Annotated in this window: 44 protein-coding genes and 1 pseudogene (1 of these 45 running past the window's edge); 35 read left to right on the top strand and 10 right to left on the bottom strand. The window is 69.4% G+C overall.

Features of this window, described 5'->3' with window-relative positions; genetic code table 11:
- From ASC56_RS34075 to ASC56_RS33965, 22 genes are all read left to right on the top strand, one after another.
- Nucleotides 1-47, top strand: the 3' portion of a protein-coding gene (locus tag ASC56_RS34075; protein WP_055495473.1) for a hypothetical protein. It extends 379 nt beyond the left edge of the window; the window shows 47 of its 426 coding nt (coding positions 380-426); the start codon falls outside the window, past its left edge; it ends in the stop codon at nucleotides 45-47.
- Nucleotides 44-832 carry a hypothetical protein gene (locus ASC56_RS34070; RefSeq protein ID WP_055495472.1) on the top strand — a complete coding sequence of 263 codons (789 nt, stop codon included), beginning with the start codon at nucleotides 44-46 and terminating at the stop codon, nucleotides 830-832. The genes ASC56_RS34075 and ASC56_RS34070 overlap by 4 nt, the downstream gene beginning before the upstream one ends.
- A gap of 805 nt (nucleotides 833-1,637) precedes the next feature.
- The gene (locus tag ASC56_RS34060) at nucleotides 1,638-2,339 is read left to right on the top strand and encodes a hypothetical protein (protein WP_055495470.1); all 702 of its coding nucleotides are present in this window, start codon (nucleotides 1,638-1,640) and stop codon (nucleotides 2,337-2,339) included.
- 25 nt (nucleotides 2,340-2,364) lie between these two features.
- Nucleotides 2,365-3,123, top strand: coding sequence for a hypothetical protein (locus ASC56_RS34055; protein ID WP_055495510.1), 759 nt, complete (start codon nucleotides 2,365-2,367; stop codon nucleotides 3,121-3,123).
- 379 nt (nucleotides 3,124-3,502) lie between these two features.
- Nucleotides 3,503-3,886: a hypothetical protein gene (locus ASC56_RS34050; protein WP_055495469.1), complete on the top strand. Its 384-nt coding sequence runs from the start codon at nucleotides 3,503-3,505 to the stop codon at nucleotides 3,884-3,886.
- Nucleotides 3,883-4,686 carry a DUF317 domain-containing protein gene (locus ASC56_RS34045; protein WP_055495468.1) on the top strand — a complete coding sequence of 268 codons (804 nt, stop codon included), beginning with the start codon at nucleotides 3,883-3,885 and terminating at the stop codon, nucleotides 4,684-4,686. The genes ASC56_RS34050 and ASC56_RS34045 overlap by 4 nt, the downstream gene beginning before the upstream one ends.
- Before the next feature lie 29 nt (nucleotides 4,687-4,715).
- Complete coding sequence (locus ASC56_RS34040) at nucleotides 4,716-5,072, top strand: hypothetical protein (RefSeq protein ID WP_055495467.1); 357 nt, start codon at nucleotides 4,716-4,718, stop codon at nucleotides 5,070-5,072.
- A complete protein-coding gene (locus tag ASC56_RS34035; RefSeq protein WP_055495509.1) occupies nucleotides 5,063-5,884 on the top strand; it encodes a DUF317 domain-containing protein in 822 nt (273 codons plus the stop codon). The genes ASC56_RS34040 and ASC56_RS34035 overlap by 10 nt, the downstream gene beginning before the upstream one ends.
- 74 nt (nucleotides 5,885-5,958) lie before the next feature.
- Nucleotides 5,959-6,477, top strand: a complete 519-nt coding sequence (locus ASC56_RS34030) for a hypothetical protein (protein WP_199836146.1) — start codon at nucleotides 5,959-5,961, stop codon at nucleotides 6,475-6,477.
- Between the two features lie 2 nt (nucleotides 6,478-6,479).
- Complete coding sequence (locus ASC56_RS34025; RefSeq protein ID WP_055495465.1) at nucleotides 6,480-7,265, top strand: DUF317 domain-containing protein; 786 nt, start codon at nucleotides 6,480-6,482, stop codon at nucleotides 7,263-7,265.
- Between the two features lie 33 nt (nucleotides 7,266-7,298).
- Nucleotides 7,299-9,092: a type IV secretory system conjugative DNA transfer family protein gene (locus tag ASC56_RS34020; protein WP_055495464.1), complete on the top strand. Its 1,794-nt coding sequence runs from the start codon at nucleotides 7,299-7,301 to the stop codon at nucleotides 9,090-9,092.
- Nucleotides 9,089-9,547 (top strand): XF1762 family protein, encoded by a 459-nt coding sequence (locus ASC56_RS34015; protein WP_079102896.1) that lies wholly within the window; start codon nucleotides 9,089-9,091, stop codon nucleotides 9,545-9,547. The genes ASC56_RS34020 and ASC56_RS34015 overlap by 4 nt, the downstream gene beginning before the upstream one ends.
- A 46-nt stretch (nucleotides 9,548-9,593) precedes the next feature.
- On the top strand, nucleotides 9,594-10,052 hold the full coding sequence (locus tag ASC56_RS34010; protein WP_055495463.1) for a hypothetical protein: 459 nt from the start codon (nucleotides 9,594-9,596) through the stop codon (nucleotides 10,050-10,052).
- The gene (locus ASC56_RS34005; RefSeq protein ID WP_055495462.1) at nucleotides 10,049-10,819 is read left to right on the top strand and encodes a hypothetical protein; all 771 of its coding nucleotides are present in this window, start codon (nucleotides 10,049-10,051) and stop codon (nucleotides 10,817-10,819) included. Before ASC56_RS34010 ends, ASC56_RS34005 begins: the two co-directional genes overlap by 4 nt.
- The gene (locus ASC56_RS34000; RefSeq protein ID WP_234377189.1) at nucleotides 10,816-11,490 is read left to right on the top strand and encodes a hypothetical protein; all 675 of its coding nucleotides are present in this window, start codon (nucleotides 10,816-10,818) and stop codon (nucleotides 11,488-11,490) included. Before ASC56_RS34005 ends, ASC56_RS34000 begins: the two co-directional genes overlap by 4 nt.
- Before the next feature lie 124 nt (nucleotides 11,491-11,614).
- A complete protein-coding gene (locus ASC56_RS33995) occupies nucleotides 11,615-12,094 on the top strand; it encodes a hypothetical protein (protein ID WP_055495461.1) in 480 nt (159 codons plus the stop codon).
- Between the two features lie 38 nt (nucleotides 12,095-12,132).
- Entirely contained in the window at nucleotides 12,133-12,930 is a 798-nt protein-coding gene (trpA, locus tag ASC56_RS33990; protein ID WP_371330407.1) for a tryptophan synthase subunit alpha, read from the top strand.
- The gene (locus ASC56_RS33985; RefSeq protein WP_055495459.1) at nucleotides 12,923-13,372 is read left to right on the top strand and encodes a hypothetical protein; all 450 of its coding nucleotides are present in this window, start codon (nucleotides 12,923-12,925) and stop codon (nucleotides 13,370-13,372) included. Before trpA ends, ASC56_RS33985 begins: the two co-directional genes overlap by 8 nt.
- 112 nt (nucleotides 13,373-13,484) lie before the next feature.
- A complete protein-coding gene (locus ASC56_RS33980; RefSeq protein ID WP_199836149.1) occupies nucleotides 13,485-14,348 on the top strand; it encodes a hypothetical protein in 864 nt (287 codons plus the stop codon).
- Complete coding sequence (locus ASC56_RS33975) at nucleotides 14,345-15,616, top strand: DNA cytosine methyltransferase (RefSeq protein ID WP_055495458.1); 1,272 nt, start codon at nucleotides 14,345-14,347, stop codon at nucleotides 15,614-15,616. Before ASC56_RS33980 ends, ASC56_RS33975 begins: the two co-directional genes overlap by 4 nt.
- On the top strand, nucleotides 15,616-16,731 hold the full coding sequence (locus ASC56_RS33970) for a DnaB-like helicase N-terminal domain-containing protein (protein ID WP_079102894.1): 1,116 nt from the start codon (nucleotides 15,616-15,618) through the stop codon (nucleotides 16,729-16,731). Before ASC56_RS33975 ends, ASC56_RS33970 begins: the two co-directional genes overlap by 1 nt.
- Nucleotides 16,732-16,794: 63 nt before the next feature.
- Nucleotides 16,795-18,153, top strand: coding sequence for a DUF317 domain-containing protein (locus ASC56_RS33965; RefSeq protein ID WP_055495457.1), 1,359 nt, complete (start codon nucleotides 16,795-16,797; stop codon nucleotides 18,151-18,153).
- Nucleotides 18,154-18,330: 177 nt separating this feature from the next.
- Here ASC56_RS33965 and ASC56_RS33960 read toward each other — a convergent pair whose 3' ends face one another.
- A complete protein-coding gene (locus ASC56_RS33960) occupies nucleotides 18,331-19,227 on the bottom strand; it encodes a DUF5655 domain-containing protein (protein WP_055495456.1) in 897 nt (298 codons plus the stop codon).
- Between the two features lie 666 nt (nucleotides 19,228-19,893).
- Here ASC56_RS33960 and ASC56_RS33955 point away from each other — a divergent pair.
- Nucleotides 19,894-20,928 carry a restriction endonuclease gene (locus ASC56_RS33955; protein WP_234377188.1) on the top strand — a complete coding sequence of 345 codons (1,035 nt, stop codon included), beginning with the start codon at nucleotides 19,894-19,896 and terminating at the stop codon, nucleotides 20,926-20,928.
- 60 nt (nucleotides 20,929-20,988) lie between these two features.
- Here ASC56_RS33955 and ASC56_RS33950 read toward each other — a convergent pair whose 3' ends face one another.
- From ASC56_RS33950 to ASC56_RS33930, 6 genes are all read right to left on the bottom strand, one after another.
- Nucleotides 20,989-23,307, bottom strand: coding sequence for a UvrD-helicase domain-containing protein (locus ASC56_RS33950; protein WP_055495454.1), 2,319 nt, complete (start codon nucleotides 23,305-23,307; stop codon nucleotides 20,989-20,991).
- Nucleotides 23,304-30,074, bottom strand: a complete 6,771-nt coding sequence (locus ASC56_RS33945) for a DEAD/DEAH box helicase (RefSeq protein ID WP_055495453.1) — start codon at nucleotides 30,072-30,074, stop codon at nucleotides 23,304-23,306. Before ASC56_RS33945 ends, ASC56_RS33950 begins: the two co-directional genes overlap by 4 nt.
- The gene (locus tag ASC56_RS42455; RefSeq protein ID WP_234377187.1) at nucleotides 30,071-33,451 is read right to left on the bottom strand and encodes a hypothetical protein; all 3,381 of its coding nucleotides are present in this window, start codon (nucleotides 33,449-33,451) and stop codon (nucleotides 30,071-30,073) included. The genes ASC56_RS33945 and ASC56_RS42455 overlap by 4 nt, the downstream gene beginning before the upstream one ends.
- A 251-nt stretch (nucleotides 33,452-33,702) precedes the next feature.
- Complete coding sequence (locus tag ASC56_RS42450; RefSeq protein ID WP_234377186.1) at nucleotides 33,703-35,595, bottom strand: hypothetical protein; 1,893 nt, start codon at nucleotides 35,593-35,595, stop codon at nucleotides 33,703-33,705.
- The gene (locus ASC56_RS33935) at nucleotides 35,592-38,603 is read right to left on the bottom strand and encodes an SNF2-related protein (RefSeq protein ID WP_234377185.1); all 3,012 of its coding nucleotides are present in this window, start codon (nucleotides 38,601-38,603) and stop codon (nucleotides 35,592-35,594) included. The genes ASC56_RS42450 and ASC56_RS33935 overlap by 4 nt, the downstream gene beginning before the upstream one ends.
- Before the next feature lie 206 nt (nucleotides 38,604-38,809).
- Nucleotides 38,810-40,000, bottom strand: a complete 1,191-nt coding sequence (locus ASC56_RS33930) for a serine/threonine-protein kinase (protein ID WP_055495452.1) — start codon at nucleotides 39,998-40,000, stop codon at nucleotides 38,810-38,812.
- Nucleotides 40,001-41,189: 1,189 nt separating this feature from the next.
- On the opposite strand from ASC56_RS33930, the gene ASC56_RS33920 reads away from it, so the two are divergent.
- Genes ASC56_RS33920 through ASC56_RS33905 form a run of 4 tightly spaced genes read left to right on the top strand, consistent with a single transcriptional unit; the run spans nucleotide 41,190 to nucleotide 48,786 of the window.
- Complete coding sequence (locus ASC56_RS33920; RefSeq protein WP_055495451.1) at nucleotides 41,190-41,531, top strand: hypothetical protein; 342 nt, start codon at nucleotides 41,190-41,192, stop codon at nucleotides 41,529-41,531.
- 10 nt (nucleotides 41,532-41,541) lie between these two features.
- Nucleotides 41,542-42,768 (top strand): hypothetical protein, encoded by a 1,227-nt coding sequence (locus ASC56_RS33915; RefSeq protein WP_159039775.1) that lies wholly within the window; start codon nucleotides 41,542-41,544, stop codon nucleotides 42,766-42,768.
- Nucleotides 42,765-46,142: a hypothetical protein gene (locus tag ASC56_RS33910; RefSeq protein ID WP_159039774.1), complete on the top strand. Its 3,378-nt coding sequence runs from the start codon at nucleotides 42,765-42,767 to the stop codon at nucleotides 46,140-46,142. Before ASC56_RS33915 ends, ASC56_RS33910 begins: the two co-directional genes overlap by 4 nt.
- A 1-nt stretch (nucleotide 46,143) precedes the next feature.
- Nucleotides 46,144-48,786, top strand: a complete 2,643-nt coding sequence (locus ASC56_RS33905; protein WP_055495448.1) for an RNaseH domain-containing protein — start codon at nucleotides 46,144-46,146, stop codon at nucleotides 48,784-48,786.
- Between the two features lie 87 nt (nucleotides 48,787-48,873).
- Here ASC56_RS33905 and ASC56_RS33900 read toward each other — a convergent pair whose 3' ends face one another.
- Nucleotides 48,874-49,425 carry a MarR family transcriptional regulator gene (locus ASC56_RS33900; protein ID WP_199836145.1) on the bottom strand — a complete coding sequence of 184 codons (552 nt, stop codon included), beginning with the start codon at nucleotides 49,423-49,425 and terminating at the stop codon, nucleotides 48,874-48,876.
- A 24-nt stretch (nucleotides 49,426-49,449) separates the two neighbouring features.
- Nucleotides 49,450-50,301 carry a hypothetical protein gene (locus ASC56_RS33895; protein ID WP_055495446.1) on the bottom strand — a complete coding sequence of 284 codons (852 nt, stop codon included), beginning with the start codon at nucleotides 50,299-50,301 and terminating at the stop codon, nucleotides 49,450-49,452.
- A 126-nt stretch (nucleotides 50,302-50,427) separates the two neighbouring features.
- On the opposite strand from ASC56_RS33895, the gene ASC56_RS33890 reads away from it, so the two are divergent.
- From ASC56_RS33890 to ASC56_RS40885, 8 genes and pseudogenes are all read left to right on the top strand, one after another.
- Entirely contained in the window at nucleotides 50,428-50,703 is a 276-nt protein-coding gene (locus tag ASC56_RS33890) for a multiubiquitin domain-containing protein (RefSeq protein ID WP_055495445.1), read from the top strand.
- Nucleotides 50,681-51,865: a ThiF family adenylyltransferase gene (locus ASC56_RS33885; RefSeq protein ID WP_055495444.1), complete on the top strand. Its 1,185-nt coding sequence runs from the start codon at nucleotides 50,681-50,683 to the stop codon at nucleotides 51,863-51,865. Before ASC56_RS33890 ends, ASC56_RS33885 begins: the two co-directional genes overlap by 23 nt.
- On the top strand, nucleotides 51,862-52,290 hold the full coding sequence (locus ASC56_RS33880; RefSeq protein ID WP_055495443.1) for a DUF6527 family protein: 429 nt from the start codon (nucleotides 51,862-51,864) through the stop codon (nucleotides 52,288-52,290). Before ASC56_RS33885 ends, ASC56_RS33880 begins: the two co-directional genes overlap by 4 nt.
- A gap of 253 nt (nucleotides 52,291-52,543) precedes the next feature.
- Nucleotides 52,544-53,416, top strand: a complete 873-nt coding sequence (locus ASC56_RS33875) for a hypothetical protein (RefSeq protein ID WP_159039773.1) — start codon at nucleotides 52,544-52,546, stop codon at nucleotides 53,414-53,416.
- A 122-nt stretch (nucleotides 53,417-53,538) separates the two neighbouring features.
- Nucleotides 53,539-54,037, top strand: a pseudogene (locus ASC56_RS33870) (transposase); the annotation flags it as partial.
- A 147-nt stretch (nucleotides 54,038-54,184) separates the two neighbouring features.
- Nucleotides 54,185-54,805: an arsenate reductase ArsC gene (locus tag ASC56_RS42445; protein WP_371330384.1), complete on the top strand. Its 621-nt coding sequence runs from the start codon at nucleotides 54,185-54,187 to the stop codon at nucleotides 54,803-54,805.
- An 81-nt stretch (nucleotides 54,806-54,886) separates the two neighbouring features.
- The gene (locus ASC56_RS33860; RefSeq protein ID WP_055495441.1) at nucleotides 54,887-55,699 is read left to right on the top strand and encodes a hypothetical protein; all 813 of its coding nucleotides are present in this window, start codon (nucleotides 54,887-54,889) and stop codon (nucleotides 55,697-55,699) included.
- A gap of 65 nt (nucleotides 55,700-55,764) precedes the next feature.
- Entirely contained in the window at nucleotides 55,765-55,935 is a 171-nt protein-coding gene (locus ASC56_RS40885) for a hypothetical protein (RefSeq protein ID WP_159039772.1), read from the top strand.
- 557 nt (nucleotides 55,936-56,492) lie between these two features.
- Here ASC56_RS40885 and ASC56_RS33855 read toward each other — a convergent pair.
- Nucleotides 56,493-57,590, bottom strand: a complete 1,098-nt coding sequence (locus ASC56_RS33855; protein ID WP_055495440.1) for an IS110 family transposase — start codon at nucleotides 57,588-57,590, stop codon at nucleotides 56,493-56,495.
- Between the last annotated feature and the right edge of the window lie 81 nt (nucleotides 57,591-57,671).

Raw genomic sequence — 57,671 nt, 5'->3', positions numbered from 1 at the left:
CCCTGGGCCAGCTCGTGCACATCGCGGACATCCGGAGTGGCCGATGACTTCCCCCACGCACCGTCCCGGCCGTTCCGCCGCGCTCGACAGAGCCAGGGCCCGAGCCACCGCATCTCCGGTCGATTCTTCCTGGCCGCTTCACCTGGCCGAAGACCTCCGCGACATCGAGGCCGACTGGAGAACTTCGGCCGAGGTGTGCGCGGATGCTGCCTGGGCGGCACGGTCGGCCGGCCACAGCGTCCTGGCCCTGCTGTCCCCGCAGGACGTCACCGCAATGGGCCTTGACCCGATCACCGCCCGCACCTTGGCTCATCTGTACCTGAGCGCCCTGCGGTTCGACTTCCGCTGCCCCACCCTCCAACGCCTCGTCGAACAACTCGCGGAAACCGCGCGTCAGCCGCTGGACTGCTACACCCGGGCCTTGTACGCCTTCGCGCTGCTGGGCCAGTCCCGCCCGGAGGGCCTGGCGGTCATGGACGAGGTCCTCGCGGAGGCCGGGCAGCACACCAAGACCCTGCACGTCCTGCTGCACGGGCTGTGGCTCGGCCAGGACCTGGACCACGGCGCGGAGCGTCTCCTGGCCCTCAGCTCCCGTCCGGCCCTCGCCACCGGCAGCGACCCGATCGTCCTCTTCCGCGTGGCGGGTGCCCTGCGCCGGCTGGGCCGGTACGACGAAGGGCTGGGCGCCATCGACAGGGCGATCGACTGTCTCCCGCCGGGGGACACCTCGGTGCACGCCGACCTGGTCCGCGAGCGCTCCCTGCTCTGCATAGCCCGCGACCTTCATCAGCATCGGCCGCCCACCCGCACGTCGAGCGGGGTGCCGTCATGATCCCCCGCCTGCACGCGCGGACCCACTCGCCGCGCGACCCGCTCGCCGAGGCACTCGGGCGGCCCCTTTCCCCGAACGAGGGTCTGACGGAGTACACCATCGTCGCCCACTGGCCGGACCTGGACCACTACACCGCCAACGACGAGCAGAGAACCTGGACATCCGTTCAGTGGGCCGAGCACCTCGAAGATCCCTACCTGGAGCATCCGTTCACTGCTAGTGCGGACGACGACCGACGGGCGATCCTCCATCTCGACATCCGCCTCCACCCGGACGACCGGGAGCTGACCGGTCCCGAGTGGGCCGAAACCGCTCACCGGTTCGCGCGAGCCGCCGGTATCGAGATACCCGGCGCCGCGGAGCACGGCTGGCGGTGGATCGCCGTCCAGGCACAGCCCGGGCGCCTGGACCTGATCGCCAACCTGATCCACCTCGACGGCACCTGGCGCACCCCGCCCTCAGACATACTGCGGCGCCGGACCCGCGACACGCCCCGCTGTCCGTACGGCGCCCACCGCATCCGCGCAGTTCGCGAGCGTCCTTACGCAGCTCGCCGACGAGCAGGCCGGCCCGCTGGCCACGGTCCGCGGACTGATCGAGCACACCGCTCACCGCATCGCCCGCCAGCCCGGAGCCGCCAGCACCGAAGCGGCACACGGTCTGGAGCTGATCGCCCGCCGGCTCCACGCGATCCAGCAGGACCTGGACACCACCGCGGACCACCTGGTCCGCCGGTCCCGGATCGCCGCCGCACCGCCCGTAGCCCGGCACACCGCCCACAGATCTCCGTAGGAGCAACGCCTTCTTGCCCCATACCGACCGCTTCCTGGACATCCGCCGCGACTCGCACTCCAGCGAACTCCTCGCACGCGGCGGCGACTTGGAGGCACACAGCATTCTCCAGCGCGCGGGATTCATCGCGGTCGTCCGCCTCCACGAGACCTACCACCGCGCCCCCGCCGGCCTCACCGAGGACGACGAGTCCCGTCTCGCCACCGATGCCGTAGCGCGCCTGCGGGCTGCCGGATACCACGTCGACTGCGACGAACCGTTCGACACCGACGCCCGCCCCGCCCGCTATCCCACGCTCGGTACCTCGGTCTCCCACCTCGCCGAACGCCTGCGCGAAGCCACCGACACCGCCGAGGCAGCCGACATCCTCACCGAACTCACCGCGCCCCACGACGGCATCCTCGCCGGGCTGGAGGAAACCCTCGGCGCCCTGGCGGAGTTCTTCGACGGACTCGGCAACGCGACCGATCCGCACACCGCCCGGCGCCTGCGCTACCTCGCCGACGAATACGTCCACGTCATCCACTCCGACCTCGCGTACACCCGCGAACGGCTGGCCGACCGGCACGCCCCTCACCCCGGCCGCCGCCCCTGCGCCGAGCAGGTTCCCGACCACGAGCCCGAACGCTCCGCCGTGTGCACCTGCCCACCCCCGCCGCGTGCACTGCCGGCCCCGGCACCGCCGCCCGTCGGTGCCACCCGCCTGCGCCGCTGAGCCCCTGCAACTGCCCAAGGACACCATGCACGACCACGACACCTCCGAGCGCCTCGCCTCCTACGCCGACGTCCTCGCCGGTGAACTCCCCGACACCTGGACCAGCACGCACCTGACGGCCGACGCCAAAGACGACCTCGCCGAACTCTCCGACCGGATCTGGGACCTGGACCTGGCCGCCGCCTCCCTCGCCGAGCACCCGCTGACGCAGGCAGCCGTCCTCAGCCGCCCCGACGGCGCACAGCTCGCCCTCCTGGACCGGCACGACGGACGCGACGGCTTCCTCATCGCCGCCGTCGCCCCGCGCGCCCTGCCCGACGAGGCGTACCGGGCCGTCCCCGAGCCCAACGGCATCGCCCTGGCAGACGACCCGTTCCTGAGTGCCGAGCAAGTCGCCGGCGATCTGCTCGCCCGCTACGACCGCGCGCTCGCCCAGGTCCGGCACAACGCCCTCGGCGGCATCCAGCCCTCCCAGCCGGACCGGATCGTCCTGACCTGGCAGCCGGACGGCAGCGTCGCCGCCGCCCCCGCCGACGACCGGGCCGGCACGATCCTCATCGCCCACGGCTTTATCCAGGACCCGCAGAGCGGCATCTACCGCCTGGGTGGTGACGACACCCAGGTCCAGGCCCGCGCCCTGCGCGAGATCGGCCCGCAGCTCGACGCACTCGGCATCGGCACTGCCCTCCAGCACCCCGCAGCCCGAACCGCGCCCACCTCCGCCCCGGCATCCATGCCGCCGGTACCGGCCGGCACCCGTACGCCAGCCACCAGGTCTCGGTGAAGCAGGCGGAGGCCAACCTCGGTCTCCCCGCCTTGCTCCTGACCGGTCGACGAAGCCACCTACCGGCACCGGCGCGCTCCGCACCGGCCCGCCGTACCCCGTAAGACGCCCGGGCGGCCCCGGCACCCCGCCGGGGCCGCCTAGCACACCGCCCGACTCCCGGAGAAACCCGTAGCACCCCGCACACCCCCACCGATCAGCAACCGGCTCAAGCCCCGACTCGCCACGGCCCTCTTCCGCCGCTATCTGCGCGCCTGCATTCCGACCGGACCCGACCACGCCTCCCCGCTGGCCGGCGCCCGCCCGGAGGCCGTCCTCGCCGAGGCACAGCGCGTCGGGCGGCGCCACCACCACTGACCGTCCACCGCCCCGGAGGAGCATGTCCCACCCCGCCCCCTATCCGTTGAGACTGGCCGACGAGATCACCCGCCAGCTCGGCCAGCTCGCCGACCACCTCTCGCAGCTTCCCCCGTCCCAGGCCGCGCAGGTCATCGCCCGCGTTCTCGACCCGGACGTCGGAGTTCTCGGCGGCGTCACTCACCTCGTCGCCACCGGAAGCGTGTTCGCCAAGGACCAGGCAGAGCGCGGCGCGCTTCCCGCGGAGGTGTGGCTCGCTCTGGGCCGTGCCTCGAACGAACTGCACGACATCACCCTCGACCTGGACGAACACAAGGACACCCTCCAGCGCGTCGGCGCCCAGCCCGCCACCAGCGCGGCGAAGCGCCCAGTGCCCGCACCGCTCGTGGTCCGGCGGCGCCGGTGAAGAAGAAGCAGTGGCAGGGCTGGGGGCCCGGCGAGCAGGCCGAGCAGCACTACCTCGTCCAGCCCCGTGCCCTGGCCGGCGGCGGCGACGTCCGGCACGTCTCGGAGTTCCTGCGCGCCTCGGGCTGGCGGGACAAGTCCAAGACCGGCGGCCCCTTGTTCATGGAGAGCCCGGACCGCACCGTCCGCGTCGCCTACGACCCCTACGTCCTTCCCGGCGGCTGGACCATCCACGGCCGGGCGGACGGGGCGAACGGTGAGTGGTCGGCGCACCTGGGCCGGCAGGCCCCGGTGGAGATCGTCGCCGGCCTGACCGACGCCCTCACCCGTCCCCGCTCTGCACACGCCCCCAACGTCTGGGCTCCGCTGCAGGAGCAGAACTGGCATACACGTTTCGAGGGCGAGAACTACGTGGCGGCCAGCCCCGATGGCACCGCCTGGATGCAGTACCGCCAGAACCCCGACGGGGCGGCGATGTGGTGGAGCGGAGCGCAGGACAAGCAGGGCAACGGCTGGACGGCCCACTTCACGCCGAACACCCCGATGCACCTGGTGCAAGCCTTCTCCACCGAACTCGCCAGCCCCGACCCCGTGATGCGCCCGCGCGGACGCGTCCCGATGAGCGCGCAGATCCGCACCTGGTCGGTCTCCGTCAGGCCCTCCCAACTCAGCGCCTGGCAGCAGGCCCGCATCACGGCCGCCCGTGCCGCCACGTGGGCCCGCAACAGCGCCCGAAGCGCCCGGCCGCGCACCACCGCCCGTCCCCACGCCGCCGCCGGCGGCGCACGAACCCGCCGCTGACCACGACACCCACCACCCCGAGGAGCCCCGTGCCCGCACTCACCCCGGACACCATCCGCGCCGCGACCGACACCCTCTGCCGCCTCACCGAATACCTGCGCGAGAACCCCGACCCCCAGGAGGCGCTCGCCCTCGTCGAGCCCCTCCTCGACGAATACACCGGCCTGCCCATCCAGCTCGGCGACACCCTGCGCGCCCTCGCCCGCGCCGTACAGAGCCACCCGAACACCCCGCGCAGCGAGAGGATCAGCGATCTGGTCACCGAGCTGCGTGCCGCAGCGTGGGTGCAGACCGACCAGTACATGCTCCACTACGTCCTGGACGAGCTGCGCAAGGTGATCGTCAGCGCGGCCTCGAGTGAGCCGGGGTGCGGTCGGTGCCGCTGAGCGAACGGCAGCTCGCCGCCTTCGCCGACAAGCACGCCTGGCGGATCCCCTTCGACACCAGCCCCCGCCACCTCGCCGGCCCCGGGGATGCCCGCCACGTCACCCACGGCCTGGCCGCCGCCGGATGGAGCGCCGTCTCCGACCCTTTGAGCGCCGAGATCGTCCTGCGCAGTCCCGACCTTCGCCGCAGCCTCCAGTTCGACCCGCAGACCGCCACCTCTGCGTGGTGGCGGCTGCGGGCCGAGCCCACCGACACCGAGCCCGGCTGGTACGCCGAGTTCGGTGAACTCGTGCCCGCCGAGGTCCTCGCCGGCTTCACCGACGCCCTCATCGCCTTGCCGCCACAGCAGCAGGATCCGTGGCAGCCGGTGACCGCGGCGGGCTGGCACCGCGACTCGGACGGTACGGCGCGCTCGCCGGACTCCATGTGCCACATCGAACTGCGCCCGCTGAGCGAATTCAGTGGCCGCTCGTCCTGGCACGTTGAGACCTGCGAGCCCGGCGACGGGCAGTTCCCCGGCCCGCGCATCTGGCACGCCTACTTCGACGAGGCCGTCCCCGCCCACCTCGTCGGATCGTTCCTCACCGCGCTGGCCGACCGCAGCCCGCTCCAGCGCGGCATGTACGACCGCACCGGCCACTACAGCGCCGTACAGGAGCCCAGCCCGCTGCGCCCGCAGCAGGTGGTCGACGCCCACACCGCCCGTATCGAATCGCTCCGCGCCCGAGCACGCTCCGCCCGCCGGCAGCAGACGAAACCCGCACCGACCCCGGCGCAGGCCCACACCGTCCAGCCGGCCGCCCGCCGCTGAACCGACAGGACCCCTTTCCCATTTCCGCCGATCACCGCGCACACCGCGCCCTCCTCCGTCACCTCGACCATTACGTGAGCGACAGCAAGAAGATCCTCGACGCCTGGGACGCCTACTCCGACGAGCACACCGACCTCGACGGCTGGCCCTACGACGACCACGCCTACGGAAGGCGCGCGAGCCAGCGCGACGCCGACACCGCCGAGGCGTTCGAGCCGCTCCGTTACGGCGCCCGTCACCTGCTGGCCACGGCCGAGACTCAACTGGCCCAGTTGCCGGAGCACAGCGTGCAGGGCCGCTGGGTCTACCAGTTGGGCGTCCTGCGCGACGCCCTCGACCGGCTCGACGAACTGCACGAGCAATGGCTGGTCACCCGCGACGCCCTTCCCACTAACGCCAAGCCCGGCACCCCGGACTTCGACGACGCACTCGCCGCCCATCACGCCGAATCGTGGAGCTACCTCGACGACTGGGCCACCCACGGCAAGGCACTCCGCGAGATCAACACGGCTGCCCGCAAAGCCCCTTCAGCCCTCGCCCCCATACCGGCCCCGGCCACCGCGCCCGACCGGCGAGCCGCGGCACGGAAGTGAGCATGCCCCCAACCCCCGAGACCGTCGAGGTCGACTTCATCACGCCACGCCACCTGGCCGGCAGCGGTGACCCCGCATGGATCACCGTCCCCCTGCACCGCGCATGCGGCTGGAGCCACGGCAACGACCCCCTGATGCCCCGCGTCCTGCTCTCCAGCCCGGACCAGAAGGCCCTCCTGCGCCTGGAACCCGACCCCGACGCACAGTGGTGGACCCTCAACCATGCGGCGGAGGCGGACCATCCCGCCTGGTACGCGAGTTTCGGCGCCCGCACCCCGGTCGAACTCATCGCCGCCTTCACCGACGCCCTCACCGACCCCGCCCCCGCCGCGAGCACACCCTCGGATCCGTACGAACCGCTCCGGCAGAGCGCGTGGCAGCCCCCGGCCATCGGGGCTGACGGCCTCGTGTCGCCCGACGGAACGGCCTACGTGCAGCGCCTGGGAACCGTGCAGGAGCCGGGAGCCTGGTTCGTCACCGCCTCCCTCGGCCCGGATCGAGACCCGGTGTGGCAGGCCCGCTTCGGCGAACGCACCCCTGCACGACTGGTCGCCGCGTTCACCGCCTCCCTGGTCGATCCGCACCCCGTAGCGCGTACCGGCAGCCTGCGCAGTCTTCCGACCCGCGGCCCGGGCGTCGTCACCCGCCGCACGACGGACGTCCTCGCCGTGCACGTCGCCGGTGCCCTGGAAGAACGCGTCCGCTCCCTCGCGGCGCGCCGCACCGTCCCGCCGACGACTCCAGGCCCGCCGCGCCAGCCGCCGGCCAGGAACAGTCGCAGCCGCTGAATCCCCGCCGCCGCCCGGAAGGCTCGTAACTCTTTGCCCCCCACCTCCTCCAACAGTTCCACCGACGGGTACGACATCGTCCTGCGCCTCCTGATCGGCGTCGCTGCCGTCGTCGTCCCCCTCTCCCACCTCGCCTGGCTTTCCGGCAACATCACCGCCTACCTCACCGGAGCTGGCTGGGCGCCGTACCAGCCGACCAACGCCCTGCTCCACCCCGAGCAGGTCTGGCCCCACGCGGGAGAAACGTCCCTGCTGATCAGTGCCCGCATCGTCCCGGTCGTCCTGCTCCTGGCCCTCGGGACAGTGGCGGGCGTGCTGTGGGCTCAGCACAAGAACCGCAGCGGCGGCCGGAAGAAGAAGATCACCGGCATGGCCAAGGCACGGGACATCGAACCGCTGATGGCCAAGGCGATCACCGACAAGGCCCGCTCCCTGCGCCCGAGCCTGAAGGACGCCAAGCACATCGAGGCCCGGGACACCGGCATCCTCCTCGGCAACCTGCAGGGCACCAAGCACGAGATCCGCATGGGCTACGAGGACGTGGCCGTCGCCATCATGGCGCCCCGCTCGGGCAAGACCACCTCGCTCGCGATCCCCTCCATCCTCGCCGCGCCCGGCCCGGTCCTGCTGACCTCGAACAAGGCCGCCGGCGACGCCTACACCGCCACCCTCGACGCCCGCGCCGCGGTGGGACGGGTGTGGTCGATGGACCCGCAGCAGATCGCGCACGCCGCACGCGAGATGTGGTGGAACCCCCTGGCGGACGCCAAGACCCTCGACGGCGCCGGGCGGCTGGCCGGCCACTTCCTCGCCGCCTCCGTGGACGCCTCCCAGCAGGGCGACTTCTGGTCCAAGGCCGGATCCAACATCCTCGCCCAGTTGTTCCTCGCCGCCGCGCTGGACGAGCGGCCGATCACCGACGTCATGCAGTGGCTGGCCTTCCCCGCCGACCGCACCCCGCTCGACATCCTGCGCGACCACGGATTCACCGCCGTCGCCGCCCAGCTCAAGGGCACCGTGGAAGGCCCGCCGGAAACCCGGGACGGCATCTACGAAACCGCCCGCCAGTACGCCGCCGCGCTGCTCAACAGCGAGATCGCCGCCTGGGTCACCCCGCAGAAGAACGTCCCGGAGTTCAGGCCGTCCGAGTTCGTCACCTCCACCGACACCCTGTATCTGCTGTCCAAGGACGGCGGAGGCGGAGCCTCGGCGCTGATCGCGGCGTGCGCGGATTCGGTGATGCGGGCCGCGACCGCGCAGGCCGAACGCGCCGGCGGACGCCTCGACCCGCCCATGCTCGCGATCCTCGACGAGGCCGCCAACGTGTGCAAGATCTCCGACCTTCCGGACCTGTACTCGCACCTTGGGTCGCGCGGGATCATCCCGATCACGATCCTGCAGTCCTACCGCCAGGGCCAGAAGGTCTGGGGGGACGCCGGCATGGACGCCATGTGGTCCGCCTCGACCGTCAAGGTCATCGGCTCCGGTATCGACGACCCCGATTTCGCTGACAAGCTGTCCCGCCTGATCGGCGACCACGACGTCGAGACCACCTCGACCTCGCACTCCGAGTCCGGCAAGTCGACCTCGGTGTCGATGCGACAGCAGCGGATCCTGCCCGCCGACGAGATCCGCGCCCTGCCCAAGGGCACGGCGCTCTGCTTCGCCACCGGTATGCGCGCCGCCATGCTCGACCTGCGCCCGTGGTACCGGGAGCCCGGCGCGGAGGAGCTGTCCGCGGCGTCCGACCGCGCGTCGCAGGCGATCACCGCCCGCGCGATCGCGAAGCACGCGCCGACACAGTCCGACTTCGGCAAGGCCGTGTGAGCGGCGCCCCGCTGCACCTGGTGCCGGTCCGCTCACGCCAGGCGAAGGACTTCGTGCGGACCTGGCACCGCCACCACCCACCGCCCGCGGGACAGATCTTCGCCGTCGGTGCCGCCGACGAGACCGGCATCCTGCGCGCCGTCGCCATCGTCGGGCGGCCCGTGGCCCGCCACCTCGACGACGGCGCCACCCTCGAAGTCACCCGGACCGCCAGCGACGGTACCCGCAACGCCAACTCCCTGCTGTACGGGGCGTCGTGGCGTGCGACGAAGGCCCTCGGGTACCGGCGCCTGATCACCTTCACCCAGGAGGGCGAGAGCGGCGCGTCCCTGCGCGGCGCGGGCTGGCGTCTGATCGCCAGCCGCCCGCCACGGGCCGGCTGGCACACCCCCTCCCGGCCCCGGACCGGCCACGGCAACGACCACGTCGCCCGCTTTCTGTGGCAAGCCCCCTGAACCTGGAGCCGACCTGTACACCTACGACCCCCGCGACCTCGAAGACATGTCTGCGCGCCAAGCCGTGGACGCCGTGACCGCGGACATCCGCGACCACCCCATCACCGCGGACGGCACCGGCCTGTTCAACGTCATACGGCACATCGACCTGCTGTGCCACCTCGCTGCCCGCATGGCCGCCGACGCCGAGTACCGGCTCGCTCCGAACATCACCGACCTACCGCCCCCCGCGACCCTCGGCGCGAGCGCCGGCCACCTCGGGCGAGCCATCGCCCACTACACCCAGACCCTCGCCCCGCTCATCACCCTCACCACCACAGCGCAGGACACGCTCCAGCAAAAGCTCGACTCGCTCGACCACCACAGCCACCTACGGACCCACCTCGACGACGCCGGCCGGGCCCTGGACGCCGCCCGCACAGCACTGGAAGTGCGGCCCCCCGCTGCTCCGAACGCGCCGACCCCAGCCCCGGTCCACACCCCGGCCGTTCGGCGGCGAGCATGACGACACCCCCCGCAGAGGGCCTCCTCTTCCACGTGGCCGCCCCGCCGACACCGGTCGAGCGCCTGATGCTGCTCGCGGACCAATACGTGCAGCACAACGACATGCTCGACCGGCTTCTGCGAGCCGAGGCGCAGTCGGAGCCCGACGCTCACGTCGTCTCCGCACAGCAACTCGCCGCCACGACCCGCACCGCCATCAAAGCGGTCACCGACGAACGCTTCTTTCGATGTCACGACCTGTCGGACGCGGTGGTCCGCCTCCAGCAACTCGCCTTCCTGAGCAGGGCCTCCGCGGACCAGCGGCTCCCGGTGGCCCGGACTCTGACCGCCTTGGCACCTGAAGCGGCCATGGGCTGTGCCGAAACTCTCGCCTACGAGATCCGACGGCGACGTGGCAGTGCCAGCGAGGCTCCGGACCACCCGCTTACCGCCACGCAGCGCAGCGCCTTGTGGGAGATCGCCTGCGGGAACGTCGTGGCGACCAGCTCTCTGGGGCGGCAGTACGTTCACTACCGCGACGAGCGCGTGCTCATCGGCACACTGCGGACGCTGGAGGCGAAGGGGCTCGCGGAACGCGTCCCGAAGTCCGCGTCCTCCGCCTACGTGGGCGGACCGCTCCAAGACCGAGTCCGTCTCACCCGCGCCGGCACCACCGCCCTGGCCGACGCCATCAGCAGCCCGCCGGCCAGCAGAGCACCCGCCACGACACCCGCACCCGCACCCGCACCCGCACCCACCGCCGCGAAGACGGCCACCCGCAGCCGTTGACCGATCCTCCGGAGCTGCACCAGCCGGCACCCGTCCCGGCCTGCAGCCCGCCGACCCCCTGGACCACCGTGTCTCTTCTGGACTTCCCCGATGTATTCATCGGGTCCACCGACGACGGACACACGTTCGTCATCCTCAACCGCCGCATCCGCGACGCCGACCAGCTGCTGACCGAGGCCGGATTCCTCCCCCGCGAGCACCTCGGCCGCCGGCTCTACCTCCTGTCACCGGGCACCACGCAGGACGCACACGAGTGCGCCGGAATCGCGATGTACGGCCTCCTGGCGCACACCCACGACCTCGTCGACCTTTCCTGGACGACACGCTGGAGCCCCGACCATCCGGCAGTCGCCCCCGACCTGCACTTCCACTTCGGTGACGGCACCGTTGCCGTGACCGCCGCGACCACCACCGCCGGGACCCTGTTGGAGCAGCACGGCTTCACCCCCACGGCGGGCGGCTCGTCCTACCGCCCGCCGGACGGCCTGGACGAGCGCGGGCTACTCGGCGCAGTCACGGCTGCCGAGACGCACGCATACGCCCACGGTCTCAGCACACGCGTCCACCTCGGCATCGCCACACCATCCGACATCCCCGCCAGCGCCCGCCGCCCCGCGACTGCCACCACCGGCTCAGTGACCGCGCCGGCGGTCCGTCGCCGCACCCGCTGACCACCCTCGAAGCCGCCATCACCGCCGTTCGATTGGAGCTACCACGTCCTCCGACTCCCCAACCGCGCATGATCTGGCCCGCGCCCTCGCCGAACAGCTCCACCCAGGTGCCGCTCCGCGAGACGTGACCGTCAGCTTCAGCGCCCGCCGCCAAGCCCCCATCGAGTACCGCGACCGCGGTCGGGGCGGACCCGTGACGGTCTACGCCCAGTCACTGCACGCCGCCCTCTACGGCCTTCCCGCGGACAACGCGCCGCTGCCTGCCGCCCTGGACGCGCTCCTGCAGGCCACGCACACCGCGACCGCCCCCGAGCGGAAGACTGCCGTCCTGCGGCAGGCCGCCGAACAGCTCCGCAATGCCGCCGAGATCACCCAGCGCTACCAGTACCGAGCGCAATGGGACCGGCTCCCCGACGACGTCGCCCAGCAGCTCCATGACTCCCACAACCAGGCGCAGCAGATCGCCCAGGCCCTCGACCGCGTGGCTCCCGCCTTCAGCAGCCCGCCCAGCGCAGATCCCGCGCCCGGCGCGCACCGCCAGGGCCACCAGAGCGCCGCTGCCCCGGCGACCACCCCGATTCCACCGGCCGGACGCCGCCGCTGACCCGCCAGCGACAGTACGCCGCCGGGAAAGGCTCCACCCTGGCCACCGCCGACCCCCTGCACACCCTCCTCACTCAACCCCGTTGCGCGCTCGGCGTGTTCGTCCCCGCCGGCCTGCACCAGCCAACCGCCGAGCGTCGTCACCTCGACCAGCTCGCGCAAGCAGGTGCCGACCTGTTCGAGGTCGGCCTGGCTGCCGAACACGCCGGCCTGGACGGTCCCGTCATCCGCGCCGCCTATGAACGCGCCCTTCGACGCGGACACGTCCTCGACCGCACCCTGAGCGCTGTCGAGCACGCCGCCCGCCTGCGGCCGACCGTCGTCATGACCTACTGGGAACCCGTCAGCCGACACGGCCCCGAGAACCTGGCCCACCTGTTCGCCGACGCCGGCGCTGTCGGCGTGATGGTCGTCGACCTACCTGCCCACCAGGAGACCAGCTGGCACGAGACCGCGCAGGACGCGGGCCTTCACGGTCCACGGCTCATCCCACGCACCGCCCCCGACACCGACCTCCCGGCCGCAGTCACCCACGCGTCCGGATGGCTCTACGCGCCCGCCAGCACGGCGCCCACCGGCTACCGCGGCCCGCTGGACATTCCCGCGCTCGCCGCCTTCACCCAGCGCCTGCACGCCGCGAGCCCACTGCCGGTGGTCTCGGGCGTGGGGATCTCCACCCCTGACCTCGCCGCGCGCGTGGCCCCGCTGGTGGACGCCGTCGTCATCGGCACGCCCATCGCCCACGCCCTGCTCACCGACCCCGGGCAGGCCCCCGCGCTGACCGCCGCATTCAACCGGGCCCTGAACCCGCGCCCCCTCACGGAGACCCGTGCCTGACCGCTTCACCCCCGCTCGGACCCTTGACCGGATCACGGCCGACGCGCTGAGCCTGCGCCGGGCTCTGCGCGCCCGCCCCGTCACCCACGCGCACACGCTGGCCGTGCGGATCACCGACGCTCAGCAACTCGCCGGCACCGCCTTGCGACTCTTCCTCGACTTCGCCCAGCACGCGTCACAGCCCTCGCCCACGGACCTGCTGCTCCTCGACCGCGTCGCGCAGATCGCCAGAGCCGCCCAGGACGCGAGCGCCGAACTGACCGCAGCCCTGGCCCGCGCCGTGGAGAACCGGCGGCGACACGTTGGCACCGCATCAGGACGGGTCGTCCTATCCGGCCCGTCACCGCAGCAGTACATCGATTCGGCCGTCGACCTCCTCGACCGCATCCCTGCCCTCTCTGACGCCATATCCCGCGACCAGCAGCTCACCCCCGACCGCTGACCCACTGGCCGCATTAAGAGCGGGCCCCATTTCCCCACGATCAGGACAGACCATTTCAGATCAGCCCCGATTCCGCGCCCTTTCTCTTGGTGCGGGAGTTCAATCCAGCACCCTGCTCGCCCTGTCAGCCGAGGGCATCCTCCCGAAGGTCGACTACGCGATTTTCGCCGACACCGGGTGGGAACCCGAAGCGGTTTACACCCACCTTGACCGCATGGAGGAGGAGATAGCCAAGCCCGCCGGAATACCGGTCCTGCGGGTGTCCTCCGGGAACATCCGCAACGACGCACTGAACCCTGATCACCGTTTCGCGTCCATGCCCCTCCATATCCTCAACAAGGACGGGCGCCCGGGAATGACCCGAAGGCAGTGCACGGGCGAATATAAGGTAAAGCCGATAAAGCAGAAGGTGCGCGAGCTGCTCGGTTACCCCTACCCTCTGCACATCCCCAAGGGAACGTTCGTCGAACAATGGGTGGGAATCTCGACCGATGAATTCCACCGCGCCAAGGACGCCGACGTCAAATACATGCGTAACCGGCATCCCCTTCTCGACCTGTCCTGGAGCAGGTCCGACTGCGTCCGCTACCTTACCTCGCTCGGTCTTGCCGATACACCGAAATCGAGTTGCCTGGGCTGCCCTTTCCACGGAAATGCGCAGTGGAGGCATATCAGGGACACGTCCCCGTCCGAGTGGGCGGATGTCGTCGAATTCGACGCGGCTATCCGGAAGGGCAATGCCCGCGCCAACGCTGCGGGCAGCCGCCTGCTCGGCGAGGCTTTTCTGCACCGTTCGCGCGTCCCGCTGAGCGAGGCGCCGATCGACCACGTCACCCGGGCGGAGCGGGCCACCCTGCAAATCAGCGCGGACGAGGCCGACGTACTGGAGAACGGCGTCGAGGACGGCTGCTCGCCCTGGGCGTGCCGCGGCGACGCCGACACGCTGACGCAGGACGACTTCGGGCTGGCCACGTGATACTCGACCTCTTCGCGGGGCCGGGCGGCTGGAGCAGGGCACTGCATGTCCTCGGCGTACGCGACGTCGGGCTGGAATGGGACCAGTGGGCGTGCAAGTCCCGCTCCGCAGCCGGGCAGTTGACCATCCGCACCGACGTGGCCATGTATCCGACCTGGCCCTTCGTCGGCCGCACCCGCGGCGTGATCGCTTCCCCGCCGTGCCAGGCGTGGAGCATGGCCGGCAAGCGCCTCGGCCTGCTCGACCAGCCACTGGTGCACGCGGCGGTCGAGGACCTGGCCGCCGGCCGCGACACCCGCGAACGCCTCCTGGCCGCGTGCCGCGACGAGCGCTCCCTGCTCGCAGCCGAGCCGATGCGCTACCTGTACGCCCTGAACACCGTCGACGAGCCCGACTGGATCGCCATGGAGGAAGTACCGGACGTCCTGCCCCTGTGGAAGCAGTACGCGGCCGTCCTTCGCGGCTGGGGGTTCTCCGTCTGGTACGGGATCCTCAACGCCGCCGACTTCGGCGTCCCGCAGACCAGGCGGCGAGCGATCCTCCTCGCATCCCGCGTCCGCACCGCGCAGCCACCCACGCCCACGCACGCCCAACTCGCCGAACCGGAATCGCTGTTCGGTCCGGGCCGTGCCCGCTGGGTCAGCATGGCCGAGGCCCTCGGATGGGGCGCGACCGACCGGCCCGTTCCCACCGTCTGCGCAGGCGGCGGGCCCGGCGGCGGCCCCGAACCGTTTCCGTCGGGCTCCCGCAAGACCCTGTCCGACGCCCGGGAGCGCGGCACCTGGATGCCCCGGCCGGACGGAGTGGTCCTCAAGCCCCGGCGCGAAAGCGCGGGATGGGCGGCCCGACACGGCACACGCGAGAACCGGGCCGCCGACGCTCCAGCTCCGACATTCACCGCCGAGGCCCACCGCTGGTCCTGGTCCCTGCGCAGCAACAACCAGGCCAACGCCACCGTCCGGCCCCTGTCCGAGCCGGCTGGCACGCTGTTCTTCGGGCACCGCGCCAACGAGTGCACCTGGATCGCCGAACCCGCCTCACCGCCGGCCAAGGACGCCGACGCGCCCGCGGTTCCCGAGCCGATCCGGATCACCGCCCGCGAGGCCGGCCTTCTGCAGACCTTCCCCGCCGACTACCCCTGGGCCGGAAACAAGGGCCAGCAGTTCTCCCAGATCGGCAACGCCGTACCGCCATTGCTCGCCGGCCACCTCCTCGCCCCGCACCTCGGCGTCACCCTCGACCCGAACGACTTCACCCTCGCCGCCTAATGCCCCACGCCCCCGAACCCCTCGAAGACGACCTCGACGCCATCGCACCACCCCAGCCGGTGTTCCACGTCGAGCAAGCCCTCCTCGGCGCCCTCCTCCTCGCCCCGCACCGTCTGGATGACGTGACCGGCATCACCGCAGACTCGTTCTCCACCGCCGCGCACGCCGCCCTGTACACCGCGATCACCAGCCTGCCGCGGCCTGAACCCGCCGAGCACGCGAAGAACACCAAGTGGCTCGACCGCGTCCTCGCCACGGGCCGGGAGCAGGCGCGCGGGCTGACCGCCTCCTACATACACACACTCGTCCAGGTCTGCCCCTGGCCCAGCCACGCCCCCGCCTATGCCCGGATGGTCGAGGCGGAGCACGCCCGCCGCCGCCTGCAGACGGCCGCCGAACGCCTCGTCCACACCGTCCACGACGTCTCCCTCCCGCACCCCGTCCAGACGGTACTCACCGAGGCCGACGCGCTCGCCGCGGTCGTGGACGACATCGCCAACCGCTTCCCGCCGCGCGCAGGCGTGCTGCCCCGCACCACGGCGCCGCCGCCGCCCGCCGCACAAGACCCCGCAGAGGCTGTCGAGGAGGAGCAGATCCTGCTCGCCACGGCCACGGCCTACCCCTCCGACATCGACGCCGTCCGGTGGCTGCTCCCCGAGGACCTCACCCTGCCGCTGCACGCCGGCCTGTGGCAGTGCCTGACCGGCCTTGCCCGCCGCCGCGAGCCCGTCGACCCCGTCACGGTCCTGTGGGAGGCCCAGCAGCGCGGCGTGCTGGACGACGGCAGTGAACCGGGCGAGGTGCTCCGTCTGCTGGCCGAACCGGCCGGTTCGGTCGAGCACTGGGGCGAGAGGGCCCTGCAGCGTTCCCTCCTGGTCACGGCCGAGCGCACCGGCCGACGTATAGAGGCGTACGCCGGTGACCCGGCGAACACCCCGTTCCAGCTCGTCGTCGGCGCCCGCCGCGCCCTCGCCGACATCGCCGCCGTCCGCACCCGCTGGCACGCCACCGGATCCGCACCGCCGCAGCGGCGGCGACCAGCGGCCACCACCCGCGCCGGCCCGCCGACCACCACGGTCGCGCACGCCGCCCGGTCCACACGAGCAACCCGATAGCCCCGCGTACGCCGGTGGCCGGACCCGAGGGTCCGGCCACCGGCTGAAGAGACGAGACCCCACGTGACTCCCGCCATCGACGCCCACGTCCGCTTCGACACCCACCCCACTCACCCGAGCGCCGTCACCGCCGTCCTGACCGGCACGCAGGCCCGCGTCGCCCTCATGGCTCTGGAGGCTGCCGACTGGAGCGTCGCCGCCACCAACGTCCTGGTCCTGGCCCGCATCGATCACGAGGAGCCCTACTGGGCCGACGACGCAGCAAAGCACCTGATCGCCGAAGGCATCACCGTCGAGATCACCTCGCGGCTCCAGGAAGCCATCAACGAGGAATGGACCTGGGCGAACTATCCGATGCCGTGGTGCACCCGCAGCGAAATCCGCGAGGTCTCCAATCAAGCGCAGAAGATCCACGACGACATCCGCCACGGCCAGCTTCTCATCCACGCCCACGCCCACGATGGCCACACCACCGTCGCGGTCGGCACCTACCTCCACCGGAGCGGCAAGTCCGTCTACCTACATGGCGAGGATCACCTGCGTCAGATCGCCGACACCTTCGACTCACCCGCGGAGGCACTGATGGCCTTCGAAAGTGTCCACGCGGCCGAGATGCGCCCCGGACCGGCGCCCCTGACCGACACCGAACGCGCCGCCATCGAAGCGCGCTCCGTCTTCGACGTCACCACGGCCCAGTCCGAACCTTCCCGCCCGGAGCCGGAGACCGTCCCCGTCTACCTGGCCGATGCAGGAGATCACGACGCGCTCCTCGACGCCTTCCTCGACACGCACGGTGAGTTCGAACGGTGGCGGACCTGGTCGGATGACACGACCCACGCCATCCATGAGTCGCAGACCCTGCGCATCGAGCGCGTCCACGAAACGCCTGCCCACGAGACCGCCTGGACCGTGGCCGCCTACGAGACACCCGTCTCCGACCGCATGTGGGTCCTCTCCGCGACCGGCGCTACCCCCGCCCCGGTGCTGCAGGATCTGCTGATCCACCTCGCCGACGGCGACGGCTGGGACACGGCCATTGGCGCCCCGGTGGACGAGAAGATGGTCACCGCGGCCACGCGGCCCCTCGCCAACGCGGGATGGAAGGACAGCGCGGAAGGGCTCAAGTTCCGCTGGACATCCCCCGACGGGAACGCGGGCATCCAGTTCGACGCCTTCGCCGCACAGCACCCGAATCAAAACCTGGCCACCTGGACCATCTGGGCCGGTCCCGGTCCGGACCGGCCCACCTGGGCCATCACCGCGTCCCCGCACACCCCGAGTTCACTGCTGACGGGCCTCTCCGAGATCCTCGCCCACCAGACCTGCACGCGCCAGGCGCAGCCGGGGCGCGAGCAGAGGACCCGCCTCGCCGCCAGTGCGCCAGCACCTCCCGTGGCCACCGCCAGCCGCCGTTCACGTTGATCACCGGCTCACACGAGCGGGGCAACATAGCGCGGGATCGCCGGTTGGCCAAACCGGCGATCCCGCGCACCATAGAAGTCCACCGCCCCCCTGCCCGGACGTCGAAAGGCCGCCGCCCACGACCGCAGACACGACACGAAGCGCAGCCCGCCACGAAACGGGCGGCGCCCCATCGGATCATGCCGCCGCGTAGCTCGCCCGGAACAGATCCTGAGCCCGCTCCACGTCCGTCGGCGTACGGAGCTGGACCTCCAGGTCGCCCGTCCCGTGGTGACCGAGACCGGACACGTCCCGGGTGAAGCCCGGAACGAGGTCGACGTCCTTCGGGTCGACCTTCAGGTAGACCAGCAGCTTGCTGCGCTGCGGCGGGCACAGGCAGGCGAAGTTCCGCAGCCGCTGGTACGCCCGGTAGGTCTTGCGCTCTATCCGGTTCACGCCGTCCCCGAGCCCGAGCAGGACCTCGTCGACCGCGCACGCCAACTCCACCATCGCCGCACCCTGTACGTCGGCCACCGCCCGGGCAACCGGCTTGGGCCGTGTTCGGCGGGCCACCTGCATGCCGCCGCTCACGGAGGCCACGGTCTCAAGCCCGAGCAGGTCGCTGCCGAAGAGTCGGTAGCGGACCAAATCGATTGAGCGCCGGTGCTCGCGCACGGCATGCACGTCGTAGCGGGTGAAGTCGCCGGCGATGCAGATCAGGCGCGGGCCGCTCCACAGGACCTGGAACGCGGCCGTCACCCCGAGCCGCTCGCGGACCAGGTGCTCGAACTCAGCCCGGTGGTCCATCAGCCAGGCCAGGTAGAAAAGACCCTGATTGATCACGCCGGCATCCGTGCCGCGCTTGTACTCGACGATGACCGGCGATCCGTTCTCGTCCAGCCCGAGCGAGTCGATCCGGCCCCCGTGCACCGCTCCCGTGCTGTACTCGCTCGCCAGGAACCGGACGCCCAGCAGCGTCTCCATGTGCAACTCGACGAGACCCTGCACATCGGCCTCGATCTCAGCAAGACGCGGCATGACCTCAGCCATGCCGCCATTCGTCGTGTCCGTGCGGAACAGCTTCAGGCCCGACACCTTCCCCTCCTCGGCTCGGAGATCACCAACGCCGATGAGGTGCGGGATTGTTTCCGCGAGAGGCTTCGGGGCGTGAAGATAATGTGAGATCCTACGTGCTGCCCGATCGGGGAGCGCTTGCGTCCCCCGGTCACCGGGAATCCGCGATTCCCCCATGCGTCCCCCGCGACCTGGGGGCAGCGCCCGGAAGCTGCGTTTTCGCAGGTCAGCCCCCGTAGCTCAGTGGATAGAGCACGTGCCTTCTAAGCGCCGAAGATCCCCGGTTGGAGCCGGAAGAAAGCCGCGCGGCTCATTGCTGAGCTTCACGAGTTTGGACAACGGCCCCCGCGGCAGTCGCCCAGACAGGCTGTCATCCGACCTCTGTCCAGCCGTCGAACGAAAGCATCGCTCCGTCCCTTCATGCCTTCTGCTCGCCCACGAACCCACCTGTGGCGACATCACCCCCAGCGATCGAGCTCACACCTGGCGGCATGGTTCCCTCGAGAACTCCGGCAGGCAGAACACGCCCTACTGACGAAGGCACAACGTCTCGCGCACGAGGCAACGAGACGGAACGAACTCGGCACTGAACGTCGCCGTCTTGAGATGATCGCGTTGGGCTGTGCGTGATCGACTCAGAGAGAGGTTGCCGGAGTGCTCAAAGACTCCTCCTTGAGGGGCTACTTGTTGGAAGAGTCGCTGGCCTGGCTGCTGCGCTCCAGCGGTTACCGGCTGCTCGTCCACGAGGACCAGGACCCTGTCGAGCTGGTGAGCGAGGGTGACACTCTCCGGGTCCGCGGGCGGGGAGCCCTCCACCAGGTCGACGTGCTCGGGGAGTTCACCTTCACTCCGGCGTTTTCCATGCCCGTGCGACTGTTCCTGGAGGCGAAGTACGAGCAGAAGCGCTGCGGCCTGGACAAGGTGCGCAACGCCCATGGCGTGGTGCACGACGTGAACGAGAACTTCATGACGGGCCCGGGAACACGACCGCGCCAGCGGTACAAGTACTCGTACGCCCTCTTCTCAGCGAGCGGATTCACCCCGGACGCCCAGAAGTACGCGCTCGCCCACCAGATCTCCCTGGTAGACCTGTCCGGTGCTTCCTTCGTCTGGCTGCTCGGCCACATCGGAACCACCGCACAGAGCCTGTACAAGGCACAGCAGCACTTGCCCGAGAAGACCCCCTTCCCGGTGAACTGGATGCGTACGGAGCTGCGGCGGGCGCTGGGAACCTCCCCACTGCATCTGCTGCCGCAGCCCGTCGTGCCCGTCGGGAAGTTCATACAGGCGGCCGCTGCCGCGCTGTCCGAGTTTGCTGAAGCCTTGTGTGGGCGCAGCGCTGTGGAGTTGCTGCTCGGCTTCCCTTCCGCGCCTTTCGTCCTGCCGCTCGCGACGGATGACCACCAGAGGTTTCTGGAGTACACGGAGGCCAGGCCGGACCACGCCGTGCGGATCAAGCGGCGAGGCGTGGGTACCGCTGCGGAGTGGACGCTGTCGCCCGCGGACGCGGTCGGCGCCTATGAGCTGGCCTTCAAGCTCCCAGAGCACATCGAGGAGTGGATCAGTGGGGTCGACGCGAAGGAACGCCGCCGCACCGCCGAGGTCAAGGAGCAGTTCCTGTCGACGATCACGCTCTACCGCGTGAACGGCGCAGGTGTACGCACCTATCAGCTGCGCTATGAGGCGAGTTCGCTTTCCCGGGCCGGGGTTCTCCTGGCGTAGACGCCCCGGTTCCGGTGCCGTACGCCGTCAGAGGCGTACGGCACCGGCAGACCATGCTGTTCAAACCGGAAGGTACGGGCTGGGTTTGCCGTGCCAGCTGATGGTCAGGGCGTCTCGGGCGCGGGTGGCGGCGACGAACAGCAGCGAGCGGGCCTTGCGCTGCTCGCGTTCGTAGCGGGGCGGGTCTTCGGTGCGGTAGCGGTCGATGGCGCTGGTACGCGGGATGATCCCGTCGCTGGCGCCGACGACGGCGAGCCGCTGGTATTCGAGGCCCTTGAAGCGGTGCATGGTGCCGACGTGGACCTCGCCGTCTCCCTTGGGGCCTTCCTTGGTGAGTTCGGCGCAGGTGATGCCCGCCTTTGTGGTCAGGTAGTACATGGTCTGGCTGACCATGTCGCGGTCGGCGACGCAGACGGCGATTCGTCCGCTGGGATCGCGCTGGGCGCCGTTTTCGTCGGTGGAGAGTTGATCGCGCCAGGTGGTGAGAGTGGTGGCGAGTCCGGCGAGTTCGTCGTCCCAGGTGGCGTAGGGGACGAAGGCCGGCTGGGGGCCGTGGAGGACGGACCGGTAGCCGGCGAGGTTGTCGGTCCCGTCGTCCAGGTCGTCGTAGGTGATCTTCTGGTTGGTGTCGGCGGGGTCGACGACGCGGAGGGCTTCGGTGAGGATCTCCCTGGTCGTGCGGTAGCTGAGGGTCAGGCGGGAGGAGCGGCCCCGGATGTTGATGCCGAGGGCACCGAGGGCGATCTGGTAGTCGTAGTAGATGCGCTGGTGGGTGTCGCCGGCGATGAACAGGTCGTTGGGCTGGGTGGGGTCAGCCATGGCCCGGAGCATCTTCCAGTGTGCGGGACGCAGGTCCTGGGCCTCGTCGACGACGATGTGCTGGTAGCGGTGGCCGAGGTAGCGCATGCCGGAGCTGTTGTCGCGGTGGATGAGGTCCTTGCCGCCGATCTCTTCCTTGTACTCGCGACGGGCCTTGATCTTCGCGGCGCGTTCGATCTCGAATCGGGCTGCGCGTTCGGCGGCCTGGCCCCAGGTCTCGACGCCGAGTTTGTCGAGGCGGGCGGTGAACTGCTCGATCAGCTTCCAGATGTGGGCGCGTTCGGGTCGGGTCAGTCCGCGGCCGCGGCCGGCGCGGCGAGCCTTGAAGTAGTCGGAGCGCGTGGGGACCGACTGGCCGAGGATGACTTGTTCCCACTCTTCGACGAGGAACTCCGGCTCGAAGCGCTGGTCGTCGAGTTCCGCTACCAGCTGACGCATCTCCTGCAGCGCCACATGGTCGTAGACGCGTTGTCTGCCGCTGCCGGGTGCGGTGTTCTCGCCCAGAACACGGCCGACGAGCTGGTCCACGTGGGCGATGTCGACGCGGGCCAGCAGGTCGGGGCCGATGAGGGAGGCGAGTCTCAGGCGCAGGTCGGTGGTGAGGTTCTTGGTGAAGGAGGTCAGCAGGATCGGCTTGTTGTGGCCGGGAGGCAGTTGTTCGGCGAGGTGTTTGACGCGGTGCAGGGCGACGATGGTCTTGCCGGTGCCGGGGCCTCCGGAGACGCGGGCCGGGCCTTTGTACTGACGGCGGACGATGCGGTCCTGCGTGGGGTGGAGGAAGACCTTCCAGGCGCGGAAGTCGCCTTCTTCGATGACGGTGCGGACGGCGTCGTCGACGGTGGTCACTTCGGTGCGGGTGAGGGCGGTGGCGAAGTCTTCGGGGTCGGGGCGCTGGTCGAGTTCGACCGGTGCGGTGATCTCCTTGCGTACGTCGTCGATGTCCATCCCGGCGGCCAGGCCGTAGAGGACGTCCTTGGACAGCAGGGGTGCGCCCTCGACGAGCTGGTCGAGTTCGGCGCTGGTGGTCACGGTGAGCGCCAGCTCGATCAGCTGCTCGGCGACGCCGAGGTCGCGCAGTTGGCCCGCGTGGTACGCGGCCAGCAGCGAGCGTGTGTCCGGCTCGGATGACGGTTCAGGCGCGGGTGCTGCGGCCTTGGGGGCGTGTGCGTCGGGTTCGGACGGGGTGAGGGTGATGCCGGCGCGGCGCAGGGCGCTGTCTCCGACGACGGCGAGGTCGACGAACTCGATCTCGCCGGTGACGCGGTTGACGGCGACCTGGAGCTCTTCGTAGACGTCGCGGCGGTGGCGGACAGCGATGACCAGCCAGCTCTCGGTGCCATCCGCGTCGACGCCGGTCTTGGTGAGCAGGGCCCGGTAGTCCTGGGAGATGCGGGCCGAGTGGATACGAGAGTCGCCCTTGAGCTGCTTCTTCCGCAGTCCCGGCAGGCCGGGCTTGTTCCGGAAGTTGTGGCAGAAGTCGTAGAACTGGGCCTTGACCGAGCGGTCGAGCTTGTACAGCTCCTGTTCGGCCTTGCGGTACAGGCTGAGCCGGGCGGTCATCGGGGCGTGCCTTCTTCCGTGTCGTGCGTGTCGGGGAGCTCAGCGAGCAGTGTGTCGAGGTGATCGAGCCATTCGGCGGCGGTGCGGACCGTCCAGCCGTCCTCGGTGTAGGCGTCGTCCCGTCGCTGGGCTTCGTCGTCGTCTTCGCCCTGATGCGCGGCGACCACGGCGATCTTCAGACCGTGGGTGTGCCAGGCGAAGTCGGCCAGCCAGCGGCTGGTGCCCAGTTCGTGGCCGAAGACGGGTGCCTTCTTGCCGCGGTCGGCGAGGATCTCAGCGAGGCGGAGCAGCTCGGGTGCCTCGTCGGGCTCGTCGCGCAGGATGTCAAGGATCTCCTCGTCCCACAGCGCGTCGCGCAGGGCTTGGGCCACGGCGGCCTCGGCGGCCGAGTCGCCGTCCGGGTCCGGCGCGACGGGCTTGACCACGGCCCCGGGCCGTGGGGATGCGGCGGGGGCGGGAACGCCGATGAGGGAGTCGAGTTCGCCGAGGCCGCCGCACACGGCGAGGACCTCGACCTCGAAGTCGGCGGCCTTGCTGGCGGCGAGCTGGACGCCGTCCCCGCCGGCCGGGGGCAGGGACAGGAACTGGGTGAGATTGGTCCAGTACAGCCAGGACCGCCAGCGCTGTTTGTGCTCGTCGGTGTCCAGGACGGCGTCGCTGTCGTCGAGGACGGTGAGCGCGGTCCATTTCAGGTTCTCGGGGTCGGCCGCGTCCAGGGCGAAAACAATGGGCAGGCCCGTGTCGTCCTGCGTGCGGAAGACGTGGACGGGGCCGATGCCGGCCGCGTCCGGCACAAGGGGTTTGTCGCGGCGTTCGGCCGCGGTGAAGGCCGCAAGCTCGTTGCGCAGGGCGGTGACGAGTTCGCTGCGGCGGCCTGTCGCGGCGACCGGCCTTGTACCCGGCTGGGCGGTCAGGCCCGTGACCAGAGCGCGGGCCCGGCGGGTCCACTCCTCGGCGTCGGGGTCCCTCAGGTAGGCGATCAGGGTGTCGATGGGGTTGGCGAAAACGGCAGGGGCGAAGCGGGAGCGCTGGCCGCCGTACTGTTCGTACGCCGTCTTGGCCTGCTCCTGCGCCATGCCCCGGTACGGCGGCCAGACCGGTTTCGTGCGCCCCGGGCGCTGTTCGAACAGGTCGATGTCGGCCCAGGTGATCTGGAAGACGATCTCCCCGTCGGCACGCAGCCGGGTGCGTTTGGCGGCGTCGGTGGCGATCTGGTTGTGCTCGCTGCTGGCGTGGAAGCGGAAGCCTTCGAGGTAGATCTTGACGCTCTGGTTGGGGCCGTCGACCCGGGTGAAGGTGAAGTCGCTGACCGTGCCCTGCAGTCGCTGCTGGGCAGTCAGCCGCCAGTGCATCACCCCGGAATCGGCAGGACCGCTGGGGGCGCTGGTGAAGCGCAGGTGGCCGCTGGCGTGGCCGTCCTCGTCGAGGGAGACGTCGTCGCTGACCTTCACCCATTCCCGCAGGGCGGTCAGGAAACGTGCCTCCAGGTCGGATTCCACCTGGGCGTCCAGGCCGACCAGGCCGGTGTGGTCGATCTCGCTCCACTCCCAGCCGTCCGAGCCGTCCTGCTTGAACAGCAGGGACTCCAGCATGGTCAGCGCGAACTGGCGCGAGACGATGTCCTGGAAGGGCTCAGGCGTGTAGCGGTGCAGGCAGCGGTGGCAGGCCCGGCGCCGCTCCTCGGCACACGGGCACTCCTTCAGCAGCTCGTACGCGGCCCTGAGGGTGTCGCGGAAGGCGATCGGGTCCGTGAGCCGGTCCAGGTAGCCGGTGCCGCCCGGCAGGGAGTCGAACAGGACCAGGAACCAGCGGCGTTCCCCGCTCTCGGTGTCCGGCATGGACGCGACCGTGGTCGCCAGGTGCTGGGGGTCGCCGCCGAAGTGCAGGTCCACGCCGAGCCGTAGCGCGGCCCGGAAGGAGTGCACCTTGGCGTCCACGTCCGCGGTGGCGGCCGGCAGCAGCACGCGCAGTGCCTCGGTGCGCAGCGTGTGGGCCAGCAGCACCGGTTCCTCGCGTGCGTCGGTCTTCTTTCCGCGGCGCAGCGGGCACCAGGGGCGGTGGTGCTTGAGGCGTCCGCTGCGAGCGGCCAGGGAGTCCAGTTCGTCGGTGTCGTGGGTGAAGACCGGCTGCCCGTCGGCGCTGGCCGCGCCGCAGGCGGTGCACACGTGGAACGGATTGAGCCGTACGCGATGGCCGGCGAAGTCGTCGCGGGTCTGGGCGTCGTAGCGGACCGGTCCGACGTTGATCCGCCGGATCATGGCACTGCGGCAGTAGTCGACGCCGAACGTCTGGTGGTCGTGCCGCCACGACAGGCCGTGCTCGATCTCCCCGACCGGGATGTCCACGGCGTCCACGACGGCGTAGGAGCGCCGGTCGCGGTCGTCCTTGTCGTCACGGATGTGGGCGTCCTCCCGCTTGTCGCGGGAGGTGACGGTGGCGGGCTCGACGATCTGGAACAGGCAGGAGCCGTCGTCGGCGATGTGGGCGGTCTTGCAGCGCGGGCACTCCGAGCGGTCCTCGGCGGCGTTCTCGGTGCGGACATAGCCGCAGCCGGGGCAGATCCGCCAGGTGCGCCACTCCTGCCGGCCACCGGTTGCGATCTCGATGCCGCTGATCTGGTGCTTGTAGCCGTTGACGTAGAAGGTGTTGCCGGGGGCCAGTTCCTCCAGGGCGAGACGGCGTGGCCGCTCGTAGGAGTAGGTGTCGGAGGTGTACTTCGCGGGATCCGACTCGCTCTCTCCGTACAGGGTGGCCGACGGGGCGGTCGTGGAGTCGATCAGCGCATAGTTCGGCAGCAGTCCCAGGTCGCACAGCGCGGTCTGTGACGAGGTCTCCCCTAGGTTCATCAGCCGCCGCCCGACCCCCCGCCGCTCGGCGTCCAGCTCAGCCTTCTGCCGTGCCTGCTCCGGGTCGGTGTCGTGCAGCTCGTCGTGGGCCTCGTCGATCTCCTTCAGCCGGGCCCGTAGCGCCTCCTGGCTGCGAAACCACTCCCGCTCGGCCTCCTCGACCGTGCTGCGCAGACCGTGCGTGGCGTACGCCGTCAGGTCCTCCTGGGCCTGGTCGCTCACGCCCGTGGGGAACAACTCCAGGAAGCGGCCCACCAGTTCCTCGCCCTGCGCGAGGGCAACCTCCACCAGGTCGGCCAGGTAGCCGGACGGCCCGAACAGGCGGGGCGCCTTGTGCGGCAGCGCGCGCAGCACGATGCCGTCGGTGCGCACCAGCTTCCCGGCCGCGGCGAGGTCCAGCAGGTGGGCCAGATACTGACGGCGCAGGATCTCGACGGCCGACAAATAGCAGCCGGGCGGCACGATCGTGCCGGCGATCAGGTCCTTGGGCCGCTCCAGGAAGTACAGGTCACGGCGTCTGCGGTCCGGGATCGTCAGCAGGAACGCGTTGCCCGTACGGCGCCCGGCCCGGCCGACCTGCTGGGCGTACGACGCCGGGCGGCGCGGCAGCGCGGCCAGTACCACCGCCGACAGGTCACCGATGTCGATGCCCATCTCCAGCGTCGGTGTGCATGACAGCACGTTCGGGTCCTTGAAGCCGTCGCGCCGCTTGAACGCGTTCTCCACCTGCTCGCGCTGCGGCCGGGTGAGCATGCCGGTGTGCTCTGCGGTCACCACCTGATAGGTGCCCCCCTTGCGGTACAGGCGCCGGTAGTAGTCCTTGGCGTAATCGCGGTCGCGGTGGTGCACTCCCAGCCCCTCCGGCCGGTCACCTGCGACCAGTCGGCCCCTGCGGCATCGGTACGAGGGACAGGGCTGCTCGTGCCACTGGTCCAGCAGGGAGGGGTGGACGGTCTGCTCCCAGAAGCAGACCGGGCAGCGCACGTACGCGTGCCGCACCTGCTCGTCTTCCAGCAGCCGCGCCTCGATGTTGCCCGGCTTGAGCCCGTACACGCGCAGAGAGGTGTCACCCGGGGTGCGCACCGACAGCAGCCCCAAGGTGGCCAGTTCAGGCAGCAGCCGGTTCCAGAACTCCGGGGCCAACTCACGCGGCAGCTCCAGGCAGCGCCCGGCCCATCGCTCGTACCAGGACAGCCGGCCCGCCGCGAAGTCGAACTCGCTGCCGTTCTTCGGCCCGCTCAGCAGGAACACCGGGGCCGCGACCCGCTTGGGGAACGCGCGCATGCCGGGGGCCCGCTTGCCCCAGATGAAGTACCGGCTGGTGCCCGCCTCATCGACGTACTTGTCCAGCCACTTGTGGGAGACCGCGCCCCTCGTGCGCAGCCGTTCCAGGAAGATCCTCACGAACGCCAGATACCGCGCGTCGTCCTGCGCGACCAACGGCACCCTGTCGCCCACGCACTCCTCGTGCACCCGGCGGACCAGGGCCACGACCGCCGCGGTGTCGTCGATGCGCACCTGCGCGGCGGCGGTGCGGGTCAGCTCCAAGGTGCGGCCGTTGCGGGAGCGGAACCCGAACTCCATCAGTGCCTCGAACGCAAGCCGCTGACCGATCAGCCTCCACACCGGCAACCCGCCGCCGCGCCCCTGCCCGGACAGCAGCTTCTCCACGCCCTTGTAGACGTGCAGGTCCGGCGGAACGACCGCGGCCAAGGTCTCCTCGTCGGTGGTGGCCTCGACCACGTTCGCGATCAGGTCGTTGAGCGCGGTCGGTTCGTCGTGCCGCAGGTGCTTGGCGAGGAGGGCGCGCAAGGAGAAGGTGTACGAGCGGTTGGCGACGAAGCCGGCCCGGTGCGCGGCGTCCTGCACCGAGTCGTTGAACATCAGCGTCTTGTCCTCGTGGAGCTTCTTGTTCAGCTCCCCGCCCGTAAACAGCTGTGTGATCGACGCGGCGGCCATCGCCGCCGACCCGGTGCCGAGGTAGCGGATGGCGTTGCGCTCGCCGCAGGCTGGGCACCAGTCCTCGCGGGCCGCGGTGTTGGCCACCGTGCCGCCGAAGTGGACCAGGACGAAGGCCGAGTCACGCGCCGTCAGCCGCGGCTCTTTGGTGTCCTTGTCGTAGTCGTTGAGGGGGTCGGGCAGCCGCAGCCGCTTGTTCACCCCGTCGAGGACCATCAGCAGGCCGCCCGCGCCCTGCCCCGCAGTGCCACTACCGCGACCGGCGGCCGCCATCGGTGCCGTGCCGGAGCCCTCGCGGGCCTCCCGCTCGGTGGCCGCGATCAGGTTCCGCACCCGGGCCTTGTCCTGGCCGAGCGAGGCCCGCCTGATCCTGAAGGTGTCGAACTGCACGTCGTGGTCGTCGCTCTCCGGCGAGAACACCGCCCACCCTGACCGCCCGCAATCACGGCAGTAGACGGCGGGCAGAAAGAGGTTCGCGTTCTGCCCCGACGTCGCCGTCGTCACCGGCGCCGCACGCCCGTCGTCCGTCGCGCTCGCGTCGCCCAGGCCGGCCACGTCCCACCGGAACTCCGCCTTCGGCCACGGCAGGACACCCCGCAGCAACCGAGACACCGACCGCGCCCACTGGTGCACCTCGACGTGCACGAACGGCCGTGGTGGCTCCCCCGGCGGCGACTTCGGGTCGCGGGCGTACGACAACAGCGCCACGAACCGGGCCAGCGCCTCCGCCGCCTTCTCCGGTTGCCGGGCCACCGCCTCCGACCAGCCGGCCGCGCCTGCCCGCCACATGATGTCCAGCACCTCGGTGCTGGTCTTCACCTCGCCCTCCAGCGCCTGCATCACCGCCCGGGTGAACAGGTGGCGCCGCAGGTTGCCGCCCAGCAGAAGGGGATCGTCGTCGCGTACGCCCGTCACGGCCTCAATGAGGTCGAGCAGGGCCACCTCGCCTCCCGCGGCGGGATCGGGCAGCGCGAGCAGTTCGTCCGGCGTCGGCAACCCCTGCATCGTCACGTCGGACAGCGGTATGAACTCCTCCACCGACAGCCGGTTCTCCCCGACGATCGACTCCTGAGTGAACTCCGTACCGAACACGTCCGTCGCGACGTCCAGCAGACGCGTCACACCGTCGTCGTCCGTCCCCGACGCCAGCGTCGCCGACGTCGCCACCGGACAGATCGACCCCAGCGGGCGCCCCTTTTCCGACACCCCCACGGCCGACGCCAGCCGCCGCAGCAGCATCGCCACGTCGGTGCCCTGCGCGCCGTCGTAGGTGTGGAACTCGTCCACCACCACGTATCGGATGTCGGCATCCCGCCACAGCGGGGCGTCGTCCTCGCGCTGGAGCAGCAGGTCCAGCATCTTGTAGTTCGTGATCAGGATGTCCGGCGGCGACAGCTGCATGTCGCTGCGCCGCGTGCGCACCTTCTCGTACCGCGTCGCCGCCCGGTCTCCGATGTACAGCCCCGCCCAGAGCTTGCCCAGCTCCGCCTCGTTCTGCGTGAGCAGGTCATTGATGCGCTGAGCCTGGTCGGTGGCGAGCGCGTTCATCGGGTAGAGGAACACCGCCTTGACGCCGGTCTTCCCCGCCTCACGCTCGCGGCGGCAGTGATCCAGCACTGGGTACAGGAACGATTCGGTCTTGCCCGACCCCGTGCCCGTGGTGACGAGGGTCGGCTGCGGGGTGTGCCCGTTGGCGGAGGTCAGCCGGGCGAAGGCAACGGCCTGGTGGGCGTAGGGGGTGAAGCCCTCGCGCCGCCATTCAAGGTGCTCGCGCCAGCTGTCATCAGCGGCGGTGAAGGGCGTACGGATGCGGAGGAACGGCCCTCGGAACATCCCCGAAGTCTCGTCACCGAGGAAACGGTGCAACGCCTCTCGCGCGCCCTCGTCGCTGAGCGCATACGTCGTCGACAGGTACTGGAGCAGGCTCTCCTTGAGCCCACGCGCCTGAAGCGTCGGCCTCATGGCTTACGCACCTCCTGCTTGACGGGGTCCCACGTGCCGGCCGCGACCGCTTGGTCCAGCCGCACCTTGAAGTGGGCGTGCGCTTCACGCATCTCGTCCTCGCGCTTTGCCTGGTAGAAGGGAGCGGAGTAGCCCTCGGGGACAGGCGCGTCGGCCGGATCCTGGCCGTGTTCGATAGCCGTTCGGTACGGCTCGAACTGCTTCCAGGACTCCTTCGACTGTCGCTGCCCGATCGTGCGGGCGTTCCCCGCGATCTTCCATCCGTCGGCGTCGAACCAGGTCACAGCCTCGTACTTCTGGAGTACGGGGAAGCGGCCCCGGTACGCCGCGATCAGCGCGTCCGCATCCATGCCGAGCCATACGGCGACGAGGGCGTCGATCTCGACGAGGGCGGAGCGACGTGCGCGTTCGGTGCGGAGGGGGGTGTCGGGGTTCCACTCGGGGGTGACGTCGTTGAGGGGCTGGAGGCCGGGCCAGTCGCGGGCCCAGGGTTCGTCGGTGGGCCAGGTGGGGTCGTAGAGGTCCTTCCATAGGTCGGCGTAGGCGGTAGTGAGGCAGTTCAGGCGGAGGGTGCGGAGGAGGAGGGCGGGGGCCAGGGGGTGGTCGGGAGTGGGAGCGGGCATGGCTCTGACTCCCGTGTTACGCAGATGTCCTCGCCCTGTGGCCCGCAGCAAATAGTCCATGGGAAGTGACGCCCAGAAGCCTCCCACCAAGGCCGTGGAGACGGGGGACGGCATCGTAAGGCTGTGGACATTGTCGACATGAGCTGCGCCCGGCGGGATCATAGCCGCATACAAGGCACGTTCCGTGTTCGGCGCGATCATGCAACGCCACGCCAGCCGGTGGAAGGCGACGTACCGCCGCCGAGCCCGCTCCACCAGCGCGGCATCGATCTGCTCGTCCGTCACCTGCGCTTCGGGAATGCCGAGGTCATGCGCAATCTTGCTCCGGGTGCGGGCGATTTCCTTCTTGCTCGCCTGGAGCCACGCGAGGGCACGGTGGTCAATCCACCGATCCTGCTCACGCAGGTACGCCTGGTTCCTGCCGGGTGCCCGCACGTACTCCGTGTCGGGCACGAAGTCCGGAGTAAGTCCAACAAGATCAGCGCCGTACGGATCGTTGCTATTGGCGTCATGCCGCTTGAACACCGGCGTGGCGACGCTGATCTGGGTGCCTTTGAGGATTACCCTGCGCCACCGGTCGGGCTGGTAATCCTGCCCGGTGTTGGGGTCAGGCCGGTTGTAGTCGATCAGGTTGGCCTTTTTGGCGCCGCTCTCGTGGTAGCCCGGCGTGATCTGTGGCAGCGGCCCAAGCCGCACGGGATAGTCCGCCAACGCCTCGATGGCCGCCGCCTCCGCCGTACTCACCGGAAACAGCAGCCGAGCCTGCTCGACCGGTTGATCAGCCTCGTCCAACAGCCGCTGCCAAACAGCGAGTTGCTCTGTGTCCACCCGCACGACCCGCGCTAGATGCGCCCTCTCGTCGAACTCCCCATTGCGATACCGAATCCCCGGCACCTCACCGGACCCGTCGTGCTTGCCAGAGTTCCTCAACGCGTCCGCCGAGACCAGCCACGAGAGGTGGTCGAAGCCGATCTCGCCCGGTTGCCCGTAGACGTGCACGCCGAAGTGAGCGGTGTGGCCGACCGGCTCCGGGAAGAAGCGCTGTCCGGCGTTGACGAAGTCACCGTGAATCCGAAGCCGCCGGTACGACGCCTCCCGCAGCGCCCCCTCCTTGTCCCCGGTGAAGTGGGTATCCGGATGCACCATCCCGGCCGTCCCGTCGGCGGACATGTGCGCCCATACCTGCGACATGAACGCCCGGTACAGATCCGGCTGCGTCCCCGTCAGAAGCGGGTACATCTGCGGTGACCCAAACACGGCGACCTGCGCGCTCGTGTTGGTCAGCTCTCCCAGCACATACCGCCGAGCCTTCTCCTTCCCGAGCACCTCCTTCCGCCGCTGTTCCTTCTCAGCCGTGGACGCCTTCGCTTCCAGTTCAAACCAGGGCTCGTGCTCGGCCAGCACAGCAGACTCGTTCCACCGCGGCCGCACCCATGGCGGGTTACCCACCTGGAGATCGAAGCCCCCTCCCTGCGCGAACACGAGCGCGAACTCCAGCTCCCAGTGCAGGAATCCCTGTTCGTCGGCGATGTCCCGCACGGCCCGCAGCCACGGGAACCGGTCCTCCGGATCGCCCACGTCCATGCCCATGAAGCCGGGCAGCGTCTCCTCGAATCCCTTCAGCTCGTCCAGGCGCTGGAAACCGTCAACGAGCGTGTTGCCGTCGGGCACGTCGGCCGTGCCGAGCATGGCTTCCAGGAACTCCAGCCAGTCCTCAAGGTCCTTCAGCGGGACGACGGGCCGACGCTCCGGCGTCTTCGGCTTGGCCGGCCCCGTCTTCACCTTCTTCTTCGCGCCGATCTCCTTGACCTCGACGACCTCTTCGGAGTCGTGGAGGTCGTCGAAAGACGTCTGCTCGGGACCCATGGCGAACAGCGCCGCCACCTCGACGAACCGCGGTGCGGGAATCGCCGCCTGCTCCACCGGAGCCAGCGCAGGAGCCGCTTCGTCAGGCGCAGCGGCAGGCTCCCCGGTCAGCGGCACACCGCCCAGTAGCGCGCTCAGGCTCTCGGCTCCGCCGACCTCGCCGTTGGCCCGCGCCGCGTACTCCCCGTCCGTCCCGTCCAGGAGCCCGGCCTTCTCCGCAGGCCAGAACCACAGTGCGCACCACGCGTCCATGACCTTCTTCAGCCGCCAGTACGGGGTGTCGACGGCGTTGAAGAGGTCCTCCAGGACCTTCTCTTTCGGCACCGCCTGCTCAGGGTGCTGGAGGAACGCGAACTCGGGGTCTTTCGGGTCGGCCTGCCACACGTCGATGCGGCGGGCGATCTCCCGCTCGGACAGCTCCATGCGCTTGACGACGGCCGACCACAGGAACTCCACTCGCCGGGCGGCGTCCCGCAGCCGCGTGTACTGCGAGGCCGCCTCCGTCTTCGGCTTCCCGGTCCGGGGGTTGAGCGCGACGGAACCGTCCTTGTTGAGGTGGGCGGTGCTGCGCTTCGGCCGCTGGAGGATGCCCTTCTTCCAGGCCGCGAGCTGTGTCACGGCCTGCTCAGCCAGGTCCTTGGCCTCCTTGGAGCCGGTCACCGCCGCCCAGCCGGGGCACGGCAGGAGGAACTGGTGGACCGCCCCCGCAGGCAGTTCCTGCGGCTCACTGTCCTTGAGGAAAGACAACGGGGTGGGGGCGAGAGCGCCCTTCGCTTTCAGCCACGCCTTGTCCGCGCTGGAGACGTCATCGCCCGCGTACACCGCCCGGCGCGCCCCGATGAGGGAGTTGCCGCGGCGCAGATGCAGGCCGAACCAGGGTGCCCGCATGCCGGGGTGCATGGTGTTGAGCCACAGCGACACTTCTGCCAGCTCGACACCGGTGGCGTTGAGGTCGACGCCGTACGCGTTGTGGAGAGCGACGTACGCCTTGACCTTCTGTTTCTCGGTGAGGGCGACGTCCGTGGGAATGGTGACACCAAGTTCTTCCTGACGGCGGCGCAGGTACTCGTCGGCGACCTGGGTGATGGCCTCGTTGAGGAACGCGCCGGAGCCGAGCGCCGGTTCGCAGATCCTGTACTTCAGCAGCTCCGAGGCTCGGGTCTTGATGATGTTGCCGTCGATGTCGCGGTCCTGGTCGAGGCGTTCTTCAGCGTCAGTTCGACGGTGACCTCGGTCAGGGACTGGGGCGTGTAGTACGAGGCGGTGGTCTCGCGGTCACGGCCGGCGAGCCGGTAGACGAAAGAGCCCTTCTCGTACCTCTTCGCGCCGCGCAGGCCCTTGCGGGCGTCCTCCTCGTCGTACTGGACGAGGGTCTTGTCGGGGTACTGGTCCTGCTTGCGGGACGGGATCAGCCAGGAACCCTGCTCGGGGTCGCCGCCTCGGGCAACCTCGCACAGCTCCTCCTCGGCGATGATGCCGGTGTAGGACATCAGCCCCTCGTAGACGGCGCCGAGTTGGTTGATGCCGAGGTTGCGGTAGGAGATAAAGCCGCCGCGTTCGCCGCGCCTGCCCTTCTTCATGGTGAGCAGGCGCAGCACCTCGTGCAGGGCTTCGTTGCGCAGGCGCAGGTCCAGCCAGCGGGGGTCGCTGTCCTCGTCACTGCGGGGGTCCAGAACACCGCGACCGATGAGACGGATGGCGGTGGGCTCGAAGAGTTCGCTGCGCAGGGGCTCGAAGCGCAGGCCGCGGTCTTCGCTTCGGCGGGCCTTCTTGGCGTTGCGCGTGTCCTGGTCGTCGCCCGGCAGGTCGTCGTCGGGTTCGGTGCCGTAGGCGCGGTGCCCGTAGTTGACCTTGTTGAATAGGACGTCGAGGGATTCGTAGAGGTGGAAACCGTTTCGGGCCTCCTCCTCGACGAGTTCCTCGTCCCGCTCGACCAGTTCACGCAGCCGGGCCATGGAGTAGCCCGCCTCGTAGGAGCCGTCGTCGGCGGGGAGGATGGCGAGTTCGGGGCGGGCCTCGGCGTAGAGGAGGAAGAGGATGCGGTACAGGTAGCGGAGTGCCTCGCGGGTGAGTTCGCGGGGGAAGGAGATCTTGGGGTCTTCGATCTCGGGCGGGGTGATGTCGTTCTTCGGGTCGCCCATGCGGTGCAGGACTTCGTTGGCGATGATCTCGACCGAGCGCTGCAGGCCCTGACGCAGTTCGGTGGAGACGCCGGCCGCGTTGTCGCCGGAGGACTTCAGCAGGGCGTCGATGGGGCGGCTGGTGTCGTTCTCGCCGGGGCGGAGCATGTCCAGACTGAACAGGGCGGCGATGGTGGCGAGTTCGCCTTGCTGAGCGCGGTCGTTGCGTTCCAGAGCGGCGTCGAGGTTGACCGCGAGGTAGCGTCCCTCGCTCCAGGCGTGGCGGTCGGCGAGCACGAGGACACCGCCGCACAGCAGCAGGACGAAACGCGGGTGAGCTCCGCCTTCTCCACCGACCTCGCTCTGGAAGAGCCAGGAGGCCAGGGCCGGCCCCGTCTCGTATGTTTCGCTCGCGCTGGCCTGGAAGGGGGTGAGCAGGCGTCCGGCGCCGTCGGCGTTGAGGGCGCTGTCGTTGTCGGCGGTCCAGCCGCAGTCGAGAGCGATGATCCCGTTGCCGTGGTAGGCGACGGGCAGGGTGTGGTCGCGGCCGGCTCGGTGCACGGTGAGCTCTGCCGGCGTGGCGTCGTAGCCGAGGGCCCGCAGGACGGTCTGGTGCCATTCCGCGAGCCGTTTGGTCCACTCGGGATTGTTGTGTGTGTTGAGGCGGGCTTCGTCGTCGGCGTCGGCCTGCGCGGTCTGGGCAAAGTACCCGCGCACTTCCTCGGCGAGGTAGGGAGTGCGCAGGGTGCGCAGCAGCTCGCGCGGAGTACGGCGGGGGTCGTTGTCGTCGCCCTCGCGCAGCGCCCAGGTGGCGAACAGGCCCTTCTTCAGGTCCGTGCCGAGCTGTTCGGCGAAGTAGTGCGCCGAGAGGTATTCGCCGCGGTTGCTGAAGGAGTCGAAATCGGTGCTCACTGCGCGGCGCCTCCTTCGGCGGTGCGGAAGGTATCGGTGGGTTCTAGGACGGCCAGCAGGCGCAGCATCGGTTCGCCTGCCGTCTGAAGGGACTTGACGAGTTTCAGGCGCCGTTCGGTCGTGCGGTCGAGTTCGGCCTCGTTCGGGCGGGCGCTGGCGAAGAGTGCTTCCTGCCGCCATGCGGCGACCCGGTCGCGGTGGGGTTTCAGAGTGGCCTCGATCTGCTGGCGGTACTCGGCTTCGACCTTGGTGAGATGGCGTTCGGCGGCGTCGATTGCGGCGGGTACGAGCGCGCCGAGTCCGGGGAGGTCTCGGGGCACGGCGCGGCCGGGCATGTCCGGGCGGATGCCGTAGCGGTCCAGCAGCTCGGGGGTGACCGGTTCGGCGTGCAGGGCGTCGGGCGGGCCGGAGACGGCCATCCACTCCACGACGGTGGGCTTGCCCAAGGCGTTGGAGTAGATGCCCTGCACCAGGTACGTCGGGGTGGCGACGGAGGCGGCGAGCACCGGTGCCTTGTGGCGCCCGATCTCGACGAGCACCTTGTCGGTGAGCCAGTCCAGGACGGGGTGGACGTCGGTGACGTAGGAGACGTTCGGCCACTGGGACGCGGTGGTCTCGCGGGCCGCCTTCAGGCGCTTGGCGGCGAGCGTCTTGGAGAAGGTGACGCGCATCCGCGCGGGCTCGTCCTTGCGGGGCAGGATCTGCTGCTCGTCCAGGTAGGACTTGGGGAGCGCCCTGAGCCGGTACAGCAAATCCGCGGGGGGTTCGAAGGCGATGGTGCCGTCGTTGTCGCGGCGCAGGGACAGCATGTCCTCGGGGTTGGGGCGGCAGACCTGTCGCAGGGCCTCGTCGAAGTAGTCGGCGGTGGAGGCAAAAAGCCGGGGCACTTCGGCCCGGGCCACCTCGGGGTGTTCGTGGACGGCGCCCACCTGGCCCAGGATGCCCGTGAGGAAAGCTGCCGCGCCCTGCTGGGACTGTTTGATGGACTGCTCGACGGTGCGGCCCGCGATCAGGTCCTGGGTGAGGCGGTTCTCCTCTTCCTTGGCCCGGTACAGGCCGGTGACGGCTTCGGCCGACCCTTCGATCCGGTGGGCCTGCTCCTCACGGGCGAGGAGCTTCTCGCCCACCAGTCGGTCGTCCAGGGTCCGTGGCTGGCCGGTGGTCTGGTCGGTGCGCCAGGGGATGTCGCTGGTGAGGATCAGTGCGCGGAACTCGGGCTGGTGTTTCTGGCCGTAGCGGTCGATACGGCCGTTGCGCTGCTCGATGCGGATGAGGGACCAGGGGAGGTCGTAGTGAACCAGGTGGTGGCACTGCTGGTGCAGGTTGACGCCCTCCGAGGCGACGTCGCTGGTGAACAGGATGCGCACCGGGTCGTCGCTGAGCCCGAACTTCTCGACGATCTCCTGCTGCTCCTGGTCCGAGGTCGCCTCGCGGTGCATGACGAGCACGGCGCCGCCGAAGCCGAGCCAGGGCTTTTTCTCGTCCGGACTTTGGCGCTGCGGGAAGCCGAGGGCGGCCGGCACTGTCCGGGCCAGCCACCGCAGGGTGGGGATGCTCTCGGAGAAGACCACCACCCTGGTTTCGGAGCCCGGGCCGACGCCCATGTCACGCAGTTCGTCGACCAGGGCCGTCAGCTTGGCCGAGTCGCTGTCCTCGATCTGCTCCGCGAGATGCCGCAGGTCGACGAGGGCCGCCCGTTCCGAAGCCCGGGCGGCTTCCCGTACGGCGGGGTCCTCGGGTCGTGTCCGCTGCTTGCCGCCGTTGCCGGGCTTGTCGGCCGGCGGGTTGTCGAGATTCCCGATCCGGGTCTTGATCGTTTCCAGCAGCGCCTTGTGGGAGGACAGGAAGGACTTCAGCAGCCGGTACGGAACGAGCTGGTGCCGGCTCGCCGACGGTGTGTCCGGGTCTGCGGGGATCCAGCGGGTGGCCAGCTCCTTGAAGACGGCGAGTTCCTTGGTTGTGGCGGGCACGTGCAGGGGCCGGGAGGGGCCTCGGTCGGCCCACTCGGTCTCCTTGAGCGAGTCCCGCACCTCCGGGGTGGTCTTCGTGCGCCGGATGTAGAGGTGCTTGAGGTCGTCCACCTCGTACTTCGACGGGTTGGCGATCGCGGCCTCGTCCAGCATCCTGACCAGTTCGGCGAACGAGGCGGCGTCGCCGTTGTGAGGTGTGGCCGAGGCCAGGATAAGGGCGTCCGTCTTGCGGGCCAGCAGACGGGCGAGTGCGTTGTTCTTCGTGCCGCGGTTGACGAGGTTGTGGGACTCGTCGATGACGACGGCGTCCCAGTCGGTGTGTTCCAGGTGGTGCGCGTACACGTCACTTTTCAGCGTGTCCACGGAGATGATCACGCGCTTGAAGTACGCGAACGGGTTGCGACCCGCGGGAATGTCCTGCTGGACGCGCTGGATGCCGGTCGAGTCCAGCCGCACCAGCGGGATCCCGAACCGGGTCCACAGTTCCCTCTGGAACTGCTCCAGGACGTGCTGGGGCGTCACGACCAAGATCCGTTCGCCGCGCCCGCGCCGGATCAGCTCCGCGAGCAGGACACCGATCTCCAGGGTCTTGCCCAGGCCCACGACGTCCGCGATCAGGATCCGCGGCTGCGGGTTCTTCATCGACAGGGCGAGCTCCGCCGGCCGCAGCTGGTGGACCTGCTGGTCCATGAGGAAGCCGTCCGCCAGCGCGAGCCCGTGCTCGGTCTGCGGCAGGGACGTCTTGCGCATGACCGCTTCGAGGAAGAGACGGGACCGGCGGTGGTTCGGCGAGTCGTCCGCCACGAGCTCGGTCTCGCGGGGGTCCAGCCGCTGTACGACGTCCAGCCGGTCGTAGAACACCGCTTCCATGCCCCGGACGAACGACGAGACACCGGTGACCTCGATCATCCAGCCGTCGCGCTGTGTGGGCGTGCACTTGCGCACCAGCCACAGATCGTCGCGGACCAGCACCTGCGCGCCCGGCGCGTACCCGCCCGACACCGGCGAATGCTCCCCCGCCGCCTCCGGCAGGTCCACGTCAGGCTCCCGGGTATCCCCCGCCGCTTCCCTCCGACCGCCCACGGGTCCCGCCTCGACGCTCAACGTCCGCTCCGATCCCTTGCCCTCGCGGCGCCCCCGACGCCGCTCGCCCTTCACCTGCGCCGTGTGACCTCCGAACAGGTGTCAGCCTCGCCCGTGCACACGTCCCCCGATCCTCTCACCAGCCACTGACAGCGTGAACGTCACAGGACGGCATCAACCGCGTACAGCGCCCGCAGCTCATCCGCCACCCGCTTGGACGCCGGCGGTCGACCGCTCGCAGTCCGGGGCGCCCGCCCCGATTCTGAGGGCACCTGCGCGCCCGGCGCGGGTGTGGCATCAGCCCCTCCCTCGGCCGCCTGGTCCTCCTCCACTACTTCCGGCTCGGCAGGCCCGGCGACCTGAGTGCCTTCTCCCGGGCCGTCGAGCGGCGAGTCCGGGCCCGCGCCCTCCGTGATCCTCACCTGGTCTTCGAGGAGCTTCTCGAACGACGGCGACAGTGGCTCCTTCGCCGCATCCGGGGTGCCCTCGGCGGTCGTCCGGGCGATCAGGGCGAGCCGCGCGTCGGCCGGGGTCAGGCCAGCCGCCTTCGCCAGCGCCGTGCACATGCGTGCCACGTCGCCGAGTGCGGGCCGGTCCTCCGGGGCGTGGGCGAGCATGGCGGCGATCAGCGGCTGGAGTTCCTCTGGCACGCCGCTCAGGTCAGGGCCGGTGGCGGGGTTGGCCACCTGCATGGCGACCGCCTCCCATGCCGCGCCGTCGTAGGGATAATGGTGAGCCGCCGCGTACAGCAGCACGGTTCCCAGGGCGTACACGTCCGCTGCGGGTGTCACCTTCGGGTGCCCGCCGGCCTGCTCCGGCGGCATGCATCGCACCGTGCCGATGATCATGCCGCTGTGGGAGAGGGACTCCTTCGAGGCGTCCATGAAGGCGCCCAGTCCGAAGTCGATGATCATGGGGCCGTCCTTGCCCATGATGACGTTCTGCGGCTTGAGATCCCGGTGCAGCAATTCCGCGGCGTGAACGGCGGCCAACCCCTCGGCGAGCAGGGCGCCGAGACTGGCCACCAGCGGCAGCGGCAGTATGCCGTCCTCATCCACACAGGCCAGCAGCGTGCGCCCCGCCACGTACTCCATGGCCAGCCACGGCCGGTCCGCGAACGGATCGGCATCGAGGAAGCGCGCCACCCGGTTGGTGCCGATCACGGTGCGCGCTATCAACGCTTCCTTCTCGAACCGCGCCCGCGTCAGGGGATCCAGCTTGTCGCTGCGGATCAGCTTCACCGCCACCGGATCACCGCCGGGGGTGTAGGCGAGATAGACCTCCCCCATCCCGCCCGAGCCCAGCTCCTTGGCCACGGTGTACCGGCCGATCCGCTCGGGCATCCCCGTCATCCGTTGCTCAGCGCTCCTCACCCATGCCCGTACGCCCGCAGATCAGGGTTCACGAGCGTCGATCAAGCCTAATCGCTCCTGATGGGGGCATGCCGGGATTCCGGCCATTGGTAACGGCCCACGCAAGACGGCACCACAGGCCCTCCCTCCCCGGCCCGGATGCGGTCAGCAACGCATTCGTCGACTCGAAGGTCCGGCGGCAGCCCGCCAGTCCTCCTCCCTCAAAGCTGGCCGCGGCCCACCCGCCCGGGCCGACTGGCTCCGGCAAAGGCCGGCCACACGAGTGGAAGCATATGGATCGCACTAGAGCAGTCTGCTTCAAAGCAGAGCAACATAGCTCGGAATCGCCGGTTAGCCAAACCGGTGATTCCCAGCATCATTGATGGTCCACCGCCACTACCCGCCCATACGTCGAAAGGCACGACCAAGACGACCATCAACTCAGCTCGATTCGCCTCGTCAGCACCTCACATTGTCGCCTAACTCCTGCTGAACAGGTCCCGAGTGCGCTGTCGCCGGTGCCGTGGTGGTCGAGTCTTGTCACGTCCTGGGGCAAGCCAGGGACGCCGTCGACCTGCATCGGGATGGACTGCGCATCGGCTTTGCCCTCAGCCGCGATGTGGCGTGACCTGGCTTACACCACCTGCTGTTCTAGCCGAACTCCGGGCCCGACACCGTGATCCAGTGACTCGCCACGGGCATTAGGGCCATACGTTTCCTGCAGTTTCAAAACCTATCGGCTGCACGTAATCAGCGCCGTTTCGAAACGGACTGGAGAGTCCAAAATGCACAGCCAGAGTAACGAGCTACCGGGCTCCCAGTACAGCCCTACGTACATCCGCGCCACCTGGGACGGAACGGGGAGCGTGGAGGCCGCTTCCAGGGTATTCGGTTTCTCTCGAGCGAAGGGCTACGACCTGGTTCGTCGCGGGGAGTTCCCATGCCGCGTGCTGCGCATCGGCCGTACGACACGTGTCGTCACCGCATCCTTGCTCCGCGTCCTGGAAAGCGGAGAGCCGGAGTACAACGGTGCCCGCGCCGGGCACTGACGCCGTCGCGGCCCTCCGCGTGCGGGAGCCTCGCCGGAGCCTTCCAACGTGGCTCCCTGGCTGACGCTGGTCGCGGTCGCCGACGCCTATCCCGTGCGGCCGAGTCGGCCGCGGCGTCCTCGGGCGCGACCGCGTGCTCGGTGGGTGAGCTGCTCGACCGCGCGGACATCGACGTGTTCGTCAACATCACCCCACCCACCGTGCACGCTGGGCTCGGCCGGGCAGACGGCTCGGCCGCGATCGACGAGGGTGCGATCGGTGAGCCGGTCGGGCCGACGGCGTTCGTGGCGCATAACCGGACGGAGACCTGGCCCCACGACTGCACGTTCCTGTTCCAGCAGACCGCCGTGCGTCAACTTCCTCACTTCACCCGAACGAGGGAATCGGAAAGCCGATTGTCGACCCACGTAGCGGGTCGTTGCTGGACCACAGCCAGGCACGCAGCTCCATACGGCGGACAGATTGTCAGTGGTATGCGGTAGAGCCGTTGCCATGTCTTCGACCTTGCGCGACATCGCACCCATAGATCCTGCGGCCGCTCACCCCGGTCTGGGTCTGGATGACTACCAGACCGTGGAGTTGCTCGCCGCGGGCCTGGCTCGGATGCACTTGGACCGGCAGTACTCCAGGCAGAGCCTCGGTCCGGAAGACCGGATCGGGACGTTAGGAGCGTTGCCGCGGGCCTGGCGTACCGCGGTAACCCGGCTGTGGTGGACGGGTCTGGCCCAGCAGGTGTACTGGCCGGGAGACGACTTGGACGTGTTTGCCGCGTGCCGACGCCCTCTCGGCACCTGGCCGATCCGCCTCGATCTCGCTGAAGGCGACCGGGACCAGGTACTGCTGGAGGGGGACGAACTGTCGGAGTTCGCCGAGCAGTCCGTCGCCTTGGCGGGACGTCAGGATGTCGAGGCGGAGCTGGTGGAGAACCGGGTCTTCGCGCTCCTCATGGCCGCCGCCCAGGGCAACGGCAGCACGCAGCAAGAGATCCAGGACGCTTATGTGACCCTCCGGCTGCTGCTGGTTCACCAGCCAGTCCTCAGCGACCTGGACGTGATCAAACGGGTACGGGCAATGCCGGCGGCCAGCCCGCAGGGCGAGCCGTACGTCAAGGACCTGGTACGCGCCGCCTACCGGTTCCAGTCTGAACCGGGCACGGTGACACTGCGAGTGTGCGACAGCTGCGGCAATCCGCTGCCCTCCCCGCTCGTGCGCTGCCCGGTGGCCGGCTGTCCGGGCCGGGCCGGGACTCGCACCGTGAGCACGCTGGAGGGCTACTGGGTGCAGAACCGGGCCACCCGCCGTTTCCACCACGATGCCGGCCTGGTCGAAGACCGTCTGTTCAAGGGCAGCGACGCCCTAGCCGCGCAGCTGGTCGAGAACGGCTCCCCCGTGCGGGTGTCGTTGGAGCGCTACCCATTGATGGACACGTGGGACGGGAGCCTGCATTTCACCCGCGGAGACGGAAGCGCGGAGTGCTGGCTGTTCGACGCCAAGGACACCGTCAGTGCGACCCTGCTGGGACGCTGCTTCAGCCCTCCGTCCGAACCCGAAGCCGCGCGCCGTTTCCTGGTGCTCTCGCAACACCGGGCGACCCCCGCCTACCGAGCCGATTTGGAACGCGAACTCCACGGCCGGGTCCGAGGCATCACCGTGATGGACGAAACCACATTCCTGCGCCAAGCCGCGCAGCACGCACGACGGCTCGGAGGGCGGGCATGAGGAACCTCCGTGCCTGGATGGACACCCTGGTCAAGGAACTGTCCGATGAGGCCGTCAGCCCGCTGTTGGGGCCACTGCAGCCACGGGAACTTTGCCAGCTCGAACTCGGCCTGACGTTCCTCGCCGACCACCTGCCCGGCAAAGGGGTGGGTTCACTGTGGCCGGTCCTGTCCGGCTACAGCATTCCCCGACCGGGCCTGGACCGGGAGATCCGCTCACTGCGCATGTTGATGGGCGACCTCGCCCGCTCGGGTCAGTTCCTCCACGTGCTGGACCGCTATCTGAGCGCCGATGCCCGCCTGCGCGGCTTCGACGCCGAGCAGACCGGGCGCCACGTCCGCCCCAGCACCGTCTTCACCCCGCAGTCCTCGCCCTACCTCGTCGGCCGGCACGATGAGTACCGGCAGGCCCTCAAGGCCACGGTCGCCTACACACCGGTCACCATCCGTCCGGCGCCCGTAGGATCGACTGTCTCTTTCGAGCGTGCCGACGGCTTCTGGGAGTCGGCGCACCTGCCCGAATGGCTGCCTGCAGATGCCCCGCTGACGCTGAAGGATCCGGCAGCCTCGCGTCACCGTGCTCCGTTCATCTTCACTCGTGGCGAGTTGCGCACCGTCGCTGCATCCGTTGACGAACTCCTTCAGGACCAGCCGCACATCACCAATCGCGACTGGGTCCGGCGTCTGGCGGCCATGGAGTTCGCGGTCCCCGATCCGCGTGCCGGCACCCTGGACGACCTGGCCGACGACGACCGGCCGCTTGCCCTGGACGGCGTCCTCCACCTGGTCGGGCTGATGAACTCCGGTAAGTCCACACTCATGGACCTGCTCACCGTGCTCGCCGTGCGGCGCGGTCTACGCGTCGGCTACCTGCTGGCGTCAGCCGCCGACGTGTACGCCAAGACGGCATTTTTGCGCGCGCTGGGGATCAATGCGGTGCCCCAGATCGGCCGCAGCAACCGCTCCAAGCACGTGGCCGCCTACTGGCGCACCACGCTTCACGACCAGGACACCCTCGTCCCCACCCATGCGGACGGGGCCGCCCGCTACACGGTGGACATGTGCCTGCTCGACCAGCTGATCGGCGGAGAGCCGCTGGAGGAGAAAGACCGACCCTGCCGCGGCAGAATGAAGGTCGCCGGCAAGAGCGGGCTGCGGGACTGCCCAATGCTCTCCCGCTGCCCACGCCACCATGACCTGCATGACCTCGGCGACGCCGAGGTCATCCTCACCACACCTGCCGGCATGCTCCACTCCAAAGCCGGCTGGTCAGCTGCGAACATGCGCGTCATCGAGCGGTTCCAGCACGATCTGGACCTGCTCCTGGTCGACGAGGCCGACGACGTCCAGCGCAATCTGGACAACGCCTTCCTCCAGCAGCGGGTGCTGACCGCGCCGAGGGACGGCTGGTCCACCCGCACCCGGCATTCGGTGGCCGAAAGCCTGGACCACCGCTGGCACCTGCCCCTGAACAACCCCGACGTCCAACGCTATGAGGAACTCGAACGCCGTCACGGCCAAGCCCGCATCCGCCTCTACCAGCTGCTGGTCGATGAGGAAGGGGCGCCGCTGCGCGACATGTTGGGCCGGGGACCCTTCAGCGGCCACACGCTGCTACGCCATCTGGCCCGCGCCCTGCACAGTCTGGGGGAACGCTCCGAGCACCAGAAGTCGCCCCAACTCGAAGACCAGGCACAGGATTTTTTCGAAGCGAGGCTGCAACCGCTCGCGGCCGAGTCCATGGCCCCACCGCCCGACGACCTCGTGCCCCTGTTGGAGGCCATGACCTCCGCCCATGACGGCACCTCTCCCCCGGATGACGCCGCGCTCGCGTGGCTGCGCCAGTGCGGCGCCCCCGAAACCGTCCGCTCCGATGGCTCCGCCGACACCGATGCAACCGACCCCATCGAGACAGAAGGCAGCCCCGAAGACGGCGAGGCGGTGGGCCAGCCCGAACCGCGCGAACTGCAGTGGGCCCGTCTGCTGCAGGCCGGTATCTGGGCGGCCCGAATCACCACGACGTTCTTCGAGATGGCCAAGCTCTACCCGGCCGTCAACGCGGTCCTCGCCCTGGACGTGGACGAGGAAGCCGGGTTCCTGAAGGACCAGCCGCCCCGTGAACTGCTGGCGTTCGTCCCAGAACAGCCCGCCGGGAACCTGATGTCGCTGGAATGGCAGCCCACCCCCAACGGCGACAGCGGCTCCCTGCGCATCCTGTGGCTGCGCGGCGTGGGCCGCTGGCTCCTGTACCACCTGCACGACCTGCTGTCCCCCGAGGGCATCGACGGCCCCAATACCGTCCTTGCCTCAGCGACGTCCCATGCCCCGGCGGCGCCGAAATTCCACATCGATCTTCCCGTCGGCCTCGTGCTGCGCACCCCCAGGTCCTCCCGCGCCGCCCTGGCCGCCTCCCGGATGTTCCTGCGCCCGGGATACACCGCCCAAGGCCGTCCGGTGTTCGTCTCCGGCACGGGTGGCGATCCTGAGCGCCGTGCCCAGGCCCTGCTGCAGAACACCGCCGCGCTGTGTCTGCCCCGCCCCGGCGCCACCACCGACCTGCTCGCCCAGGTGCGTCAGCTGCTGGCCGAGGGCCGCAAGCAGGTGCTGTTCACCGTGCTCAGCACCCGCGACGCCGAAACCGTCGCCGCCTACATCAACCTGCGCACCCCGTACACCGCCCGGCACGTCGTCCGCGACGGCGACACCCCCGGCCCCTACGGAATCGCCCGCCGCCAGGTCGCCACCTTCCCTGCCACCGGCGCCGACATCCTCGTCGCCGCCGAAGGCACCATCCAACGCGGCCACAACCTCCTCAACGCCCGCCGCGAAGCCGCCCTCGGTGCGATCTTCTACCTGGTGCGGCCCCACCCCCCGGGCGACGACTCATCGTTCGTCCTGTCCCTGCTCGGCGCCGACGCCATGCGCCGCCTGGCCGACCCCGCCGACCTGTCCGTCCCCGGCACGGACGCCGACGATCTCGCCCGCCGACTGCGCCACGGGGCCCGCGCAACCTGGAGCCTGTTCGGCCAGCCAGTGCTCTTCTCCCGCCTGACCGAACAAAGACTCCGCGACGCCTTCGCCGGAAACCAACTGATCTCCACCTACCAGACCGCCGGCCGCGGCATCCGCGGGGACGTCCCCGTCCTCGTCTACCTGTGCGACGCCGCCTGGGCCCCGCGCACCGCAGACCGCGACGAAACCGCACCCGACACCGAGCGCACCAGCCTCCTGGTCGCCACCCAGCACCTGCTTGACCGCATGCTCACCGCCCCCCGCCCCAACGCCTCGGCGGCCGAACGCCTCAACCACGCTGTCCAGGACGCCTGTTGGAGCCTGGCCGGGCACCTGTACGCCACCATCGACCTGGGAAACTGACATGCCCCACTACCCCCGACAGCAGTCCGCCGTCTTCGCCTTCGCCCCCGACGCCGAACTCACCGTGCACACCCGCTCGGCCGCCATCCCCGCTCCCTGGCTGCGCCATCTGCGCACCGTCTGGGAGACCCGCCCCGGACGCCACAGCGTCGGCAGCCTGCCCACCCGCAGCCTGTCCGCGCTGCTGCCCGCCTTCGATCCCCGCATCACCACCCTGAGCCACCATCTCGAATCACCGCATGCGCTGAGGGCCACCGCCGAGCCCGCCGCACCCTTCGACCTGGCCGTCGCCGCCTGGGCCGCGACTGACGTCGCCCCCCACCTCCCCAATACCGACTGGGAAGCCCTCCTAGGCGAACACCCCGTGCAATGGCGAAACGACGACCTCGACCTCGCCCACCTCGCACGCGCCCACGTGCATCCCAACAACACCGCCAACCCGGCCGAACCGGTCTGGTCCCTGCTGCCAAGCCTGCTCGCAGAACACATCACCACCACCGGCCTCACCCTTGCCGGCCACGACTACACCGGCTGGCTCGGCCCCACCCAGCCCGACAACCGCCGCCGCGTATACCTCGGCCCGCCCATCGCGCTCACCGACCGCACCGGCGCCCACGGCCTGTACACGCACTACATCGAGTTCCACCTGGAAACCATCCCCGGCGACCCCCAGGTCCGCGTGCACGCCGACCTCCACATGGCGCGCTTCGCCGCCCGCCCGATGAGCTACGTCCCGCGCCGCGGAGACAAGGCCGCCACCCTCAGCGCCCTGCTCCACACCGACACCGGCTTCTTGACCTCCCACGAGCGCCGCGTGCTCGTCCAGGCCGAACTCACCCTCCAGCACACCGGCGACGGTCCCCGCCTGGCCTGGTCGCCGCGCATCTCCCGTCTCCTGGCGCTACTCTCCCGCCCCCGCTACCCCGCGCCCGACACCCTGCGCACCGATCCCGCCTCGCTGGCCACCAGCACCGAGCAGTCCGTCGCCGCGTGGGCCACACACAGCACCGGCATGCGCTACTACCTGCCCGAACACCCTGAGGCCACGCCTGCTGCCCGCAAGAGCGCCGAACACCCGGCAGCCCCCGGCTACCAGCCGCGCGACCACCTAGAGGTCTTCGACGCCCTCACCCCGCTCTTCGCCCCGCTCGGCCTGATCCCGATCGCAGCCACCCGCAAGGCCCCCGCCCGCACCCGCGCCCTTCCGCCACCCTCCGCCCGCATCCCGGCCGGCCCCCGCCCCCACTACCACCTGGAGCACTGGACCACATCGCCCCGCACCCGCCAGGCCCTCCACCTCGCCCTCACCGACAAACTCCAACTCGCCCCTGAATCATCCGAGTCCGCCGACAGCCCAGCCACCTACACCGGCGAGGACTACAGCCTCACCGTGCACCCCTACGATCCCGGCACCCTCACCGGTGGGAGGCCCCGTTCCACCCATCCTGATCGCGCAGTGCGCCGCGCAGAGGACGACCGGGCCCGCGCCGCCCACACCCAGCAGATCCACGACCACGTCCCGCACACCGCCGCCCTGCGGGCTGCGGTCATCGAACTCGAGGACCAGCACTACTTCGGCCGCAACCAACTCCTCGACCCCAAAACCTCGTTCAAGGCGACCCTGCCCGCGCTGGGACGGCGGGTGCAGTGCATGCGCCCCGTCCTCCCCGCCCCCGACAAAGCCAGCAAGGTCAAGCGCTATCCCGGAACCGACCTTCGCTCCAGCGACATCGAACGCTCCGCCGCCTCCGCCCTCGACGCCCTGCGCCAGATCGGCTACCTCCCCGACCTGCCCCAACCCGCCGGCATCACAGGCCCCTTCGAGCTGATCACCCTGTGGATGCCGCCCGCCCCCGGCAACCAGTGCGTCCCGATGATCCTTCGCGCCCGCCCCGGCACCGCGCCCACCGCACAGCTGATGCCCACCCGAGGCAGCCGCTACGAACCCGAAATCCCCTTCACCCAGCTCCCCCAAGCCCTCACCGAAAAACGCGGCCGCATCAACGCCTACCGCGAGCGCCCAGCTCTCGTCGACTTCCTCCGCCAGGCCCTGGCCCCGGACAGCACCACCGACCGGATCTTCCTCGCCCGCGCCGCCACCCTGCGCCACCGCGACATCTGGCCCTGGCTCCAGGACACCCATCTCACCCCCGGCGCCATCCATGCACCCGGCACCCGCCTGGACCAACCCGAATCCATCCCCACCCCGCGCAAACCCGGCGACCTGCCTGGCCTACGCATCATCCGGCTCCGCGAGGCCGCCGACCGCGCCGCCGTCGCCCACCTCTTCGGCGTCCCCTACGACGAACAAGCCCAGCAACGCACCCCCGGAAACGGACGCTTCAGCGGCCTCGTCCAGCACAGCGATACCGTCTTCTACGGACTCAACCCCCGCCCCGCCCAGAACCAGACCCCGCTCGATGTCACCAAACTCGACCCCGCACGCCCCCAGGACGCGACCTGGTCCGTGCACAACCCCCGACCACTTGAAATCGTCACCGCCTTCCTCCAGGACGGCGACGATCCCGCCGAACTCGCCATGTACGTCCAGGCCCTGCGGCGCTCCGTCCTGCACACCACCAACGGCACCGTCTGGCCCTGGCTCATCCACTGCGCCGACCTCATGACCGAGTACCTCGTATAGGACCCACCCCGGTAAACCCCATAGCCTCGGCTGCGCCCCTCATCGCCAACGGGTACGGCTGAGGCAGGCCACACCTGCACCCATCCGTCAGGCAGGCACGCTGTAGATGAATTCCTTACCGCCTCGATCCGGGCCTGCGGAGCGTTCACGCCTGAGCGCTCCTGCTTCGAGGAGACGCTTGAGTCGGTTGTTCGCGTTGGGCAGGGAGATATGCAGTTCCTCGGCAAGCTCGGCCGCGCGGAACGTGTTGAGTTCGCGGGCACACCGATAGGTGTCAGCCAGGACTTCTGCGTCTCCGAGGAGAGTACGGCTCTCCGCATCCACGGCGAACTGCTTGCGCCGTTGGAGGCATACGTTGACCGCGTCGCGGGTCTCTTCGTTCAAGCCCCCGAGTTGCACGGCTTCGACAGCATTTTCAGCTGCGAGGAGTGTGTAGAACTTGCCGAGGAACTCGTCCGCGAAGCTGTTGGTCATTGCTGTGACGCCGGTGAAGTCGATGGTCAGCAGGGCCCGGGCGTCAGAGCGTCGCAGACGCTCTTCCAGGTCGGCACGTGCTGTGGCGCCTGCTGCTCGCGTGAAGAGGAACTGCCCGTAGGGCTGCACGGGGAAGGTGATTGTTCCTTGCCTCGTCGTTTTCATTGAAGACATTGAAGCATACTGAGGTTACGGCGCAAATGAAACTCTCAGCCACGCCCAGGTGCCCTGTATGGGCATCGCTGCGGCGAGGGTGCTGATGGTTCGCATCCCGGTGCGGTGCCGGGCAGCGCGAACCAGCCCGCTTCCGCTGCGCAGAACGAGCCGGGTCGGGCCGGTGGTGGCGGCCTGACGGAGCAGGTCGGGCAGTCCGTTGCCGCGGCTGTCCCGGGTGCCGCTGATGCCGGGTTGGAGGGCCTGGCGGAGTGCGATTTCGCTGTCCGTCAAACCAGCGTGGTCGCGGTTTCGGCGCAGGTGGGCGAGGACACCGATGCCGTTGTCACATATGGCCACTTCCAGACGGCGGGTTCCGGTGGTCTTTCCGGTGTACGCCTGGGCGGCGATGTAGGCACCTGCTTGGCCGTGACCGTGACTGACGGCGTTGTCGATGAGTTCGCCGACACTGCGGGCGACCCGAGCGCCTGGGGACGCGCCGAGATTGGCGAGGGCAAGCAGTCCGATGCGCTCACTAACGTCGGGGGCGGTCTCTGGGGTCAGCAGAGTCGTCTCGAGGAGGGTGGTGTGGTGGTCGCTGCGGACGTCGAACGGAACGGCTCCGACCGCAATGGTGCTTTCGGGAAGCTGGGCGAGGAGGTCCATCCGCTGCAGGTAGGACGTGACACGGGGGTCGGACGGCAGGCGCAGGACGCTCTTGCCGGAGGTGACGGCGGTGGTGTGAGCGATTGCGGCAACGGCGGTGAGGTCGAGCGGGCTGATGAACCGCAGGCGCGTGGCGTCGATCGTGACGACCTGGTCGGCGCGGCGCTCGGGAGTCAGGTCGGCGCGGAGGAGTGGGTGCCGTCCGGCAAGTTCGAGTATCACGGCATATCAGGATGCCAGGACGGCCACCTCGGTAAGAGCGTCACCCGTTTGGGCGTGTCGCGTGTGTCGCTGGTGACCCGTGATACGGTTTCACTGTCTTCACTGAAACCGTAGAGAGGATGCGGGATGCCTGACATCGCCACCGCCCCAGACGCAGCACACCGGCGCGAGTACAAGATCCTCGTGAACACGCGCGAGAAGACTGTCCACAAGGACACCCTGACCTTTGAGGAGGTGGTCCAGCTGGCCTTCGACCCGGTCCCGTCGGGCCCGAACATCCTCATTACGGTGAGCTTCCGGCACGCCCACCAGAAGCCGGCCGACGGCACCCTGACCGCCGGGGGCAGCGTCGATATCAAGAACGGGACGGTGTTCACCGTTGTCGCCACTGACAAGTCGTAGCCCCGACCTGAAGCGCCTCCAAGACGAGGGCTTCGAGGTCGAGGTGAAGGACGGCCACCTGATCGTCACCCACGTCCCTTACGTGGCCAGGGATCGCACGGTGCGGTTCGGGATCCTCGTGTCCGAGCTGACATTGGCCGGCGATATCACCCAGGCCCCGAGCACGCACGTGGTCTACTTCAGCGGCGACACCCCGTGCGACCACAAGGGACAGCCACTCAACCAACTCATCAACGGGCCGTCCGACTCGGTGCTGGCTGGTGTGCGGACGACCTTCATGTTCTCCAGCAAGCCGGTCGGCACGGGCGTGTACAAAGACTATTACGAGAAGGTGACCGCTTACGCGGCGATCCTGTCCTCCCCTGCCCAGGAACTGGACCCCGAAGCAACGGCGCGCACGTACAGAGTGGTGCCCGGCGAACCGCAGGACTGCGTCTTCCGTTACGCCGACACCGCCTCCAGCCGGGCCGGCATCGGAACAACCACGCAGCGTCTGGCCTCGATTGAGAATGTGGCGATCGTCGGTCTGGGCGGCACCGGCGCCTACATCCTGGATTTGGTCGCCAAGACCCCGGTCGCGCGAATCCATCTGTTCGACGGTGACCGCTTCCTTCAGCACAACGCCTTCCGGGCGCCCGGCGCGGCTTCCGCGGAGGAACTAAAGGGCGCACCGCTGAAGGTCGACTACTACGCCGCCCTTTACGGGAAGATGCGGTACGGCATCGTGCCGCGCCCGGTGTTCGTGGATGAAACGAGCGCCGAAGAGTTGCGCGAGATGGACTTCGTGTTCCTGGCGCTCGACCAGGGAGCAGCAAAGCGCCTGTTGGTCGAGCAACTCGAGGAGTACGGCGCCTCATTCGTGGACGTGGGTATGGGCATACTCGAGGGCGACGACACGCTGACGGGACTGCTGCGTATAACCACCAGCGTGCCTGGCCAGCGCAGTCATATCCACGAGCGGCAGCGGATTCCCTTCGTAGACGGAGACGAGCACAACGCGTACGCGCGCAATATCCAGATCGCCGATCTGAACGCGCTCAACGCCGCCCTCGCAGTGGTGAAGTGGAAGAAGCTCTGTGGCTTCTACGCCGACCTTGAGCACGAACACCACAGCGTCTACCAGCTTGACGGGAACATCCTCACCAACGAGGACACGACGTGACGGACGTCCGACTGACACACATGTTCACCGACCACTTCCCGGAGAAACTGACCCAGGACGTGGTGTACATCTCCATCCCCCACGCTCTGGTCGCCCACCTGTGCTGCTGCGGCTGCGGGTACGAGGTCGTCACCCCCCTCGCACCCCGAGAATGGAAGCTAACCCTCGACGGGGTATCGGTCTCCCTGCACCCCTCCATCGGAAACTGGAGCTTCCCCTGCAAGTCCCACTACTGGATCCACAACAACTCCGTCATCTGGGCCAGACAGTGGACCGAAGAGGAGATCTCGGCCAGCCGCGCTGCGTCGCGCGCAACCAACCAGCCAGCGCGCCGTACAAAACCCCCCGTGTCAGCCCAGTCCGCCGCGGCCTCGTGCCTTGCCTCCAGCTGGTGGGCTGCCCTGCGGAAGCGCAAGCCCCGGTAGCCGAGCGGTTCGGGTGTCGGGCAGTCCACCTGCCACCGCTGACCGCCGCCATCGAGGCGTCGCACAGCAACACGGCATTGTCAGTGCCGAGGGGAACAATCGACTCATGCGCGACAACCGCAGATACAGAATGGCCGACGGCGTGGAACTCGTCGGGCACCAGGGCGACTCGTTCACGATGCGGGTCAGCATGCCCTCCGACGGTCAAGGGTTCCTCGGCCGTCAGTGTCCAGAGTGCTCATTGGTCTTCCGCATGGACGGCCGACAGTACGGGGCACTACCTGACGACCTCACCCTGTGGTGCGTCTACTGCGGCCACCAAGCGGACCACTCGGAGTTCCTGACCGAGCAGCAACTCAACCGCGCCCGGCAGGCCGTGAGCGACTTCGGTCAGCAGTTCATCCTCCGCGAGTTGGAGAAGAAGTTCAGGGGGCTGTCCCGTGGCCCGCGACGCGGCGGCATCTCCTTCTCATACGAACCGCAGCCCTTCGCTCCCCGCTCGCTGCCCGGGATCGATGAGGAGCAGTTGGTCCGCGTGCGCTCGTGCTCCAGCTGCTACACCGACTACGCGGTCTTCAGCGAACACCGGTACTGCCCCGTGTGTGGGCAGCTCCCGGCCTCGTCGGTCGCCTTCGACTCGCTCCAGGCCGACACCGCCCGCCTTGACGCATTGGAAGCTCTGCCCTCTGAGACAAAGGCGCTGCTCCGAGAGCAGGGGGTGTTCACACGCAACTGGGTCGACACCGTCGAGAACGTGGTCGGAGTGGTGGAAGCCCTGGCTTCCTCCCTCTTCCACACGGCCGTACCGACCGCGGACACCCTTCTGAACGGCAAAGGGGCCATCTTCCAGCGCCTCGACCCCATGGCCGACCTAATCGTCAACGCCGGCTTCCCCGACCTGCGGACCACCCTCGGCCCACAGACATGGCAGCGCCTCCTCGAAACCTGGGCCGCCCGGCACGTCTTCACGCACAACGACGGCATCGTGGACGCGAAGTACCTGAGCCGGGTGCCCAGTTCACCTGCACGGACCGGCCAACGCCTCGTCCTCACCGAGGACATGTGCCGCCGAGCCCTCGACGACGCCAAGGCTCTGTGCGAGGCCCTCGTAGACGTGCTGCGTTAGCCTCGCGCTTTGATGAAGCGAGCTGTCCCACGGGCGGTCAGGTAGGCGAAAAGTTCCTCTGACCAGCGAGAATGATGATTGCTGAGGTCCTTGTTCCCGCCCCTGTCGGAAGCACTTTCCAGGTGAAGCAGCCTACCGGGGCCTACCCACATGTCCGTGTCCGGGACGACGGCCGAGCCGTGGTCTCGCAGGCCGGTTCGGTCCTGCTGGTCGAAACGGCCCGCAAGATCGGCCTTGACCGGGCCATCTCCGCAGCGCTCACCCCCTGGCGCAAGCCCCGGGCCGTCCACCATCCGGGCAAGGTCCTCCTGGACCTCGCGCTGGCGGTCGCGCTCGGCGGGACTGCCTCGCCGACTTCGCACTGCTGTGGTCTGAGCCGGCCGTGTTCGGACCGGTGGCCTCCGACCCGACGGTCTCCCGCCTGACCGACACCCTCGCCACCGTCGGCGGGAAGGCGCTGACCGCGATCCGCGCGACCCGGGCCAAAGTGCGCAGCCACGTCAGGGAGTTAGCTGCAGATTGCATTCCGGACGCCGACGGGCGGTGACCGTGGACCTGGACGGAGTGCTGGTCGTCGCGCACTCGGACAGGCGGTACAGACCATCGACACTGAGGCGGACGGGGAGTGTGGCTGCCTCCCAGGCTGCGATTGCTGCAAGTGAGCGCCGGTAGACATCCAGGAAGCCCGGGCCTGACCGCGAGACGTTGCCCAATTCAGTGACCTTCGTCTGCTGCCCAGCGCGAGGAGGGCCGCTGCGGCGGAGACCAGTGCGAGCGCGGCGAACAGGCCGGGATAGCCACCTGAGCCGGGAGTTCGACGGCGTCTTCGGCCAGGAGACGATCGAGCGGTTCCTGCACACCAGCTACGACCAGTTCGCCGGCCGGAGCACCATCCCCAACTTCCTCCCGCACATCGCCGAACGGTTCGCCCGCCAGCGCCTGCGCGCCCTGGCCAAGGTCGAGGGCCACTCCATCGACGGCAGCAAGCCCGTCGTGCTCTTCCTCTGCGTCCACAACGCCGGCCGCAGCCAGATGGCCATGGGCTTCTTCCAGCACCTCGCCGGCGATGGCGCCGTCGCCTGGTCGGCCGGCTCCGAACCCGGCTTCGAGGTCAACCCGTCGCCCATCGCCGCCATGAGCGAGCGCAGCATCGACATCTCTCGCGAGTTCGCCAAGCCCTGGACCGACGAGATCGTCCGCGCCGCCGACGTCGTCGTCAGCATGGGCTGCGGCGACGCCTGCCCGGTCTTCCCCGGCAAGCGCTACCTCGACTGGACCCTGGACGACCCGGCGGGCAAGACAGTCGCCGACGTCCGGCCCATCCGCGACGGCATCGAACGCCGCGTCCGCGGGCTCCTCGACGACCTCGGCGTCCCGGCACAACACTGACCACGGGCAGTCCGACTGGACGATTCCGAGAGATGCGTAAATGCCGCGCCCCGGCATGACCTTCCCCCATACGCTCAAGCCGTGACAACCACGACTGAGGAAGATCAATACCTCAGACGGATCCTGGCACTGCTGGACAGCGCCAGGCCGTACGAGAGCCTCACCCAGTCCGATTCCAAGCAGTGGCAGGTCCAGCCAGGCAGCGCCCTCGCCGGGGACGACGCCAAGACCGACCCCTACCAGGTGTCTCACAACGCCTGGAACGCCCTGAGCGTTGCCGTCGACCACCTCCACTGCTTCCGCTCCACGTTCGCGAACGATCCGCAGGACAACTCGGTGTCGATCACGCTCCACACCCACGGGCAGTACTCGTTGCTGCGCGGAGCCTTCGAGAACAGCGCCCGCGCCGTGTGGATGCTCGGCCCCGCCCAGCGCCTCGAACGCATACAACGGCGGCTGTGCATGCAGGCCGGCGAGCACAAGAACTCCGACCGCATGAACGTGCTCCTCCAGCAACAGCCCAGGCGACCGTTGGACGTGCGGATGCAGCAGCTGACAGACCTCGTCGTCAAGGCGGGAACGGACCCGGCCGACGCCAAGAAGGCGCTCAAGCCTGCGACTTACTCGGAGATCGTGCGGGACGCCGGCGCCCTGACCCCCATGGGCTCCGGCGAAGCCGAGGTCGTGTGGAGCAGCTGCAGTTCCCTGGCACACGGCGACGTCTACGGCACCCTCAGCATCCTGGAGCGGAACGTCGTGGACACCCAGGGCCGCGTGAACCTCACTCAGATCACCAGCTCCCCCAAGGTGCTGTTCTGGGCCACGGATCGAACGGTCGCGATGATGCAGCGCGGCTTCGACCTCTTCAAAGAGCGGGCCACCTGCCATCGCTGACGACCGAGCATCCCCACACCAGCGCGCCCGACCGAAGGCACTGCCCCGCAGAAGAAGGCCGGACCATGGACGGAACAACACTCATCCGGGTGGGACTGCGGCACCGCCGTACGAGCCTGACGGACAAGACCCGGCTCAAGGACCCGGCGTCCAGAAGGAAGACGTTCGCCGCTGCCCTCCAACAGTTCGAGGAGCAGATCAACGGCGAAGGGACGCGTGGCGGCGGAAACGAGTAGTGGCGCTCACTGTCGGCCCTGCGCTCCGCCGCGTACCGGCCATCGGCGGCACCGGCCGGTTGGGGCAGCGCTGGGCCTCCAGCGCTGCCATCAGCTGGGACCATGCCGTGAGGCACTCAACCCGTACCTTGCGGATCGTCGGGCAGGCGACCGACTCGACCACCAGCGCCCGGGCCGCCGCGGAGGCCGTCGCTGAGCTCGGTGGCCTCGATGGTCCGGCTGACCTCGGTGAACAGGACCTCGGTGGCGGCCCGGTACGTGGCGATGAAGAATCGTCCTTGGTCTCAAGACCGTGTCCAGGGTGGCGAGGAGACCGGCAGATACCCCACATAGGCGTTGAACTTTGCGGGAGCGAAGGATACGCCCTGGTCGACCGCGAAGAGTTCCGGCTGCATGCTGCACACCAGTCGTGAGAGTCGTGTCGTCGCCACGTCGGTGCTTCGGGTACTCGTGGGAGGAGAACCCGAGTGCAATGGCGCCCACGACGGGCACTCAAACCCACCTACTCAGAAGCCCCCGACGGGCCACACTGTCGGGCTCCTCGTCGAAGGACGCCCCTATAACGGGGGATCGATGGATACCGCTCTGACCAGGTTGAAGACCTCTCGGGCGGCATATCGCTTGAGGCATCGGATGATCTCGCGTCGGGTCTTGCCTTCCTGGGTGCGGCGTTCGTAGTACGCCTGGGTGCGGGGGTCGTGGCGCAGCCGGGTGAACACGATGCGGTGCAGGGCCGCGTTCGCCCGGCGGTCGCCGCCGTGGTTGAGCCGGCGCGTGCTCCGCCGGCCGGAGGAGTACTCGATGGGGCTGACTCCGCAAAGGGCAGCAAAGGACGCCTCAGTGTTCAGTCGCTCGGGATTGTCTCCCATGGTGATCAGGAGAGTGACGGCGCTGTCCGGGCCGATGCCCACTGGCGCGAGCAGTTGCGGGGCGTGGCGTTCGACGAGCCGGGTCAGGCGTTGGTTCAGCTCGTCGATCTGAGCGGTGAGCTGCTCGATGCGCTCGGCGAGCATGCGCAACGTCAGGTGGGTGGCTTGGGTCACCGCGTCCTCGTCTTCCCCACCGTCGGGTGGGCCGAGGCGTGCGCAGGTGCGGAACAGCTCGCGGTTGCCCAGGCTGGACAGTCGTTCCCGCAGGGCGGGATCGGCGATGACCAGGACGGCCTTGAGCTGGTTGATCGCCTGGGTACGGGCCTTGACCGCGGAGTCCTTGGCGAGCTTGAAGATCCGGGCGCTGTGCACCGGACCGTCGCCGGACTTGGCCCGGGCCCGGGTGCGGCCACTGAACACGGCCCGCGCGGCGGCCTGCGCGTCGAGCGAATCCGACTTCCCCAGCAGCCGGCGGGCCGAGCGGTCGGGGCGGTTCACTTCGTACACCTCGACCTGCTGCGCTAGCAGGTAGCGGGACAGGCCCGCGCCGAAGGTGCCGGTGCCCTCCACACCGGCCCGACGCACCGTCCCCCGCTTGCGGGCCCAGACGAGCAGCCGGCGGTAGCCGGCCGCCGTCGCCGGAAAGGACTCGGTACCCAGAACCTTCCCCAGCGAGGACACCACGGCGGCGACATGGACCTCGCCGTGCGTGTCCACGCCCAGGACGACCTCACCCCGAACAGGAGGATCCGCGCTGGAGGAGGTGCTGTGCTGTCTGGTCGTCATGGTGGTTCGCCTCTCGCGTGGTGACCTGCTGGGCGGATGGCACCGGCCCGCTCGGGCGGTCTGAACCGTGATGGCGCCTGG

The organism is Streptomyces sp. TP-A0356, from assembly GCF_001417775.1.
GTDB lineage: Bacteria > Actinomycetota > Actinomycetes > Streptomycetales > Streptomycetaceae > Streptomyces.
The sequence above is the reverse complement of the archived record's forward strand: the minus strand, read 5'-3'. Positions and strand labels throughout refer to the sequence as shown.

Coding starts and splice junctions, on each gene's coding strand:
- ASC56_RS33915 (WP_159039775.1), top strand. CDS start 41,542: ATGTCTTCGACCTTGCGCGACATCGCACCCATAGATCCTGCGGCCGCT.
- ASC56_RS34070 (WP_055495472.1), top strand. CDS start 44: ATGACTTCCCCCACGCACCGTCCCGGCCGTTCCGCCGCGCTCGACAGA.
- ASC56_RS34050 (WP_055495469.1), top strand. CDS start 3,503: ATGTCCCACCCCGCCCCCTATCCGTTGAGACTGGCCGACGAGATCACC.
- ASC56_RS34005 (WP_055495462.1), top strand. CDS start 10,049: ATGACGACACCCCCCGCAGAGGGCCTCCTCTTCCACGTGGCCGCCCCG.
- ASC56_RS34055 (WP_055495510.1), top strand. CDS start 2,365: ATGCACGACCACGACACCTCCGAGCGCCTCGCCTCCTACGCCGACGTC.
- ASC56_RS33970 (WP_079102894.1), top strand. CDS start 15,616: ATGCCCCACGCCCCCGAACCCCTCGAAGACGACCTCGACGCCATCGCA.
- ASC56_RS33930 (WP_055495452.1), bottom strand. CDS start 40,000: ATGACGGGGATGCCCGAGCGGATCGGCCGGTACACCGTGGCCAAGGAG.
- ASC56_RS33875 (WP_159039773.1), top strand. CDS start 52,544: ATGGACGGCCGACAGTACGGGGCACTACCTGACGACCTCACCCTGTGG.
- ASC56_RS34010 (WP_055495463.1), top strand. CDS start 9,594: ATGTCTGCGCGCCAAGCCGTGGACGCCGTGACCGCGGACATCCGCGAC.
- ASC56_RS33890 (WP_055495445.1), top strand. CDS start 50,428: ATGCCTGACATCGCCACCGCCCCAGACGCAGCACACCGGCGCGAGTAC.
- ASC56_RS33945 (WP_055495453.1), bottom strand. CDS start 30,074: ATGAGGCCGACGCTTCAGGCGCGTGGGCTCAAGGAGAGCCTGCTCCAG.
- ASC56_RS33900 (WP_199836145.1), bottom strand. CDS start 49,425: ATGAAAACGACGAGGCAAGGAACAATCACCTTCCCCGTGCAGCCCTAC.
- ASC56_RS34025 (WP_055495465.1), top strand. CDS start 6,480: ATGCCCCCAACCCCCGAGACCGTCGAGGTCGACTTCATCACGCCACGC.
- ASC56_RS33950 (WP_055495454.1), bottom strand. CDS start 23,307: ATGACCGCCCGGCTCAGCCTGTACCGCAAGGCCGAACAGGAGCTGTAC.
- ASC56_RS33910 (WP_159039774.1), top strand. CDS start 42,765: ATGAGGAACCTCCGTGCCTGGATGGACACCCTGGTCAAGGAACTGTCC.
- ASC56_RS33905 (WP_055495448.1), top strand. CDS start 46,144: ATGCCCCACTACCCCCGACAGCAGTCCGCCGTCTTCGCCTTCGCCCCC.
- ASC56_RS40885 (WP_159039772.1), top strand. CDS start 55,765: ATGGACGGAACAACACTCATCCGGGTGGGACTGCGGCACCGCCGTACG.
- ASC56_RS42455 (WP_234377187.1), bottom strand. CDS start 33,451: ATGCGGGCACCCTGGTTCGGCCTGCATCTGCGCCGCGGCAACTCCCTC.
- ASC56_RS33855 (WP_055495440.1), bottom strand. CDS start 57,590: ATGACGACCAGACAGCACAGCACCTCCTCCAGCGCGGATCCTCCTGTT.